This is a genomic window from Caldimonas sp. KR1-144 (genome assembly GCF_049446155.1).
Classification (GTDB): domain Bacteria; phylum Pseudomonadota; class Gammaproteobacteria; order Burkholderiales; family Burkholderiaceae_C; genus Rivibacter.
On the sequence record NZ_JBMSEE010000006.1, the window covers coordinates 167,763 to 224,425 of the forward strand.

Below are 56,663 nucleotides of genomic sequence, written 5' to 3' on the forward strand. Positions count from 1 at the left end.
TCGCCGGCGAGCAGGTAGCCCTCGAGGCCGCTCCAGACCGTGGGCTCGTCGAACAGCAATCGCTTGGCCATGTTCGAGGTGACCACGAAGCCCAGGCCGTCCGAGCCGCCGGACAGCGAGACGATGTGGCTCACGCGGCCCGCCCGAATTGCCCTGGTTGATCGCGGCGTCGGTCTGGAACAGCTCGGCCGTGACCAGGCCGCCGTAGGTCGCGTTGGGCTGGCGGCGCGCGCTCACGTGGCCCACGGTCAGCGTGTGCGTGATGCCCAGCGGCGCGCCGACGATGAAGACCGGATCGCCGACCTCGGCGCGGTCGGAGTCGCCCAGCTTCGCCGGCGTCACGCCCTTGGGCACCTGTTGCAGCTGCAGCAGCGCCACATCGGCCGGCTGGTCCGAGGCGATCACGCGCGCGGGCACGACCACGCCGCCGGGGAACTCGACCTCGACGTCGTCGGCGATCTGCACCACGTGGGCGGCGGTGACCACCTTGCCGTCGGTGCTGACCAGCACGCCCGAGCCGATGCCGCCGGCGCTGGTGCTGCGCTCGCCGCCGGGGCCGCGCACCGCCACGTGCTCGCGCGTGCGCACCACGACGACCGCCGGGCCGACGCGCTTGAACACCTGCGACAGCGTCGGCGCGGCCGGCGATGCAGATGGCGCCGCGGCCTGCGCGGCGGTGAGGCCGAGCGCGAGCAGCGCGGCGGCGAAGAAGCGTTGCAGTCTCATCTCACTTCCCCTGCTGCCGGCCGTTTGGAAAGCCTTCGAAGAGCTCGGCCACCGCGGCCTCGATCGCCGCGCCGGGCTCCTGCATCGCCTTGGCATCCACGCGCCCCTCGGCGACGCCGCGCCAGACCAGCGCATTGCGCCGTGCGTCGACGAGATCGACGACCAACGTGCCGTCGCGGTAGTTCTGCGTCTCGAGCTGGCTCGCGCCCGACCACGCGCGCCAGCCGTGCGGGCCCGCCGCGCCCGAGGGCGACGAACGCAGCTCCTGCTTCTGGTCGACCTGCAGCGCCACGTTGACGCGCAGGTCGGGCTGCTGCGGCGGCGCCACCTGCACGTAGCCCTGCTTCTCGAGCTGGGCGCGTGTCGACTCGCGCAGGCGCTGCGTTGTCAGCGTGGCATAGCGCGCGCCGCGGCCGGGCGCGGGCTCGTAGAACGCGAAGCTCTTGTAGCTGCGCAGGTCGGCCGCCGGGTCGAGGTCGATGCGCGTGTGCGGGCCGCTGCTCGCGCAGCCGGCGGCGATCAGCGCGGCCACGAGGGCCGCGGTGCGAACGGGGATCAGGGTGGTCATCGTCGGTCTCCTTGCACGGGTGGGGGCGGTCATGCGGCCATGAGGTCGGCCGCTCGGGGCTGTTGGAAAGGCGGCAGCGGCGGCAGCAGCCCGCACTGCGCGCGCGCCTCGTCGAGGCTCAGGTTCATCAGCGGCCAGAAGTCCCAGCCGTGCGTCATGTCGATCGGGCATTTCGCGCCGCGGTGGATCGCCCACAGCACGCGGCGCGGATCGAACTGGCCGGTCACGCCGGGCGTCGCCGGCGTGATGCGGATGCCATGGTGGAACTGCAGCAGCACGAACTGCAGGAAGAAGAAGCCGTCCTCGCGCCGGTTGCCGGCCTGGAAGCTGCCTTGCTGGATCTCGCCGAGCGGCGTGGCCGCGTGTCCGGCGAGCACGTGGCCGAGGTCGTGGTAGACCAGGGTGGCTGGGATGCCGCCCGGCTCGCCGGGAAAGCCGAAGCCCTGCTCGGTCATCAGCGTCCAGTAGGCGCGGCCCAGCGTGCCTTCGGGCAGCAGGCCCAGGCGGCGAAAGCGCTGATGCTGGTCGCGGTTGACCGGCGCCTTCAGCGCCAGCGCGGCCACGTAGCGCAGCACGCCGCGCAGGCCTTCGCTGAACCAGGCCTCCTTGAGCATCGCGCGCATTCCGCGGCGCATCGCGAGAAAGCGCACGCGGCCGGTGCGGCCCTGCAGCAGCGCAGCCAGCACGTCGACCACGCCGTCGCGCGTGCCGATCGCGCGCGAGAGCTCGCGCACGAAGGCCACCGAGCCGGGCTTCAAGGGGCAGCTCAGCAGCGCGGCCACCGCGGCAAGCTGCACCAGCCGCTTGCGCGCGTGGGCGTTGCCGATGCGCACCTCGCGCGCGTCGATCGGTGCCGGGTCGCCGGGCGGCAGCGGGTGAGCGGTGATCAGCGCATAGGTGTCGAGGAAGGCGCGCTCGCGCGCGTCGAGCGGTGCTTCCGGCTCGAGCGCGGTGCGCAGCACGCGCAGCACGGTGTCGAGCTCTTGTGGAGGAAAGACGTCGATGTCCATGGCGGTTCGGATGGGGTGGAGACTCAGCGGGCGAGGTAGGCGTTGAGCGCCTGCAGGTCGCCCTCCTGCAGCTCGCCGGCGGCCAGCGCGAGCCGCACGCGGCCGAGCAGGTGGTCGTTGCGCGCTTGCGCGAGGTCGCGCTCGGCGGCAAAGACGCGCTGCTGCGCGTCGAGCACGTCGAGCTCGGTGCGGCTGCCGACGTCGCGTCCGAGCGTCGTGGCTTCGAGCGCGGTGCGCGCCGAGCGCAGCGACTGCTCCAGCGAGGCGATGCGCGAAACGCCGGTCTTGACCGCGAGGTAGGCGTCGTTGGCGGCGAGCCGCGCGTCGCGGCGCGCGGCGCCGAGCTCCTGCTCGGCCTGGCGCTGCTTGCTCATCGATTCGCGCTCGCGCGACTGGATCGCGCCGCCGGCATACAGCGGGATGTTGATCTGCACGCCCACCGTGGCCTGGCGGTTGCTGTCGGGCGTGAGCGACGACGACGTGCCGCTCTGGTGGCGCGCGCTGTAGCCGGCGACGAGGTCGAGCGTCGGCCGCCCGCTGAGCTTGTGCTTCCCGATCTCGGCGCTCGCGATCGCGAGCTCGCGCTCCTTGGCCAGCACGCGCGCGTTGTTCTCCTCGCCGCGGCGCTGCCAGGCCGCGAGGCTGTCGGGCTGCGGCGGCGCGGGGCGAAAGTCCTCGCGCAAGGGCGCCAGGCCGGTCGCGGGCGCGCCGGTCAGCTCCTCGTACTGCGCCTGGCGCGTCGCCAGCGTGCTTTGCGCCGAGACCTCGCGCGTGAGCACGCTGTCCAGGCGCGCCTGGGCTTCCTGGAGGTCGGTGATGCGTCCGCGGCCGACGTCGAAGCGCGCCTGCGCGCGGTCGCGCTGCATCGTCACCGCGGCCAGCTCGCCTTGAACGCTGCGCAGCGTCTCCTGCGCCAGCAGCACGCCGAAGTAGGCCTCGCTGACGCGCTGCATCAGCTCCTGCTGCGCGTGGCGGTGGCTGATCTCGGACAGCTCGCTTTGCTGGTGCAGCTGCTCGCGGTTGGCGCTGCGCTGCGCGTCGTACAGCGGCTGCACCAGCGTCACGCCGGCCTGCGCAACGTTGTTGCCGCTGTCGCTGCGCACCAGGCCGGCGAGCGCCGGCGGCAGCTCGGGTTGGGAGGAGCGGTCCTCGACGCGCGTGACGCCGGCGCTCAGCGAGATGCGCGGCTTGAGCAGCGCATCGCCTTGCACCGCCTGCTCGCGGCCGGCGGCGGCCGCCTCGTGCGCGGCGCGGATCGTCGGATCGTGGTCCAGGGCTTTCAGGTACGAGCCCATCAGGTCGAGCGCGTGGCCGTGCGTGCTCATCAGGACGAGCGAGGCCACGGCGGCCGCCCGTGCGACCGGCTTGAATCGGAACATGGAGTGCTCCCGTGCGTGGATGCGCGCGCCTCAGGCGGCGCGTGGCGGCTTGGCGCCGTAGCAGCTGGCGTACAGCGCCGGCAGGAAGAGAAGGGTCAGCAGCGTGGCGACGAGGAGCCCGCCCATGATCGACCAGGCCATCGGGCCCCAGAAGACCGAGCGCGTGAGCGGCACCATCGCGAGGATCGCGGCCAGCGCGGTCAGCACGATCGGGCGCACGCGCCGCACGGTGGACTCGACGATCGCGTCCCACAGCGCCGCGCCGGCCTGCACCTCGTGGTCGATCTGCACCACCAGGATCACCGAGTTGCGGATGATCATGCCGGCCAGCGCGATCACGCCCAGCATCGCGACGAAGCCGAACGGGATGCGAAACGCCGCCAGCATCAGCGCCACGCCGATCAGCCCCAGCGGCGCGGTCAGGAGCACCAGCGCCATCTTCTTGATGTCTTGCAGCTGCAGCATCAAGAGCAGCAGCACGGCCACCAGCATCAGCGGCATCACCGCGAAGATCGAGGCCTGCGACTTGCCGCTCGACTCGAGCGCGCCGCCGACCTCGATGCCGTAGCCGATCGGCAGCTTCGCGCCGATCGCGTCGATCTGCGGCTTGAGCGCCAGCGTGACGTCGGGGCCCTCGGCGCCGGACACGTCGGCGCGCACCGTCAGCGTCGGCACGCGGTTGCGGCGCCAGATCACGCTCTCTTCGGTGTCGATCGACAACCTCGCGACCTGCGACAGCGGCACGAACTGCCCGTCGCGCAGGTACAGCCGGGTGTCCTTGAGCGTGTTGAGGTCGCCGCGCTCGTGCGCGACCAGGCGCGCGACGACGTCGATGTTCTTGTCGGCCTCGCGGTAGTCGGTGACGCTGGTGCCGGAGAGCGCGGCCTGCAGCGCCTGCTGCACCTCGCGCGAGCTGATGCCGAGCTGGCGCGCCTTGTCCTGGTCGACCTCGACGCGCAGGCGCTTGAGTCGCTCGCCCCAGTCCTGGTTGACGGCGCGCACGTGCGGGTTGGCGCGCATCGCCGCGGCAACCTGGTCGGCGATGGTCTGCAGCTTGGCACCGTCCGGGCCGTAGACGCGGAACTGCACCGGATAGCCCACCGGCGGCCCGTTTTCGAGCCGGTTGACGCGCCCGCGCACGAGCGGAAAGCCGGTGTCCAGCGCGTTCTGGATCCTGGCCAGCACGCGCTCGCGCGCCTCGCCGCCCTTGGTCATCACCATCAGCTCGCCGAGGTTGAGGTTGGGCGTCTGCACGTCGAGCGGCAGGTAGAAGCGCGGGCTGCCGTTGCCGACGTAGCTGGTCACGGCGAGCACGTCCTCGTCGTTCTTCAGCAGCGCCTCGAGCGCATGCACCTCGCGCAGGCTGGCCTCGAAGCTCGCCGCCTGCGGCAGCCACAGGTCGACCATCAGCTCGGGCCGGTCGCTGGCCGGGAAGAACTGCTTGGGCACCGCGCCGAACAGCGCCATCGAGCCCGCGAACGCCGCCAGGGTTGCCCCGATCACCCAGCGCCTTCGCGCCAGGCACCAGCCCACCAGCGTGCGAAAGCGCGCGTAGAAGCCCTTGGCATAGACCGCGTCCTCGTCGACGTGGCCGCCCGCGTGCTCCTTGAGCAGCTTGAAGCCGATGTAGGGCGTGAACAGCACCGCGACGATCCACGACAGGATCAGCGAGATGCCCACCACCTGGAACAGCGAGAACACATACTCGCCGGCGCCCGATTTCGCAAAGCCCACCGGCAGGAAACCGGCCGCGGTGATCAGCGTGCCCGTCAGCATCGGGAACGCGGTCGCGGTGTAGGCGTAGGTCGCGGCGCGGAACTTGTCCCAGCCCTGCTCGAGCTTGAGCGCCATCATCTCGACCGCGATGATCGCGTCGTCGACCAGGAGGCCCAGCGAGATGATCAGCGCGCCCAGCGAGATGCGCTGCAGCTCGATGCCGAGGAAGTACATCACCAGGAAGGTCATCGCCAGCACCAGCGGGATGCACAGCGCGACCACCAGGCCGCTGCGCACGCCCAGCGAGAAGAAGCTCACCACGAGGACGATCACCACCGCCTCGAGCAGGCTCTTCTTGAACTCGTGCACCGACTCCTTCACGACGCGCGGCTGGTCGCTCACCGCGTGGATCTCCACGCCCACCGGCAGGCCGGCCTGCAGGCGCGACACCGTGGCCGAGAGCTGCTCGCCCAGGCGGATCACGTCGCCGCCCTTGCGCATGCTGACCGCCAGGCCGATCGCGTTGTCGCCGTTGAAGCGCATGCGCTGCGTGGCCGGGTCGGCGATGCCGCGCTTCACCTCGGCGATGTCGCCGAGGCGGAACGTGCGGTCGCCGGCGCGGATGCCGATGTCGCGGATGCTCTCCACCGAGTCGAACGCGCCGCTCACCGCCAGGCGCACCTGTTCGCTCGCGGTCTGCACCGTGCCGGCCGCGCCGACCGCGTTGGTCTGCGCCAGGGTGACGGCGATCAGCTGCGGATCGATGCCCAGCGAGGCGAGCTTGGCGTTCGAGGTCTCGACGTAGATCGTCTCGTCCTGCGCGCCGACGAAGTCGACCTTGTTGACGTCGGCCACGCGCAGGAACTCGCTGCGCGCGGCATCGGCGATCTCGCGCAGCTCGGCGTCGGAGAAGCCGTCGCCGGTGATCGCGTAGAGATTGCCGAAGGTGTCGCCGAACTCGTCGTTGAAGAAGGGGCCCTTCACGCCCTGCGGCAGCGTGTGCTGGATGTCGCCGAGCTTCTTGCGCACCTGGTACCAGACCTGGGGCACGGCCTCGGGCGAAGTCGCCTCGCGCAGGTTGACCTTGACCTGCGCGACGCCGGGCTTGGAGAAGCTGCTGGTGTAGTCGACCTCGGCGATCTCCTGCAGCTTCTTCTCGAGCTTGTCGGTCACCTGCTCGGCCATCTGCTGCGCGGAGGCGCCGGGCCAGGCGGCCTGCACCACCATGGTCTTGACGGTGAACTCGGGGTCTTCCTTCTGGCCGAGCTGGCCGTAGGCGAGCACGCCGCCCAGGCTCAGGAGCACCAGCAGGAAGGCGATCATCTGCGTGTGCTGCAGCGCCCACGCGGAGAGGTTGAGGCGGTTCATCGCTGGGCTTCCTTGGCGGCGAGCGGCGCGTTGGCGATCGCGACGCGCTGGCCTTCGTGCAGCCGGTGCACGCCGGCCGTGACCACGGTCTCGCCGCCGGAAAGACCCTTGGCGACCAGCACCTCGTCGTTGTGCGCGGCGCCGAGCTCGACGGCCTGCGTGCGCACCTGCGAGGTCTTGGCGTCGACCAGCCAGACCAGCGTGCGGCCGTCGCGGCTGTAGACCGCCGACAGCGGCACGCGAATCGCGCTCGCGCCGGCCACGTTGGGCGTGAAGACGGAGGCCGTCATGCCCAGCATCAGCGCGTCGCCGGCGTCCTTGACGGCGATGCGCGCGGCATAGGTGCGCGTGAGCCGGTCGGCCTCGGGTGCGAGTTCGCGCAGCGTGCCCGCGAAGCGCTTGCCGGGCGCGGCCCACAGCGAGACCTCGAGCGTCTTCGCGCGGCGCAGCTCGTCGACGCGCGACTCGGGCACGCTGACCGCGACCTCGCGCTCGCCGTCGGCCGCCACCGTGACCACGTGCTGCCCGGCCGACACCACCTGGCCGGCCTCGGCGTTGATCGCCGTGACGACGCCGTCGCGGTCGGCCACCAGCTCGGTGTAGCCGCGCTGGTTGAGGTTGATCTGCTGGCGCGCGCGGGCCGACTTGAGCTGCGACTCGGCCTCGGCCAGCGCCTGGCGCTGCTGGTCCAGCTCGGCCTGCGAGGCGAAGTTGCGCGCCAGCAGCTGCTCGGTGCGGCCGAGGTCCACGCGCAGCTGCGCGACGCGGCTGGTGGCGGCATCGACGTCGGCGGTGGCCGAGACGACGTGCAGCGACTCCTGCGCCGGGTCCAGCCGCATCAGCACCTGGCCGCGCTTGACGCGGCTGCCCAGCTCGACGTGGCGCGCGACCAGCTTGCCCGAGGCCTGGAAGCCGAGCTTGCTTTCGTGGCGCGCGGCGATCGTGCCGGCATACGTGGCGCCGACCGAGCCCGCGCTCGCGCCGACGACGATGCTGCGCACCGGGCGCAGCGGCTCGGGCGCGGGCTCGTCGCGCGAGCCGCAGGCGGGCAGCAGCGGCAGCAGGGCCAGCGCGAGGAGGGAAGGGCGAAGCGGCGTGATCATGGGTTCCTCGACGTGGTCGTGGTCGTGTTGGAGCCGGCCGCCGTGCAGCCCAGCCGGGCCGACTCGGCGTGCAGGTCGCCGAGCTGCTTGTCGGCCTTGGCGAGGCTGGCCTTGGAGAACGCGTAGCGGCCGGCGCCGATCAGCGGGATCGGGATGTCCCAGGCCTTGTCTTCGTTCTCCTGCGCCTCGCGGCGGCCTTGCTCGGCCAGCGCGATGTCCTGGTCGAGCCGGGTGCAGTCGCGCGCGGCGGCGTTCGTGGAGGGCTTGCTGGCGCAAGCGGCGCACAGCGCCGCGGCGAGGGCGGCCAGAAGGATCGGATGGCGTGTCGGCATGGCGAACCTGTCTCGAACGAGGGTGGAAGGCTCACGCCGCCGGCTTGGCCGGTGCGTGGTCGGTGGTGCGGCGGCGCGGAAAGGGCTTGCGGCCGGCGAGCAGCTCGCACAGCTCGGCAAGCGACTGGAAGGGCGCGACGCGGCTGGTGCCGACGTCTTCCACCAGGCCGGCGACGGCGTCGGCGTCGCGCCGGTAGACGCGGATGACGTAGCTGTGGATCTCTCGCACGGTGACTCCCGGAAAACCTTGGGAGGCACTGTAGGAATGGGGGTCCTACTTATTCGCTACTTATTCGCGAACTGGCCGCAGGCGCGTCGTCCCGACGCGTTGCCTGGTGGACGCCCGACAGGGCTCGTTGGAAACCTGCCGTCGGCTGGATCTTCAAGGAGATGCGGCACGCACCGATTCACGGGCGCCTGCCTGTGCGGCGGCGTGCAGGTGGTGGCATCGGGCCGCCGATTCCGGGTCGGCCTTTGTCACTGTCTCGACTGCCGCAAGCATCATGGGGCGCTCTTTCACGCCAGCGCGGTGTTCCCTCAGGATGCGGTGACGATCGACGGCGAAGCGCGCGACGACGCCGGGGGGCACTTCTGTCCGCGCCGTGGGTCGCCCGTCTTCGCGCGCACCACCGCTGACGAAATCGAAGTGAGCCTGGGATCCCTCTGGACGCCCCTGATCAACTGATGCCCACCTACGAAAGCTGGATCGTCCGTCGCGAGTCCTGGTTGCCGACGTTTCCGCTTACGAGACGGCGCGAGCGCGATCGCGACGCCGCGGGGCGCTTTGAGGCGTAGGTCGCGCGAAGGGCGGGAAGGCGCCGGCGGTGGGAGGGCGCGGCCGGGACTGGAGGCGGTCCTTCAAGGCTGTGGGCTCTTGTCGGCCAAGGGCAAGAGCCGGCCAGGAGCGGCCTGTGGGCCGGACACCCGCGAAGCGGTCGTTGCTATGCCCCGTTGTTCAAACAACTCCTGGATCTGCTGCAAGTCGCTCGATCAGATGCTCCCGGACATCGCGGATCCGCTCGTCCGTGTAGTAACCACCGAACTCGGTATAGCGCAGAAACGGTCGACCGCAACCGATGCACCGCCAGACGTCACAGCGGTTGTACGGGAACCACTCGATGGCGATCGGTGCGTCGGCGGACCATCCATGCGTTCCAGCCGGGTGGTACTCCGCAAGCGTGGGGTTCTCGTTGGCGGGGTCACGCAAGGTGCCGACCAAACGCAGCTTTGACCGATCAAAGCCACCGGGAACCGACTCCCATCCCGGGCACACGAGCGACGAGCAGTCCGGACAATCGGCCTGGGCGTGGAACGAGCGCGCCAGGGCGATGAGGTCGTCGGCCGTCATCGCCGGGACTTCAGGTGCCGTCACAGCGCGACTCCGACATGCGTGGCCGGTGCGCGCTGTTCAGCCGCGATCTGGCCCGTGACGTGAAGAAAACGATCGATGTCCGATGGGGCATGGCAGTGCAGCGGCGAGACGCGGATGGCGCCCGTCATGCCGAACGATTCGAGCATGCGGCGCGAGTAGATGCTCGAGGCAACGCGTTCGTAGACGATGATGCCCCTCTTCTCGTATTCGCGCACGGCCTGCGTGTGCTCCAGCCCTTCGATGCCGATGGCCAGGATCAGGTCGCGCCGTGCGAGGTCTGGGTGGTCGAGATGGACCGTCACGCCGCCGAGCTGGCGCAACCCTTGGACGCCGTCGGCGCCGTCGAGCAAACGATGCAGAAGTGCCCGTTCGTGCAGTTCGATGGCTTCGATGCCCTGCTCGAACTGCGCGCGGCGGTCCGCGCTTTCCGTGGAACGCCTGCCCAGCCAGCAGACATAGTCGACGATCTCGGTCACCGCGGCGAACTGCCAGGGTGCTGCGCTGCCCAAGTCCCAGAAGTCCGCCTTCTTGCCCGACAGCTTGTCGTGGCGCAGCACGGCAGCACGATCCGACAGCCAGGTGAAGCCGGATCCACGGGCGCCGAAGAACTTGTACGGAGCGAAGTTCATGGCATCGACAGGCGTCTTCTGCAGGTCGATGAGCCCGTGCGGCGCGTGCTGCACCGCGTCCACGACGATGAACAGGTCCGGCTTGATCGCCCTTGCCTTGCGGACGATGGCATCGACGTCCACCTTCGCGCCCGAGATGTTGGATGCGTAGATCACACTGAGCAGACAGGTGCCGGCATCGATGCGCTTCACCACTTCGTCGGCGTCGATGCCGCCGGTCTGCGGGTTGCTCGGCACGACGCGAAGCTCACGGCCGGTGCGTTCCGCATACTGGCTGATGGCGTCGTAGGCCGACGGGTGCTCCAGAACCGTCGTCACCATGTTGGTGCCGGGCACGTTCTCGGCGATGGCGCGAACCACGGCGAACATGCCGCCGGAGGCCGTCAGCGAAGCATAGACGGCGCCACCGCGGGCATTGAGAACCGTGCGCACATCGTCGGTGCCGCGCTGCTGGATGTCCTGCAGTTGCACAGCGACCGCATGGATGCGCTCCGGGCAGTCGGGGATGGCATCCACGGCCGCTGCCCTTGCGGTGACCGACTTCAGCCGCAGGGACCCGCCCGCGTTCTCGAAGAACAGGCGTTCGCGGCCGCTCGGGTCGTGGTCGACGAAATGGAAACGGTCCTTGATCTCCCGCTGCAAGGCATCGGGGAACAGCCGGCCGTGGGGATGGTGCATAGGGTCCTTAGAAGTTTCGACGGCGAATGACGCCCTCGCGTATGGAGGCGGTCGCCATCGGTGGATCGGTTCGACGTTGTCCGTCAGTGCGAGCGCAGGTCGGACAGGAACTTGCGCGCCCGGTCGCTGCGCGGATGGGCGAAGAAGTCTTCGGGCTTGCCGGTCTCCACCAGCACGCCGTGATCCATGAACCAGACCTCGTCGGCCACCTCGCGGGCGAAGTTCATCTCGTGGGTGACGCAGATCATCGTCATGCCGTCGCGTGCCAGGCTCTTCATCACCTGGAGCACCTCGCCGACCATCTCTGGGTCGAGCGCGCTCGTCGGCTCGTCGAACAGCATGGCCGGCGGGTCCATCGCCAGCGCCCGTGCGATCGCCACACGTTGCTGCTGCCCGCCGGAAAGTTGCCCGGGATAGGCGTCCGCCTTGGCCGCCAGGCCCACTCGGGACAGAAGCTGGAGAGCCCGCTCGCGTGCCTCCTTGCGCGACTTCTTCAGGACGTTCACCGGTGCCAGGGCGATGTTCTCGGCCACCGACAGGTGCGGAAACAGGTTGAAGCTCTGGAAGACGAAGCCGACATGGCTGCGGAATCGGTTGAGGTCGAGTGCAGGGGCGTGCACGTCCTGTCCGTCGAACTCGATGCGGCCGTTCTGAATGTCCTCGAGCCGGTTCACCGTGCGGATCAGCGTGGACTTGCCCGAGCCCGAAGGCCCACAGACCACGACGACCTGACCTTTGCGCACCTGGGCCGTCACGTCGTTGAGGGCGTGGTACGGCCCGTACCACTTGTTGACGCCCTGGAAGGCGATCATGGCCCCATGGGCCGGCGAGAGGGTTGCGCTCATGGCGGAAGAACTCCGATCACAGGTGCGTTCGACGACGGTCAGACGACGGGTTGGGGCTGCGGTGCGGGTTCTGCCTTGGCCGACACGACGCCGGCCCGACGCGCGGCGATGCGGCGCTCCAGCATCCGGGCCACCTGCGTCAGCGAGAAACAGAGCACGAAGTAGATGGCCGCGAGGATCACGTAGACCTGGAACGGCTTCGTCAGCAGAGTGTTGTTGATCTGGTTCGCGGCGAAGGTCAGCTCGTTGACGCTGATGACGTACCCCAGCGAAGTCTCCTTGATCGTCGAGACGAACTGGCTCAGCATCGCCGGCACCATGTTGTAGAGGGCCTGAGGAAGGATCACCTTGGTGGTCGTCTGCATGTAGCTCAGGCCGACCGCCCGGGCGGCTTCGGTCTGGCCCTTGGGCAGGCCTTCGATGCCGGCGCGCACGATCTCCGCGAGGTAGGCGGCCTGGTAGATGACCAGCGTGACCAGCATTGTCGTGAAGCCGCTCACCGTGTGGCCGGTCATCACCGGCAGGAAGAAGTACACCCAGAAGATGAACATGATGAGCGGCACGCCGCGCACCACGTACACCAGCACCGTCGCCGGCCTTCGCAGCCAGGCGAGTGGACTGACCCGCGCCAGCGCGATCAGCACGCCGAGCGGAAAGGCCAGTGCCAGGCCGAGCACCGACAGGATGAACGTGATCGCCAGGCCGCCCAGCGGGCCGCTCGGGTACTGCCCGACCAGCAGCAGCACCCAGTTGTCGGCGAGGATGGAAACGAAGTCACCCATGTCGGCTCACCGTGTCTTCAGGCGGAAGCGAGCTTCCAGCATGGAGCCGCCGGTCATGATCAGCAGCGAGATGCCCAGGTACACCGCCGTCGCGAGCAGGTAGATCTCCACGGTCCGGAACGACTGGCTCTCGATCTCGCGCGCCGCGTAGGTCATCTCCGCGACGCCGATCGCCATCGCCAGGCTCGTGTTCTTGAAGAGCAGGACCGTGTGGTTCACCAGCGTCGGAAGTGCGATGCGGATCGCCTGCGGCAGAACCACGAGACGGGTGGCCTGCAGGTAGCTCAGGCCCAGGGCACGTGAGGCCTCGAGCTGCGACTTCGGGATCGACCGGATGCCGCCGCGCAGGTCCTCCGACATGTACGCACCCATGCACAGGCCCACCGCGATGAACGCAAACAGGAACTCGCTGTGGTGCGCGTTGACCCAGTGCTGCACCCCGGGGGGCAGCAGCGCCGGAACGCCGAAGTACCACAGGAAGATCTGCACCAGCATCGGGACGTTCTGGTGCACCTCCACATAGGCGGCGACGAACCCTTCGGCCCAGCGGTTGCCGCTCATGCGAAGCGTGGCCAGGAGCGTGCCGACCGCCATCGCGAGCAGCCAGGCCAGCGCCGTGAGCTCCAGCATGGTCACGACCCCGTTCAGGATCTGGGCCGTGACGTCCGGCTTCGCCAGGATGCTGAAGTCCAGCTTGAGGCTCATCGAGGCTCCTCGTGATGGGCCGTGCCGCGCTCAGCCCTTGATCGGCTCGATCTTGAAGCCGCGCTTCAGGCCGTAGGGCGTGCCGGCGCCGAGCCACTTATCGAAGATCCTGGCGGCCTCGCCCGATTTCTCCATCGACTCGAGCGTCGCATTGACGTGCTTGATCAGCGCCGTCTCTTCCTTGCGCATGCCGACGCCCCAGTATTCCTGCATCAGGGGCGGCTCGAGGATGTCGATGGGCGTCGTCGACTCGACCTGCTGCTTGAACTTCACGAGCATGATCTCGGAGATCGCGAAGCCTTCGACCTTGCCCTGCTGCATGGCCAGGAAGGCCGCCGGCGGATCCTGGAACGTCATGGTCGTGGCCGTCGGCAGCGTTTTCTTGACCGCCATCTCGGACGTGGATCCCTTCGGTGCGCTGACACGCTTGCCTGCCAGATCGTTCACCGCCTTCAGGCCCAGATCGCGCCGGACACCGACCTTCTGCAGGCTGGAGTAGTAGCCGTCGCTGTAGGCGATCTGTTCCGCGCGCTCCGGCGTGTAGCCGAGGTTCGCGGCGATGACGTCGACGCGCCCCTGCTGGAGCTCGGGGATGCGGGCGGCGACGGCGATCAGCTTCAACTCGAGCTTGACGCCGAGGCTCTTCGCGATGGCGTTGCAGAAGTCGACGTCGTAGCCCTGGACCTCGCGCGTCTGCGGGTTCGGGAAGCTGAACGGTTCCGCGGTTCCGAGCGTGCCGCAGACGAGCGTGCCGCGTGCCTTGATGTCGGCGAGCTGGTCGGCCTGCGCGGCGCCCGATGCGGCGACCAGTGCGACAGCGGCCAGGCAGGAGGCGAGGGTCTTGTTCATGAAGAACTCCGGGGATGAACGGTTGGCAGAGGGTCGGGTCCGCATGGGACTGGACGAAGTTTGGGTGGACCGACAGGAGAAAAAAAGCGATATTTCCGAATCGAAGCGCATGCCGACGCGGCATGTGAACCGGGTTTTCGCGGAGGCGGTGCACCGTGTTGACGTTCAAGCAGATCGAGGCCCTGTACTGGGTGGTGCAACTGGGTGGTTTCTCGCCCGCCGCGCAGAAGTTGCACACGACGCAGTCGGCCGTCTCCAAGCGGGTGCAGGAACTGGAAGCCTTGTTCGACATCCCGCTCTTCGATCGGTCGCTGCGTGCCGCACGGCTGACCGAGAAGGGCGAAGAGATGTTCATGGTCGCCAAGCGCCTGCTGGAGCAACGCGACGCGGCCGTCGAGCGGTTCCAGCGGCCGGAGGTCGTCGAGCGCCGGGTGCGCATCGGCGTCACCGAGCTCACCGCGATGACCTGGCTGCCGCGCTTCGTCAACGTGATCCAGCAGTGCTATCCGCGGGTCGTGATCGAGCCCGACGTCGACATGAGCACCGCGCTGCGCGACAAGCTGCTCGCCGACGAGGTGGAACTGATCATCGTGCCCGATGCCTTCGACGACAGCCGCTTCACCAGCAAGCGGGTCGGCACGGTGGAGAACGCGTGGATGTGCAAGCCGGGCATGGTGAGCGCGAAACGGCCGCTGCGCATCCACGAGCTCGCCACGCACCGGCTGCTCACTCAGGGCGACCGCTCCGGGACAGGCCTGCTGTACGAGCGGTGGTTCAAGTCGATCGGCGTGCGCCCGGCCAACACGCTGACCAGCAACAGCCTCGTGGCGCTGCTGGGCCTGGCCGTTTCGGGATTCGGCATTGGCTACATGCCCCGCAAGTGCCTGTCGCCGATGGTGGACGCCGGCCTTCTCGAGGTGGTGGAGGTGACGCCGGATCTGCCGGAGGCGCCGTACGCGGCGCTCTACAAGAGCGAGCGGCGCAGCACATTGCTCGCGTCGCTGGTCATGCTGGCCCAGGACAGCTGCGACTTCGGCTCTACGTTCCAGACGGACGCCGTGGCGTGACGCCAGCTGGCTGCAGTTCGAGCGTGCGCAGCGTGGCGAGCATGGTGGCGGCCGGCGCGCTCTGCTCACCCTCACGCGACACGGCAACGATCCGAGCGACGGACTTGATCTCCGGCAGCGACAGATACCTCACGTCCTGCGGCCCGCGGGTCGCCACCGACGCGCCGACCACGGCGTAGCCCAGTCCGGCCGCCACGAGCCCCAGCGCCGTGTGGATCTCGATGGCCTCGTGGCCGATGCGTGGGCGCGCGCCGTGCTCGCGCAGCAGGGATTGCACATACGAGGCATAGCCGCTGGTCCGATCCCTGGGAAAGCTGATCAGCGGCAGCGCCTCCAGCTGCGCCAGCGCCGCGGTCTTGCGCCTGCCCAGCGGATGATGCATGGGCACGGCGGCCACGAACGGGTCGTCGAACAGCGGCGTGTAGTGCAGCCCCGCCTGGGGCTCGAAGGCGCCGACCAGGCGCGACAAGCCGATCTGGATGCGCTCGTTGCGCAGATGTTCCGGCTGCACCTCCGACAGCAGTTCGACCAGCTCGAGCTTCACGTCCGGGTGATCGCGCCGGAAGGCCTGCACCGCCGCCGGCACGACGGAGTAGATCAGCGAGCGCACGAAGCCGATGCCGAGCCACCCGTGCTTGCCGGCAGCCATGTCCTGCGTGTCCTGCTCGAGCCGTTCGGCTGTCGCCAGGAACTCGCGGGCACGCGGCAGGAAGAAGCGTCCCAGCGCGGTCAGCGCCATCGGCTTGACGCGGCGGTCGAACAGTTCGCCGCCGAACTCCTGTTCCAGCTGCGCGATCTGCATGCTGATGGCGGTGGCGGCAATGTGCAGTCGTTCGGCCGCACGCGCCAGGGTGCCCGTGTCGACAACCTCGCAGAAGCACCGGACCTGGTTGATCTTCATCGTTTCTGAATATACGTCCAGAAAGAAGCGCTTTTATCCATGGATTCACTGCACGACACTGCGCGGATGACCTCGACACGACCCACCGACGCCCAACTCGCCGCCCTGCGGGATCTCGGCTCCGCCACCGTCTACGAGGCGCAAGGCGCGTTCGGCGCCCTCGACCACGGCATCAAGCCGCTCGACCCGCGCTCACGCGTGGCCGCACCGGCGCTGACCGTGGACATGCGTCCCGGCGACAACCTGATGCTGCACTACGCCTTGCTGAAGGCACGGCCCGGCGATGTGCTGGTCGTCGACGTGAAGGCCTTCGTCGAAGCAGGCCCCTGGGGTGACGTACTCACCGCGATGGCGCAGAGGATCGGCATCGCTGGCCTGGTGATCAACGGCGCCGTGCGCGACGCGCAGGCCATCGTGGACGCCGGCTTTCCGGTGTGGTGTCGTGGCCTGTCGATCAAGGGCACTGCGAAGAACCAGCCCGGTCGCATCAACGTGCCGATCAGCATCGGTGAGGTCGGGATCCATGCCGGCGACATCGTCGTGGGGGACCGTGACGGCGTCGCGGTCGTTCCGGCCGATCGCGTCGATGCCGTGCTCGCCGCTGCGCTCGAGCGGGAAGACAAGGAAGCCCGCATGCGTGAGGCCATTGCCCAGGGCGCAACGACGGCCGACCTGCTGGGCCTGATGCCGACGCTGCGCCGCCTCGGCCTCGATTGACTTATTGAACCTGACAACCCAACGGAGACTTCCATGGCTGACCTGAACCGCCGCTGCGCGGCGATCCTTCTCGCCGCTGCCGCCTTCGCGCCCGTCGCGCACGCGCAGGGCTACCCCGAAAAGTCGATCCGCCTCGTGGTGCCCTGGCCGGCCGGCGGGGGCGCCGATGCGGTCGGACGCGCCGTGGCGCAGGCCCTGACGACCGAACTCGGCCATACCGTCTACGTAGAGAACGTCGCCGGTGCCGGCGGCAACATCGGCACCCAGCAGTTCATCCGCTCGGCACCCGACGGCTACACGTTGCTGCTGGCCACGAGTTCCACCAACGTGGCGAATCCCTACCTGTACAAGAAGACGGGCTTCGATCCGGTCAAGGACTTCACGCCGGTGGCGTCGGTGGCGCTGATTCCCAGCGTTCTGGTGGTTCCGGCGGCGTCGAAGTTCAAGTCGCCGCTGGAGATCATCGCGGCGGCCAAGGCGGCCCCGGGCAAGCTCTCGTATGGCTCGGGTGGCGTCGGGGCGTCCGCGCACCTGGCCGGCGAACTGTTCAAGTCGGTCGCCAAGGTGGACATCACGCACGTGCCGTACAAGGGTAGCGGCCCGGCCCTGACGGACGTGATGGGCGGTCAGCTGGACCTCATGTTCGACACCGGCGCGTTCTCCCACATCAAGGGCGGCAAGATCCGCGCGCTGGCCGTCGCCGCCGACAAGCGCCAACCCTTGATCCCGGACGTGCCGACCTTCGAGGAGCTGGGCATCAAGGGCATGGTCATGAACGCGTGGTACGGCGTCGCCGCTCCGGCGGGCACGCCGGCACCGGTCGTCACGAAGGTGAACCAGGCAGTCAACAAGGCACTCAAGTCGGGTGACCTCGCCAAGCGCCTCGCCGACATCGGCGCCGAAGTGCGCAGCGGCAGTGCGGAGGACTTCTCGAAGTTCTGGCGCAGCGAACTCGTGCGCTACGAGGGCCTGGTGAAGCTCACCGGTGCCACCCTCGACTGACCACCCGAGCGGCGTCTTCTCGATCGTCCGGTGACCCATGCCGCACGTCCGGATCGACTACTCGTCGAACCTGGATCGCATCGTGCAGGCCGAGCGCTTGGTCGGGCTCGTGCACGAGGCGGTTCTCGCCACGGGCCATTTCCCGCGCTGGGGCGTGCGGACCTTTTCTCGGTCCGTCGAACAGTTTCGCGTCGCCGACGAAGTCGAGGATGCGGCGTTCGTCCAGGTCGTCGTGCGCATCTCACCGGGACGCGATCTGGCCACCAAACAGGCCATCGGGCGAGCCGTGTTCGACACGCTCTGCGCGCCGCTCCAGCCCCTGTTCGCGCAGCGCCGGCTGGGCTGTCAGGTCGAGGTCCGGGAGTTCGATCCGGCGCTGAGCCACAGCCGCTTCGAACTCGGCACGCGCTCGGCCGCACCGTGACTCGCGCCATCGGCCTAATCCAACAACCAAGAAGGAGACAAGAGATGAAGCGTTCACGTCGCGCTGCCTTGCTGGCGTTGTGCTGGGGCATCGCGGCCTCGGCCGCGTCGGCCCAGGAGTTCAAGCAGCCGATCCGCTTCGTGGTGCCCTTCGGCGCCGGCGGTGCGACCGACGTACTGGCCCGCCTGGTGGCCACGCGCATCGGCAAGGACCTCGGCCAGACCGTCATCATCGAGAACAAGCCCGGTGCGGGCGGGCAGATCGGTGCCCAGGCCGTCAAGGGCGCACCCGCCGACGGCAGCGTCTTCCTCGTCACGACCGAACACCCGCTCGTCGTGCTGCCGCACATCACGCCGAACGTCGGCTACTCGCCCGAGAAGGACTTCGGGATCATGGGCAAGATCGCCAACCTGCAGTGGGCGCTGTCCACGCCGGCGAGCACTGGCGTGAAGACCATGCCGCAGTTCATCGATTACGTCCGGCGCGATGCGACACGCGGCAACTTCGGCATCCCGCTGACGGGCGGCATCCCGACCATGATCGGCTCGGTGATCGCGAAGAAGGGCGGCGTCGAGATGACGCCGATTCCCTACGCCGGCGGGGCCCCGATGGTGACCCACTTGCTGGGCGGCCAGCTGTCGACCGGCGTCACGGGCACCCCCGAGGCCGCGGCCATGCAGAAGACCGGCAAGGTCGTCGTGCTTGCGCTGGCTGGCAGCCGGCGGTCGGCCTACCTGCCGGACGTTCCGACGTTCAACGAGCTCGGCTATCCCGATCTCGACGTCGACAGCTGGATCGCCGTGTTCGCCCCCAAGGGCCTGCCCTCGGCGATGGCCGAGAAGTTCAACGCGGCGCTGCGCGCGGCGCTGGCCGAACCGGAGGTGCGAACCAAGCTGGCCGACCTGTCGCTGGAGGCCACGCCGACGACGCTGAGCGAGGCCTCGAAGGAGTACGCATCGGCCCTCGCATTCTGGGCACGGGCCTACAAGCCGTAGCGATGGGAACCACAGTGCCGGCCGCCGACCCGGGCGACGCGGATCATTCGGCGGGTTCGGGCCCGCCGTCGATCGCGGTGCCGCGCGGCGCGTGCGACTGCCACATGCACGTCTTCGACGATGCGTTCCCGCCAGCGCGGACTGCCGTGTTGACCCACGCACCGGCGCGTCTGGCGGCCTATCGTCGGCTGCAGGCCCGCCTGGGCTTGCAGCGGCACGTGATCGTCCAGCCCTCCGTGTACGGTCTGGACAACCGCCTGCTGCTGCAGTCGCTCGCAGCGGCCGGAACCAGCGCGCGCGGTGTCGCGGTCATCGACGACCGAGTGACCGACGATCAGTTGCAGGCCCTCTCGGCCCAGCGCGTCGTAGGTGTGCGGTTCAACCTGGTCCAGCGCGGCGTGACGCAGATCGGGATGCTGTCGGCGGTGGCCTCGAGGATCCAGTCGTTCGACTGGCACGTGCAGCTGCACCTTCCTCCCGACGAACTGCTGGCGCACGAAGACCTGATCGCGGCGCTGCCCGTGCCGGTCGTGCTCGACCACTGGGGCCGGGTGGCGAGCCAGCCGTCGAAAGAGGTGATGGTGGCCGCCAGCATCCAGCGACTGCTGGCGCGAGGCAACACCTGGGTCAAGCTGTCCGGTGCCTACCTGGCCTCGCACAGCCGACCGCCATATGCCGACCTCGCGGTCCACGCCCAGGCCTGGGCTACCGCGCGGCCGGATCGGCTGCTGTGGGGGACCGATTGGCCGCACGCGACCGAAGCAGAGAAGCCCGACGACGCCGAACTGATGGATCTGCTGGCGCAGTGGCTGCCGGATCCCGGTGTCCGGAACGCGGTGCTGGTGACGAACCCCGAACGACTCTATGGATTCGAACACCGCGCACCCGGTGGCTGACGCCCCGAAGACCCACTCGGCCGCGCGTGCGCGCGCGCCGCAGCCGCCGCGCGCGCTGCGCAAGGTCTTGTGCCTCGACGACTTCGAACGGGCCGCCGCCGCCCATTTGCCGCGTCCCCTGTTCGGCTACATCGCGGGCGCCGCCGAGACCAACCTCTCGCTGCGCGGCAATCGCGAGGCCTTCGACCGGTACCGCTTCGTGCCGCGGGTTCTGGTCGACATTTCGCGGCGCAGCACGCAGCGCAGCGTGCTCGGGCAGGCCTACAGCGCGCCGTTCGGCATCGCGCCGCTGGGCCTGTCGGCACTCACGGCCTACCGCGGCGACATCGTTCTCGCCTTGGCGGCTGCACAGGCCGGCGTGCCGATGATCATGAGCGGCTCGTCGTTGATCCGGCTCGAAGAGGTTGCGGCCGTCAACCCACAGGCCTGGTTCCAGGCCTATCTGCCGGGCGATGAACCCGCCATCACGGCATTGATCGAGCGCGTCGCGCGGGCCGGATTCAGCACGCTGGTGCTGACGGTCGACACACCGGTGGCCGCCAACCGGGAGAACAATGTACGGGCAGGATTTTCGACGCCCTTGAGGCCGACGCTTCGCCTTGCGTGGGACGGCGCCACGCATCTACGCTGGTCGCTCGGAACGTTCGCGCGAACCATCCTGCGCCACGGAATGCCGCACTTCGAGAACAACTACGCGACACGCGGCGCGCCTATCCTCTCGCCGAATATCGAGCGCGACTTCTCCGACCGCGGCCACTTGAACTGGCGGCACTTCGCGCTGATCCGCAAGCAGTGGCGCGGCCGTCTCGTCGTCAAGGGCATCCTCAGCGCCGACGACGCGAGGGCCGCTCGAGAGCAGGGCGCCGATGCGGTCATCGTGTCCAACCATGGCGGGCGCCAATTGGACGGCGCCGTGTCACCGCTTCAAGTGCTCGCCGACGTGGTCGCCGCATGCCCCGGGTTTCCCGTCATGCTGGATGGCGGCGTACGGCGCGGAAGCGACGTGTTGAAGGCGCTCGCCCTGGGCGCCCGGTTCGTGTTCGTGGGGAGGCCGTTTGCCTATGCCGCCGCCGTCGCAGGACACGCTGGCGTGAGCCACGCCATTCATCTGCTGGCAAGCGAGATCTCCCGCGACATGGCGATGCTCGGTGTGAACGGGCTTGACGAACTGGACCCGGCGAAGCACCTGATGCGCGACCGATCGCTGTTGATATAGGCCGAGTGGCCGGATTGGGTCGATATCCGCTGCTTGCCTGAGCCACCCGGGTGACCGCTCCCGCAAAGCAGCCGCTCGTTGCCCATCGGCCACTGCGGCGGCACCGCCAGCGGGCCTTGTCGCTGCGCGCAGCCCCGCGCTGAACTGAGCAGCACCCCGCGCGACATCCGAGCCGTTTGCCCCGTCGGCTCGGCCTTCGTCAGTCACCCCAGCCGCAAGCTGCGATACAGCCTCTCGGTCCCATCCGACGGCGCCAGGCTCAGCGTGATCGACAGCGTCTGCTTGAGCCGGCGGTAGGCGCTCACCGCCTCGGGCAGGCGGTCGAGCCGGTGGTAGCAGCGCATCAGTCCTTGGTAGAAGGGCTCGACCACGTTGTCGGCGTCGAGGCCGCGCAGGTACCAGGCGATGGCCTCCTCGTCGCGCTGCTGCGATTCGAGCCGCGCCGCGTGGCCGGCCACGGCCTGGATGAACTTGCTGCGCAGGCGCTCGCGCGTCGTCGTGGGCCAGGCCTCGCCTTCTTCCTCGGCCAGGAAGGCGCCGCGGTACAGCGCCAGTGCTTCGTCCAGTGCCTGCGGACCGGCGGCGAGCGCGCGCTCGAAGGCCCAGGCATCGACCCACACGCGGCTGCGGTCGAGCGTGACCTGGCCGCCTTGCTGCGACACCGCGTCCGACTCGCCGAGCAGGCCGCGCAGCCGGTGCACCGCGGCGGCCAGCGAGCGCGCGGCGGCGTCGCCGTCCTCGTCGGGCCAGAAGCTGTCGATCAGCGTGCCGTCGGATGCGCTGCCGCCGCGTGCGATCAGCGCCTTCAGCAGGGCCAGGGTCTTGCGCGGCGTCTTGCGGCCGAACTCGATCGGCCGCTCGTCGACCAGGACCTCGAAGCCACCCAGCGTGCGCACCTTGAGCGGCCACGGCCAGATTGCCGGCGCGTTGGGCGGCGGCGCGACGCGCCAGCGCTTGGCGAGCGCGCGCACGAACTCGACCTCGATGCCCGCTTGCAGCGCACGCAGCAGCAGCTCCGGCTTGCGCGCGATCACGCGGTGCACATAGGCCGCGCGCGCCGGCGCGCTGGCGGCCAGCGTGAAGGCCTCGCGCAGCTTGGCCTCGGCGCGCGCGGCGTCGCCTTGCGCGTTGAGCGCGTGCGACTCGTCGAGCAGCAGCTGCGCCTCCATGTTCTCGAGGTAGCTGCCGCGCGCGATCTCGCGCGAGCGCTCGACGAGCGCCAGCGCGCGCTCGGGCTGGCCGGCATCGGTGAACACGCTGGCGATCACCGCCGGGAACACCGCGACGAAGTAGGCCGCGCCGATGCGCTCGGCAAGTTGCACCGCGCGCTCGGCATGGGCCAGTGCGCTGCGGAAGTCGCCGCGCCGCTGCGCGAGCATGACCTGCGCCTGCGCGAGGTTGAGCTCGGCGTCCGCGTGGCCGCGCGCAGGATGGACCTCCATGCGCGCCAAGGCCTGCTGCGCGGCGTCGAGGCGGCCCCACAGCACGTCGAGATAGGCGTGGAACTGCAGCGCGGCAAACTCGGCGTGCGCGAGGCCCTCGTCGTGCGCCAGCGCCTGCGCGCGCCGAAAGCCCTGCGAAGCCTCGTCGTAGCGGCCGGCGCGCACCTCGTGCATTGCGCGAAAGATGAACCAGAACGCGCGGTTGAGCGCGCTGGCCGGCAGGCGATCGACCAGCGGGTCGACCTTGGCGATGAGCTGCGTCGCGAGCTCGTACTCGGCCGCGTTGTGCAGCCAGGTGATCAGGTGCGTGGCGGTCGACAGTCGCTGGTTCCAGTCGATGCGCCGGTCGTCGAGCAGGCCCAGCAGACGCAGGCCCAGGTCGCGCAGGGCCGGATGCGCGAGGCGGCAAAAGCCCAAGGCCGCGTGCAGCGCCGAGATGCTGAGCAGCTCGACCGCCGGCGTCGGAAAGGCGAGCGGCTGGCGGATCAGCGATTCGAGGCGGTCGACCCAGGGCGTGATCTCCGACCAGCCCAGCCGCGCATACCAGAGCGTCTGCACCACCGCGGCGCCGCAGGCCAGCCGGCCGGCGTCGTCGCCCAGCGCGTCGAAGCGCGCATGGCCGGCCTGCAGGCAGCGCAGCGCTCGCTCGGCGGCGGTGGCCATGCAGGCGCGGCCTTCCCAGTAGGCCAGCCAGGGTTCGCGCTCGCGCGCCTCGGCCGGCAGGCGATCGAGCCAGTCGAGCAGGGTCTGGCGGCGGCCCTGCAGCAAGAGCCCTTCGGCATGCGCGAGCAGCAAGCGGCCGATGGCCGGCGCGTCGCCGAACTGCGCATACAGGCCCAGCGCCGGTTCCCACTGGCCCGCCTCGTCGAGCGCCTGCGCGGTGCCAAGGGCGATCTGGCGGCAGCCGTCGGTGCCGAAGGCGTCTTGCGCGCGATGCTGCAAGAAGGTGCGAAACAGCGCGTGGAACTGGTAGACCAGTTGCGAGGGCACTTGGGCGCCGGCGGGCGCGGCGATGCGGCGGCGGTCGGTGAAGAGCTGGCGCTTGTGGAACTGCTCGAGCAGGCGCGGCGCGTCCGGCAGGCCGCTCAGGCGCTCGGCGAGCTCGGCCGTCAGGTTGGGCGCGAAGGCCATGCGCATCAGCGCCTCGCGCTGCGCCTGCGGCGTGCCGTCGAAGACGCGCTGCGCGAAGTAGCCGAACACATGCTGCAGCGACTCGGCGTCGTCGGCATCGGCGGCATGCGCCGCGCGCGTGCGCGTGAGCAGCAGCGTGAGGCCGGCGGCCCAGCCGTTGGAGCGCTCGTGCAGCGCGGCGACCTGGGCCTCGTCGTCGACGCCGCGCTTGCGAGCCAGCGCGCGCGTCTCGGCCAGCGTGAGCCGCAGCGCGTCGGCGTCGAGCAGGGCGATCGCGCCGTCGGCGATCAGCGGCGCGTAGTCGGCGCCGGGCTCGCTGCGGCTGAGCACGAGCAGGCGCATCTCGCCGGGCAGCTGCGCCGCGGCCTCGGCAACCATGCGGTGGAAGGCGGACTCGGGCGGCGCTTCCTGAAAGTTGTCGAGGACCACGACGCAGTCGGGCTCCAGCCTCGCGAACAGCGCGCGGAAGAAGCGGCGCGAGAAGCCGGGCAGGTCTTGCAGGTACTCGGGCGTCAGCAGCGGCAGCGGCTCGCGTGCACGCTTGGTGTCGGCGCGCTCCTCGGCGGCCAGCGACAGGTGGTAGACGAAGGAGGCCGCGTCGGCGTCGCCGGCGTCGACCTGGTACCACAGCAGCGGCCGCTTGCGCGCTTGCAGCCAGCTCGCCGCGAGCGTGGTCTTGCCGGCGCCGGGCTGGGCGCCGAGCCAGACCACGGGGTGCTGCGCGGCCTTGTCGAGCAGCTGGAGCAGGCGCGTGCGCGCCAGCACGTCGTGCAGGCGCGGCGGCGAGAGCTTCGCGAGGGCGTGCTGCTTGCGGACCATGCGTGGCCTTTGGCGGCGATCATAGGTCGGCAATGGCCGTGACGGACCCTCACACCGGCCCTCTCCGCACGCGGGAGAGGGAGCTGTCCGACTGCCGCACGCGGGAGAGGGAGCAGGTCGCACTGTGCTCCCTCGCCCCCGCGAGGGGGAGAGGGTTGGGGTGAGGGGGTAACGCGGCGGAACTCGATCTCTTCGACCGCCCAGCCCCCGCCCCGCTACGCCCGCGCCACCACCATCTCCCTCAACTGCCTTCGCAACACCTTCCCCACCGGACTCTTCGGCAGCTCGTCGAAGAAGTGCACGTGGCGCGGCATCTTGTAGCCGGTGAGATGCTGGCGGCAGTGCAGCAGCACCTCGCGCGCGCCGAGCTTCGGGTCGCGGCGCACCACGCACAGGTGAACCGCCTCGCCGCTGGCGGCGTCCGGGCGGCCGATGGCCGCGACCTCGGCCACGCCGTCGTGCAGCGAGACCACGTCCTCGATCTCGTTGGGGTACACGTTGAAGCCCGAGACCAGGATCATGTCCTTGAGCCGGTCGACGATGCGCAGGTAGCCGCGCTCGTCCATCGTCGCGATGTCGCCGGTGCGCAGGAAGCCGTCTTGCGTCATCACCGCGGCGGTCTCGTCGGGGCGTTGCCAGTAGCCCTTCATGACCTGCGGGCCGCGCACGCACAGCTCGCCGGCCTGGCCGATGCCGACCTCGCGGCCGGCGGCATCGCGCAGCGAGACCTCGGTTGACGGCAGCGGCAGGCCGATGCTGCCGCTGAAGCCCTTCTGGTCGATCGGGTTGACCGCCACCGTCGGCGAGCATTCGGTCAGGCCGTAGCCCTCGCACAGCGCCACGCCGGTCAGTGCCTGCCAGCGCCGCGCGACGCCTTGCTGCACCGCCGCGCCGCCGCCCAGGGCGACGCGCAGCGAGGAGAAGTCGATGCGCTCGAACGCCGGCTCGGCCAGCAGGTTGTTGAACAGCGTGTTGACGGCCGGCAGCGAGACGAAGCGGTGGCGTGACAGCACCTTGACGAAGGCCTTGGTGTTGCGCGGATCGGCGACCAGCACGTTGGTGCCGCCCACCGTCATCACGTTGAGCGCCATGCCCAGCGCGAACACGTGGTACAGCGGGATCGCAGTGACCGTGACCTGTTCCTGGGACAGATCGAGGAAGGGCTCGGACCACGCCTGGCCCTGGCGCGCGTTGGCCAGCACGTTCAGGTGCGTGAGCATCGCGCCCTTGGCGACGCCGGTCGTGCCGCCGGTGTACTGCAGGAAGGCGAGGTCACCCGGCGCCACCTTCACCGGCCGAGGCGCGCCGAGCCGGCGGGCGAACAGCGCGTCGCGAAGCCGCACGCTGCCTGGCAGCGCATAGGGCGGCACCGCGCCCTTGACCTGCATCACGGTGCCGGCGACGAGACGCAGCGGCAGCCGCAGCAGGTCGGCCGCGCCGGTCACGACGACGTGCCTGAGCCGCGCGGCCTGCGCCACCTCCTGCAGCACGTGGGCAAAGTTCTCCAGGATCACGATCGCCTCGGCGCCGGAGTCCTTGATCTGGTGCTCGAGCTCGCGCGGCGTGTACATCGGATTGACGTTGACGACCACGCAGCCGGCGCGCAGCGCGCCGAACAGGCACACCGGGTACTGCAGCACGTTGGGCATCATCAGCGCGACCCGCGCGCCGGGCGCCACGCCCTGCTGCTGCAGCCAGGCCGCGAAGCGCGCCGACAGCGCGTCGAGCTCGCGGTAGCTGATCGCATGGCCGGTCGCGCCGCTGACGAAGGCGCGCCGCTCGGGATAGCGCGCCACCTGCTGCGCGAGGAAGTCGCCGATCGAGCCGATGTCGTCGAGCGCGATCTCGTGGGGAACCTGCTTGGGGTAGCTCTTGAGCCAGATCTTGTCCATCGTGTAGTGCTGTCGTCGAAGGGGCCGGGCCGCTTGGCCGACTCGGGCCAGGGGTCAATGAAAATGTATTGGCACTAACAGTGTCACAATATCCAGACTCGCGCAAGCGAGCGAGCCCGGGGCAGCCCGGCGCAGCGAGAGAGACAACGGAGACAAGCACATGAAGAGAATCTGGAAGCTGGCGCTGGCGATCGGCGCCTTGCTCGCCGCGGCTGCCGCGCTGGCCTGGTGGCAGCGCGTGCCGATCGGCCTGAGCCTGATGGCGCGCGAGATCGACGGGCGCGCGACCGCCGTGTCCGACCCCATTGCCGCGCTGCCCGACGGGCTGCACGTGGGCCTGTGCGGCACCGGCTCGCCCATGCCCGACGAGCGCCGCGGCGGACCGTGCACGGTCGTGATCGCCGGCAAGCGCATGTTCATCATCGACGCGGGCGCCGGTGCAGCGCGCAACATGGTGCTGATGCGGCTGAACGTCGGCCAGGCCGACGCGCTGCTGCTGACGCACTATCACTCGGACCACATCGATGGCGTGGGCGAGGTGCTGCTGCAGCGCTGGGTTCAGCGCAACTCGCAGGAGCCGCTGCCGGTGTACGGCCCGCAGGGGCTGGAGCAGGTGCTCGACGGCTTCACGCGCGCCTACACGCTCGACCGCGGCTACCGCATTGCGCACCACGGCGAGGGCGTGCTGCCGCCAACGGGTTTCGGCGCGCAGCCGCGTCCGTTCGAGATCGCGCCCAACGCGCGCAAGGTGCTGATCTCGGAGCCCGACCTCGAGGTCGTCGCGTTCGCCGTCGAGCACGACCCGGTCGACGCCGCCGTGGGCTACCGCATCCGCTACAAGGACCGCAGCGTGGTCATCAGCGGCGACACGCGCCGCTCCGACGCGGTGCAGCGCGAGGCCAAGGGGGTGGACGTCCTGCTGCACGAGGCGCTGTCGCCGTCGATGAGCGGCATGTTCCAGCACAGCTTCGAGAAGGTGGGCCGGCCTCACGTCGCCAAGGTGTTCCACGACATCCTCGGCTACCACACCTCGCCGCAGGAGACGGCCGAGATCGCGCAGGCGGCCGGCGTGCGCATGCTGGTGCTGCACCACATCATCCCGGTGCTGCCGCCGGGCTTCGAGGACGCCTTCCTCGAGAACACGCGCGACATCTACCGCGGCCCGGTTCACGTCGCCGTGGACGGCGACTGGCTCACGCTGCCGGCCGGCAGCACGAAGATCGACGTGGGGCACCGGCCATGACGAACGCCATCGCCCTGTGGGGCGGCGCCGTCGTCGCGGCAGCGCTCGCGCTGCGCTTCGGCCTGCCCGCGCTGCTGACGGCGCTCGGCCTGCATCCCGCGTACCACGGCCCGCGCTACGCGCTGCCCGGCAAGCGCGCGCTGGTGATCTCGACCAGCCACGCCACGCTCGATCGTCCCGGCCGCAAAGACGGCAAGCCGACCGGCGTGTTCGCCTCCGAGATGACCGCCCCGTACTACGCCTTCGTCGATGCCGGCATGACGGTCGACCTGGCCAGCATCCGCGGCGGCGAGATCCCGATCGAGCCGGTCTCGCTGCGCTGGCCGCTGGCCTGCGAGGCCGACCGTCGCTTCCTGCGCGATGCGGCGGCCCAGGACAAGGCGAAGCGTTCGCCGTCGATCGCCGAGATCGACTTCGCGCGCTACGACATCGTCTTTCTTGCCGGCGGCTGGGGCGCGGCCTACGACTTCGCGCAGACCGAGGCGCTGGGCCGCGGCCTCTCGGCCGCGTGGGCGGCGGGCGCGGTGGTCGGCGGCGTGTGCCACGGACCGCTGGGCCTGCTGCACGCGAGCGATGCCGACGGCGCGCCGCTGGTGTTCGGCCGGCGCCTCACCGCGGTGACCGACCGCCAGGTGGCGCAGCTGGGCATCGACTTCACGCCGATGCACCCGGAGCGCGACCTGCGCGCGGCCGGCGCCGTTTTCGAATGCCGCCACGCGCTGCGCGACATGTTCGCGCAGCACGTGGTCGACGACGGCCGGCTCGTGACCGGCCAGAACCAGAACGCCGGCACCGCGACCGCGCAGCGCATGCTGCGCGTGGCGGGCGGGCAGGAGATCGCTTCCCGATGAACAGCTTGCTTCGTTTCCTCGTCATCGCCGCCGGCCTTGCATTGCTGGCCGTCGGCCTGGCCTTCGCGCTGGTGCCCGAAAAGGTGTCGGCCGACTTCGCGGTCGCGAGCACGGCGGTGGCCGGCATGGGCACGCTGCGCGCCAACCTGGGCGGGCTGTTCGTCGCGATGGGGGCGTTCGCCCTCGCCGGCGCGCGGCGCGGCCGGGCGCACTGGCTGGCGGTGCCGCTGGCGATCGTGGCGCTCATCCTCGTGCTGCGCGTCGGGCACGTGCTGATCGACGGCACGAGCGAAGCTGCGATGCGCTCCAGCGTGGTCGAGCTGGTGCTGGTGGCGCTGTTCGCCGCGAGCCGGCGCCGGCTCGCCGCGGCCTGATCGCGGGACCGCGCGATGTCGCCCAAGGTCTGGATCAGCCGGCGCATGAGCCGGTTGCTGACGAGCCCGCGTCTGCGCGAGGCGCGGCGCCGCCGCGCGGCCTGGTGGCGGCGCCTGCGCGGCGCCGAGCGCGAGGTCCATTACTTCCACCAGGCCGACGACCCCTACAGCCACCTCGCGGCGCAGCTGCTGCCGGCGCTGGCGGCGCGCCACGGCGTGCGGGTGAGCGCACATCTGGTGCCGCCGCCGATCGAGGCCGCGGCGCCCGACCGCGCTCGGCTGGCCGACTGGTCGCGGCGCGACGCCGCGCGGCTGGCCGACGCGCTGGGCCTCGATGCCCAGGGTTTCGACCGCGCGCCCTCGCCGCAGGCCGTGACGCACGCCCAGCACGCGCTGCTGCGCTCGATCGACGCGGGCCGCTTCGTCGAGCAGGCCGCAGCGATCGGCCAGGCCCTGTGGCGAGGCGCCGAAGGGACCGCGCACGCGGACACCGGGGCCGCGCTCGCCTCGCACCTTGCCGCGTCGGCGCGGCTGCGCGAGCGCCTCGGCCACTACCTCGGCGCGACCTTCCACTTCGAGGGCGAGTGGTACTGGGGGCCAGACCGCCTGCACCACCTCGAACGCCGCCTGGGCGCGGCCGACGGACTCATCGCCGCGCCGCCGCCGCTGCGCTGGCACCTGCCGCAGCCAGGCGGCGCCGCGCCGGTGCTGCACTTCTACTGCTCGCTGCGCAGCCCCTACACCTACCTCGCCTGCGAGCGCGTGCGCCGCCTCGCCGAGCACTACGGCGCCGAGTTGCGCCTGCGCTTCGTGCTGCCGATGGTGATGCGCGGCCTGCCGGTGCCGCGCGCCAAGCGCCTGTACATCGTGCGCGACACCAAGCGCGAGGCCGAGCGGCTGGGCATCGATTTCGGCTGCATCGTCGACCCGGTCGGCGCGCCGACCGAGCGCGGCCTGGCGGTGCTGCATCGCGCGATCGCGCTGGGCCGCGGCCCGCAGTTCCTGGAGTCCTTCCTGCGCGGCGTGTTCGCCGACGGCATCGATGCCGGCAGCGCGCGCGGGCTCGAGGCCATCGCGGCGCGCGCCGGCATCGCGGCCGACGAGGTCGAGCGTGCGCTGGCCGACGACTCCTGGCGCGCGATCGCGCAGGCCAATCGCGACGAGATGCTCGCGCTGGGCCTGTGGGGCGTGCCGTCGTTCCGGGTCGACGAGCGGCCTGCGCTGTGGGGCCAGGACCGGTTGTGGATGCTGGAGCGCGACCTCAGCCGCGCGTGAGCGCGCGCACGGCCGCGCGCATCGCCGCGGCGGCCTCGGCCGGTTCGAGCGACTGGTCGCGGCGCAGGTGCACCCAGGCGTCCATGCTGAGCGCCAGCGACAGCGCGGCGAAGCGCGCAGGGTCGTTCGCGAGCGCGGCCGGCACGATGCCGAGCAGCATCTGGCGCTGCATCGCCGCGAAGCGGCGCGACTGCTCGTCGATGTAGGGCGATTCGCGGCGAAAGGTCTGCGTCGCCAGGTAGAACACGGCGAGCTTCTCGTAGTGCGGCGCGAGCAGGTCCACGCTTTCGAGCACGCGCGCCTGCCACGTCGGGGCCGCGAGCGGATGCCGCACGACCTCCTCGACCATGCCCTCGATCACGCGCAGCGCCTCGCGCTGCAGCGCCGGCATGTCCTCGAAGTGGCGGAACACCGTGCGCAGGCCGACCTCGGCGCGTGCGGCGACCTGCTCCGCGGTGGGCCTCAGGACGCCTTCGCCGAGCAGGCCGAGCATGGCGTCGACGAGCTTGCGGCGCGTGGTCACGCTGCGGTGGCGGCGCAGGTCGGTCGTCTCGACGGCATCGCCGCCGTCGTTGCCGCGAGGCTCGGCAGGCATCGTCTCGTGGGTGGTTCGGGCCATGTGCCGATTGTTGCCGCTCAGGCCGCGCTGCGCCACGGTGCCGTGAAGGGCATTTCCATAGTTTCGATTAAATTGACACACATAGTGTCAATACATAGCATGAAGCGATCCGCCATCGACCGTTGAGGAGTCCCTTCGCATGCCCCGCTACACGCCGCCACTGCGCGACATCCGTTTCGTCCTGCATGAGCTGCTCGACGTCGGCGCCGCCCTGAAGTCGATGCCTCGCCACGCCGAACTCGATGCGCAGACCATCGACGCGGTACTGGAGGAGGGCGCGCGCTTCGCGCAGGAAGTCGTGGCCCCGCTCAACGCGGTCGGCGATCGCGAGGGCTGCCGGTACGACCCGGCCACGCGCGCCGTCTCGACGCCCAGCGGCTTTCGCGACGCCTACGCGAAGTACGTCGAGGGCGGCTGGCCGGCGCTGGCCTGCGATCCGGCGTTCGGCGGGCAGGGCCTGCCGATCGTGCTGAACCAGTGCTTCTTCGAGATGCTGAACTCGGCGAGCCAGGCCTGGACGATGTACCCGGGCCTCGCCCACGGCGCCTACGAGGCGCTGCACGCGCACGGCACGCCCGAGCAGCAGGCGATCTACCTGCCGCGCCTGGTCAGCGGCGAGTGGACCAGCACGATGTGCCTGACCGAGCCCCAGTGCGGCACCGACCTGGGTCTCGTGCGCACGCGCGCCGAGCCGCTCGGCGACGGCCGCTTCGCGGTCACCGGCCAGAAGATCTTCATCTCGGCCGGCGAGCACGACCTGGCGGACAACATCGTGCACCTCGTGCTCGCGCGCCTGCCCGAAGCGCCGGCGGGGACCAAGGGGCTGTCGCTGTTCCTGGTGCCCAAGTTCCTGCCCGAACCCGACGGGTCGCCGGGCGCGCGCAACGGCGTTTTCTGCGCCGGCATCGAGCACAAGATGGGCATCCACGGCATCTCGACGACGCAGCTCGTATTCGAAGGCGCGATCGGCACGCTGGTCGGCGAGCCGCACAAGGGCCTGCAGGCGATGTTCGTGATGATGAACGCCGCGCGGCTGAGCGTTGGCGGCCAGTCGCTCGGTCTGACCGAGGCGGCCTACCAGGGCGCGGTCGACTACGCGCGCGAGCGGCTGCAGACGCGCGCGCTGTCGGGACCCAAGCGCGCCGATCTGCCGGCCGATCCGATCATCGTGCACCCCGACGTGCGCAAGATGCTGCTGACCGCGCGCGCCTACGCCGAGGGCGGGCGCGCGCTGGCGACCTTTGCGGCGCTCGAGCTCGATCGCAGCTTGTCGCACGCCGATGCGTCGGACCGCACCGAGGCGGCCGAGCTGATTGCGCTGCTGACGCCGATCGTCAAGGCCTTCCTCACCGACAACGCCTGGATCGCGACCTCGCACTGCATGCAGGTGTTCGGCGGCCACGGCTACATCCGCGAGTGGGGCATGGAGCAGTACGTGCGCGATGCCCGCATCAACATGATCTACGAGGGCACGAACACCGTGCAGTCGCTGGACCTGCTGGGCCGCAAGGTGCTGGCCGACAACGGCGCCAAGCTCAAGAAGTTCGGCAAGCTGGTGGCCGCCTTCGTCGAGGAAGAAGGCGTCAACGAGGCGATGCAGGAGTTTGTGAACCCGCTCGCCGACCTGGGCGACAAGGTCACCAAGCTGACCACCGAGCTGGGCATGAAGGCCAACGGCTGCGCCGACGAGGTGGGCGCCGCGGCGGTCGACTACCTGCGCGTGTGCGGCCATCTCGTGTTCGCCTACTTCTGGGCCCGCATGGCCAAGATCGCGCTCGAGAAGCAGGGCTCGGGCGATGCGTTCTACACGGCCAAGCTCGCGACCGCGCGCTTCTACTTCGCCAAGCTGCTGCCCGAGACCGCGGGCCTGATCCGCAGCTGCCGCGCCGGCCTGCAGCCGCTGATGGCGATGGACGAAGCCTGGTTCTGAAGACGGCGTCGGGTTTCAGTTGAAACGCAGCGCGCTGCGGCCGCAATGAAGCCCACACCCGCCGCCGATCGAATCGAGACCCATGGGCTGGAAGGAATGCGACAGGCGGCTGACGCGAGCCGTCGCCGGTGACGGCGCGCTGCGTCACGGCGCGGCGCGTGAGCGGCCGCCTTCATCGAGGTTCTTGAAGAAAGGCGACGGCGCTGCAACCAATCTCGTGCGGCATCGCACGAGCGCAGCGGCCGCCAGAGAGTGCTCGACGAGGGGCATGCATGTTGCACCCGCGGCCCCCATCGTCCTCACGTCCCGATCCCATGAACGAACCGGTCCTTTGCCGTACGCGCCGCCTGTGTGCGCTGTCGATCGCGATGCTGTGCGTCGCGGTGCTGTCCGCCTGCGGCGGCGGCTCGGGCGGCAGCGCGTCGTCGTCGACGCCGCCGCCCCCGGCACCCAGCCCGGAGCCGCCGCCGCCGCCGCCGGCACCGCCGCCGAGCACCTCGGGTGCGCCGGTGGCGGTGAACTGCGTCCACACCGGCAGCGGCACCGACTACCGCGTCGGTCCGGGCCAGAGCTACGCCTCGATCGGCGCGGTGCCATGGGAGAGCCTGCAGCCCGGCGACACCGTGCGCATCTTCCATCGCAGCGAGCCCTACCGCGAGAAGATGCTGATCGCGCGCAGCGGCACCGAGGCGCAGCCGATCCGCGTGTGCGGCGTACCGGGGCCGCAGGGCCAGCTGCCGGTGCTGTCGGCCGCCGGCGCGACGACCCGCCCGCAGCTCGCGGCGCTGTTCGGCGACTACCACCCCGACTGGGGCATGGAGCAGACCGGCATCGTCGTGATCTGGGCGCCCAGCTATGAAGGCATGGTGCAGCACGTGCACGTCGAGGGCCTGCAGTTCCAGGACGTCATGCATGCGCCCTACCGGCCGCAGGACATGAACAGCTTCGTCGACGCGCGCGGCACGACCCGCACCTACAACAACGGCGGCGCGGGCATCCGCATCCAGCGCGCGCGCAACCTCGTGTTCCGCGGCAATGCCTTCATGTTCAACCCGGTGGGCATGTACATCATCAGCCAGGCCTACGCGGAGAACTTCATGGTCCGCAACGTGCTGGTCGAAGGCAACTACTTCGCCCACAACGGCCTGCTGGACGATTACAACAAGCACCAGGCCTACCTGCAGGGCACCAACTTCACCATCCAGTACAACTACTTCGGCCAGCTCACGCCGGGCGCGCAGGCCAACAACCTGAAGATGCGCACGGCCGGCGACGTGGTGCGCTACAACTACTTCGAGAACGGCGCGCGCAGCCTCGACATGATCGACGTCGAGGACTTCACCGAGCTGCTGATGCCCTGGCAGTACGCGCGCTTCAAGGCCGAGAACGGCACCGGCACCACGCACGATGCCTCGCAGGCCGCCGACTGGGCCGCCTACCAGCGCAGCTACGTGTACGGCAACCTCTTCCACCTGCACGGCGGCGAGGCGTGGCCGAATCCGATCCACTACGGCTACGACAACAGCCCGCTCGACCGCCGGCCCGGCACGCTCTGGTTCTACTTCAACACCCTCGTCTACCAGACCGACCGCGCAGAGCAGGCCACGATGCGCCTGTTCGACTGCTGCTCCGACTTCACCGAGAGCTTCTACGGCAGCGACGCCTACCTCTCGAACGGCAGCTGGTACTACCGCCACGGCGGCAGCGAGTGGGGCCTGATCCACCCGCACGCGGCGTCGAGCTGGCCGGTCATGCAGGCGCACAACAACGCGATCTACTTGACCTCGGCCACGCCTGGCGCGGCGCCGTCGGCGTGGGAGTTCACGCGCTGGAAGGCCGACCAGCTGGTGCTGGGCCGCAACTGGATCTCCTCGCACTGGAACACCGCGGTGCCGGCCACCGGCAACACCGCGACGCCGGGCTTCGGCATCGCATCGATCCCGGACTCGGTGGTCTATCCGGGCGGCAACGCGAGCCATCACGTCACGGGCACGCAGAACCTGCTGACCGGCTCCGGCGCGCCGATCGACGTGACGACCTTCCGCCCGACCGCCGACAGTCCGCTCAAGCTGCAGGCGCAGGCGCTGCCCGCCGGCATTCCGATGTCGATGTGGCCGACGCACCAGGTGCGCCTCGTGCCGGGGCAGCCCGGCAAGCTGGAGGTCACGCCGCGCGCCGCGCTGACGACGCTGGGAGCGAGCGAATGAGCGCGCGTCTCTTGCAGGTCGCGCTGCTGATGAGCGCGCTGGTGGCAGGCTGCGGTGGCGGGAGCGGCGGCGGAAGCGGTGGCAGCGATGCCGGCTCGCCGCCGCCGGCTCCCGCGCCATCACCGGAGCCTCCACCGCCACCGCCTCCACCACCACCGCCGCCTTCGCCACCGCCGCCTCCGGCGCCCGGCGCCTGGTCCACCGCGGTCGTCGGCGGCGGGGGCGCCGCGCTCTACGGCTGCGACACCGGCGCGCCGTTCGAGGGCTTCTCGACCTACCGCTACGTGCGCGCCGGCGCCACCGGCGGCAACGGCTCTCGCGCGCAGCCCTTCGGCAGCGTGCAGGCGGCCTATGCCTCGGTGGGCTCGGGCCAGAAGGCCACGATCTGCGTCGAGGAGGGCAGCTACACGGAGAACGTCGGCGCCGAGCCCGACGACATGGCGCGCGGCTATCGCCTCGTCGGCGCCTTCGCCGCCGGCAGCGGCTTCACGCAGCGCAACCTTGCCGGGACGCTCTCGCGCATCGCGGCCGCGAACGCGTCGCAGGCGGTGCTGCGGTTCGGCAACCACGGCGAGATCGTCGTCGACGGCTTCGATCTCTCGGGCGGCCTGCGCGGGCTCTACGTCAACGGCTACGCAGCCAACCGCAAGCTGGTCGTGCGCAACAACGTCGTCCACCACAACGGCGTGGTCGTCAACAGCGGCGCCGACCTGCCGTCCGGCGCGAGCGAGAACAGCATCGGCGGCGTGGTGGTCAGCGGCAGCGACGTGCTGGTCGAGTACAACGAGATCCACTCGAACGACGGCGCGCACAACGGCGCCGGCCTGAACATCGGCGGCGCGGCCAGCAGCGAGTCGAACCGGCTCGACAACGGCGCGCTGTCGATCGGCAGCGCGCTCGCGCGCGTTCGCTACAACCGCATCCACCACAACACGCTGCGCTACGACACGCCGCACGGCGCGGGCGTCACGCTCAACATGAACGCGCGCGTCGAGCGCAACCTCGTGTGGGCGAACCAGGCGCTGAAGTGGAACGCGGGCGGCGGCGACGGCGTCGGCGGCGGGCTGATCGCGCAGTCGCCGAACGCCACGGTGACGCTGGCCGACAACTGGTTCGAGGGCAACCGCGCGCTCAAGGCCGGCGCCGGCTTCTTCTTCGACGAGGCCAGCATCGCCACGGCCTACAACAACGTGGTGGTCAACAACGACGGCGACAGCGCGATCTGCGTCGACGGCCGCGCCGGCGGCAACGCGGCCACCGACCGCAGCTGGCTGACCCTGGTGCACAACACCGTCGCGCTCAATGCCGGCGCGGGCGTGATGGTGCAAGACAGCACGCTGCACGCCTTCGACAACCTGTTCTGGCACAACGGCGCGGCCGCGGATCTCACGGCGTCGAACGGCGGAGCCCAGGCCGAGGCGCTCGTCGCCGACCGCAACGCGATGAAGGGCAGCTACGGCGGCTTGCCCGGCTTTGCGGTGACGGGCGCCGTGAGCCTCGAAGCGGCACTGCCGTTCACCGCCTCGGCGCTGATGCCGTTCGGCCAGCTCAGCGTCGCCAGCGTGGACCTGCGGCCCACGGCCGCGGTCGGCAGCGACACGCTTTGGAACTTCACGCCCGCCTTTTCCCATACCGGTGCCTTGACCCAGGCGCCGGCCTTCGATGCCGATGCGCAGGCGCGACCCGCCGGCGGACCGGTGCAGTACGGCGCCTACCAGCGACCTTGACGAGCCCCGAGCCTGAACGACGTGAACGACACGAGAGACAAGCTGGCCGAGCGGAAGCTCGAAACGAGGCCGGCCGGCGCGAAGAGCGCGACGAGACGCGATCCCCTGGCGCTGGCGCTGCGCCAGGCGATCGAAACCGACCGATTGACGGTGGCCTACCAGCCCGAGGTCAGCGAAGCCGGCGACCTGCTCGGCTTCGAGGCGCTGGCGCGCTGGCACTGGGCGGGCGTCGGCAACGTGCCGCCGTCGGTCTTCGTGCCGATCGCTCAGCGCAACGGCCTGATGCGCGCGCTCACCGTGCGCGTCATCGAGCAGGCGCTGGGCCAGCTGGCGGCGTGGCAGCGCGCCGGGCTGGCGGCGCCGCGCGTGTCGATCAACGTGGCGCCGTGCGATCTGGAGAGCGACGACTTCGTCGTCATGCTGATGTCGGCGCTGCGCCGCCATCGCGTCGAGGCGCGCCACATCGTGCTGGAGATCACCGAGAAGATGCCGTTCGCGCGCCACGCGCGGGCGCGCCAGGTGCTCGAGAGCCTGCGCCGCGCCGGCGTGTGCATCGCGCTCGACGACTTCGGCACCGGCTACTCGGCGCTGGCGATGCTCACCGAGCTGCCGCTCGACACGCTCAAGATCGACCGCGGCTTCCTCGCCGGCGTGCCCGGCGATGCGCGGCGCGAGCAGTTGATGCACGCGGTGATCGAACTGGGCCGCGCGATCGGGCTGCGCGTCGTGGTCGAGGGCGTGGAGCTTGCGGCGCAGTTCGCCTGGCTGGCCGGACGCGGCATCGACGGCTTCCAGGGCCACCTGTTCCACGTGCCGGCCACAGGCGAGCACTGGAGCGCGGTGCTGCGCGAGGAGCGCATGCGCCCGCGCGGCTGGGAAGCCACCGCGCCGCTGCCGCTGGGCTGAGGCCGCGCTTTCGCGCCTTTCGTTTTCTCGTGAAGTTGCATGTCTTGCCGCCGTCGGCGGCGCTGGCCGAGCACGTGCTGTTCTACGTCGCGCGCCGCCGCGAGCGTGCCGACGGCGTGGCGACCGGCGACGCGCCGCCGTGGGTGGCGCGCTTTCCGGCGCACATGTACTCGGCGCTGACCATCGTGCATCGCGGCGAGCTGAGCCATTCGCTCACGCGGCGCAGGTTGCCGGCGACCTCGCTGTCGGGGGCGATGTCGGTCGCGACGCTGTGCGAGTACGCGCAGGCACCCGAGACCACGGTGGTCGTGTTCAAGCCCGGGCGCCTGGCCGATTTCTGCCGCCTGCCCGCCTCGGAGCTGAGCGACCGCTGGGTCGACACCAATGCGGTGTTCTCGCTGGCCGAGCAGATGGAGATCGACGACCGCATGGCCGCGCAGCCCACGCTGGCGCGCCAGATCATGGTGCTCGAGCAGCTGCTCGAACGGCGCTTCGCGGCCGGCGCCGACGGCGAGGCCGCGCGCCTGGCGCGCGCGGTGCGCGAGGGCGCGTGGCGCATCGCACGCATGCGCGTGAGCGAACTGGCCGACGCCTTCGGCTGGACGCCGCGGCGGCTCGAGCGGCGTTTCCAGTCGACCTTCGGCGTCACGCCCAAGATGCTGGTGCGCCTGGCGCGCTTGCAGCTCGCGCTCGCGCTGCTGCAGCGCGCGAGCCTGGCGGGCCACGGTCATGGCAACGGCAACGGCAATGGCAACGGCGGCGGCGCGATCGCCGCCGTCGCGGCGCAGGCGGGCTTTGCCGACCCGTCGCACCTGGCGCGCGAGGTGAGGGCGCTGGCCGGCCTGGCGCCTTCGCAGCTGGCGCAGGCGCTCGCGCGACCGGACGGCGCGGCCAACTGGGCCTTCTCGGTACCGCAGGACAGCCTGCTGCCGCTGGCGCTGGACGGAGCTCCCACGCTCACTGCGTTCGCTGCCCCCGCAGGGGCTGGCCGTCCTAGGTTTTAGGAGGTTGTTTCCTCTGCCTTCGTGGCGCACTTCTTTGCTTTGCGAGGGCTGGTGCGTGGGACAGGCTGCGCGCGGCGGGCCGTCGTGGGCTTAGCGGAGGCGGTCGGCGCGTGGCGCCGACTGCCGAACCTGAGCGCACCCGCCGGCCTGCCCGCTGCCTTGCGGCTGACGCAAACCCAACCGCGAAACAACCTGTTGAACGTTCACATCTTGGGGCGGCCCTGCGGCCGGCCGCCTTCAGCCGCCCTTGCCGCCGCGCGGCGCCCGGCTTTGCTCGTTGTTCAGGTGCACGAACTTGCGCAGCAGGCGCATGAACTCGTCGCGCTCGGAGGGCGTGAGGCTCGCCATCATCGCGTCGCACATGCGGTGCACGCCGGGCACCAGCTCGGCCAGCAGCTGCTCGCCGGCCGGCGTCAGCAGCAGCCGGCGCTGGCGCCGGGGCAGCAGCTCGCGAACGATCAGACCCTTGGCCTCGAGGCGCGCGGCCGTTTCGGCGGTGGTCGAGTTGTCCAGCGCGATCTCCTGCGCGAGCGTGACCTGGTCGAGCCCCGGCTTCTCCTGCAGCGTGCGCAGGATCGCGTACTGGATCGGCGTCGCGCCCGTGCCGACGATGTCGACGAACATCGAGACGGCGATCTGGTGCGCGCGGCGGATCAGGTGCCCCGGCTGATCGTGGAGATCGATCGACAGCGGATCGGCGGACGGCTTGGGCATGAGCGGGGGCGAGGGCGAACGCGTCGAGGAAACGCCGGGTGATTCTCGGCCAGGCGCGGCGTGGCGCCGGCGCGCGCGAGCGGGCGTGGCGGGGCTGCGGCTCAGGGGATGTCCGGAGGTCGGGTGGCTTGAACTTCGTCCCATCTTACGTACACTGAACGTCATTCAGTATACGTAATCAAAAGACACCGGAGACCCTGATGTTTGCAAAGAACACCTGGTACGTGGCCGCCCGGTCCGAGGAGCTCGACGGCGGCAAGCCGCTCGGGCGCAAGGTCTGCAACGAGGCCATCGTCTTCTATCGCCAGGCCGACGGCACACCCGCGGCGGTGGAGGACTTCTGCCCGCACCGCGGCGCGCCGCTGTCGCTGGGCTTCGTGCATGAAGGCCGGCTCGTGTGCGGCTACCACGGCCTCGAGATGGGCTGCGACGGCCAGGTCGTCGCGATGCCGGGCCAGCGCGTGCGGGGCTTTCCGTGCATCAGGAGCTACGCGGTCGCCGAGCGGCACGGCTTCGTCTGGGTCTGGCCGGGCGACAAGGCTCGCGCCGATGCCTCGCTGATCCCGAGCTTCCACTGGGCCGGCAATGCCGAGTGGGCCTACGGCGGCGGCTACTACCACGTGAAGGCCGACTACCGGCTGATGATCGACAACCTGATGGACCTCACGCACGAGACCTACGTGCACGCCAACTCCATCGGCCAGAAGGAGATCGACGAGACGCCTTGCACGACCAAGGTCGACGGCGATCACGTCGTCACCAGCCGCTTCATGCACGGCATCGAGGCGCCGCCGTTCTGGAAGCTCGCGCTGCGCGGCCACGGCCTGCCCGACGACGGCCCGGTGGACCGCTGGCAGATCTGCCACTTCACGCCGCCCACGCACGTGATGATCGAAGTCGGCGTCGCGCTGCAGGGCCACGGCGGCTACGACGCGAGCGCCGACAAGAAGGTCTCGGCGGTCGTGGTCGACTTCATCACGCCCGAGACCGAGACCTCGCACCACTACTTCTGGGGCATGGCGCGCCACTTCCAGCCGCACGACGCCGCGCTGACGCAGGCGATCCGCGAGGGCCAGGGCCGCATCTTCGGCGAGGACATGGAGATGCTCGAGCGCCAGCAGGCCAACCTGAGCGCCTGGCCCGAGCGCAAGCTGCTGGCGCTCAACATCGATGCGGGCGGCGTGCAGTCGCGGCGCGTCATCGAGCGGCTGCTGGCGGCCGAGGCGAGCACGCACACGACCGCGCCATGAGCACCACGGCAACGCTGCGCGTGCGCGTCGCGCGCAAGGCCCTCGAGGCCGAGGACATCTGCAGCCTCGAGCTGGTGGCCGCGGACGGCGGCGCGCTGCCGCCGTTCACGGCAGGCGCGCACATCGACGTCCACCTGCCGGGCGGGCTCGTGCGCCAGTACTCGCTGTGCAACGACCCGCGCGAGTCGCAGCGCTACCGGATCGCGGTCCTGCGCGAGGCCGCCTCGCGGGGCGGCTCGCAGGCGGTGCACGACGCGCTGCGAGAAGGCGACGTGCTCACGATCGGCGCGCCGCGCAATCACTTCGAGCTCAGCGGCGAGGGCGAACGCGCGCTGCTGCTGGCCGGCGGCATCGGCATCACGCCCATCCTGTGCATGGCCGAGCGGCTCGCGGCGACCGGCACGCCGTTCGAGCTGCACTACGCGACGCGCTCGCGTGCGCGCACGGCGTTTCTCGATCGCATCGGCAGTGCCGCCTTCGCGTCGCAGGTGCGCTTTCACTTCGACGACGGTCCCGCCGCGCAGCGGCTCGACCTGGCCGCCGTGCTGGCTCAGCCGCGCGCGGGCACGCATCTCTACGTCTGCGGTCCCAAGGGTTTCATCGACGCCGTGCTCGCCACCGCGCGCGCCGCCGGCTGGCGCGAGCCGCAGCTGCACTGGGAGTTCTTCGCCGGCGCGGAGGTCGCGGCGCGCGACGGCGACGCCGCGTTCGAGGTCGAGCTCGCGAGCTCGGGCCGCGTGATCGCGGTGCCTGCCGGGCTGAGCGTCGTGCAGGCGCTGGCGCAAGCCGGCGTCGAGGTGATGGTGTCGTGCGAGCAGGGCGTGTGCGGCACCTGCCTCACGCGCGTGCTGCAAGGCGAAGTGGAGCACCGCGACAGCTACCTCACGCCCGACGAGCAGGCGGCCCACGACCAGTTCACGCCGTGCTGTTCGCGCGCGAGGTCGGCGCGGCTGGTGCTCGACCTTTGAGCGAGCGCTACGACGGCTCGTCGGCCGGCAGCAGCCGGTCGATCTCGCCGAGCGCGGCGCGCAGCTCGGCGATCAGGCGAATGCGGTGCAGCTCGACGGCGGCGCGGTCGCCGCTGTCCATTGCCGCGTGCAGGGCCTGCGCCGCGGCCTGCAGCGATTTCGCGCCGATGTTGCCGGCCAGGCCCTTGAGGTCGTGCAGCCGCTGCAGCAGCTCGTCGAACGACGCGCCCACGGACTCCCCGCCCAGCCTGGCTTCGAGGTCGGCCTGCGTCTGCCGGAAGCCGCGCAGGATGCGGTGATAGAGCTCGGCGTTGCCGATGCAGCGGGCCAGGCCGTCGGCGGTGTCGATCGCGACGCGCACGGCCTTCGGCGACCAGATGTCGGCCGGCTTCACGGGCTCGCCGTGCCGCGGCGGCGCGGCACGTGTGCCGGTCCATTCGGCCAGCGTGCGCAGCATCGCATCGACGTCCAGCGGCTTGGCGATGTGCGCGTTCATGCCGCTGTCGAGCGCGCGTTCGCGGTCGGAGGCGAGCGCGCTGGCGGTCATCGCGATCACCGGCAGGTCGCGCCAGGCCGGGTTCTCGCGCAGCTTGCGTGTCGCGGTGTAGCCGTCCATCACCGGCATCTGGCAGTCCATCAGCACGGCATCGAAGGGGGCTTCCTCGGCCAGGCGCTGCAGCGCCTCCTCGCCGTTGCCGGCGACCTCCACGCTCATGCCGGCGCGGCGCAGCAGCTCGAGCGCCAGCTGCTGGTTCACCGGGTGGTCCTCGACGAGCAGGATGCGCGCGCCGGCGAGCCGCTCGCGCAGCTCGCCGCCGAGCGTCGCGATGGGCGGCGCCGCCGGCCGCGGCGCCGCGGTGCCGGTGCCGGCCTGCATCAGGCAGTCGCACAGGCTCGAGGGCGTGACCGGCTTTTGCAGCACGCCGGCCAGATCGAGCCCGGCGCCGGCGCGCAGCGCATCGTCGCGCGAGAAGGCCGTGACGAGCAGGATGCAGGCGCGCGACTGCGGATGGCGTTCGACGATGCGGCGCGCGCAGGCCACGCCGTCCATGCCGGGCATCTTCCAGTCGAGCACGATCCAGCTGTAGGCCTGCGGCGCGGCGTCGACGCGCTGCAGCGCCTGGGCACCGCTGGCCGCGCGGTCGACCGTGATGCCCAGGCCTTCGAGCATGCGGCCCAGCACCTCCAGCGCGGCCGCGTTGTCGTCGACGAGCAGCGCGCGCCGTCCGCGCAGCTGCGCGGCCTGCAGGCCGCGCGGCGCCGCGGCGCGCGACGCGCTGCGCCCGAAGCGGGCCGTGAAATGGAAGGTCGAGCCGCGGCCGGGCTCGCTGTGCGCCCACAGGCGCCCGCCCATCTTCTCGACCAGCTGGCTGGCGATCGACAGGCCCAGGCCGGTGCCGCCGAAGCGGCGCGTCGTCGAGGTGTCGGCCTGCATGAAGGGCTGGAAGGCGCGCGCCAGCTGATCGGCCGTCATGCCCACGCCGGTGTCGCGCACCCAGCCGTGCAGCTCGACGCTGTGCGCATCCTGCGACGCGAGCTCCATGCCGACCGTTACCTCGCCGGCGTCGGTGAACTTGATCGCATTGCTGCCCAGGTTGACCAGCACCTGGCGCAGGCGCACCGGATCGCCGATGAGCCGCGCGGGCAGGTCGGGCGCGGCGCTGAACAGCAGCTCCAGCCCTTTCTCGTCGGCCTTCAGGCCGAGCACGTCGGCCATTTCGGAGACCACGGTCTCGAGTTCGAAGTCGATGCGCTCGAGCTCCAGGTGGCCCGCCTCGATCTTGGAGATGTCGAGAATGTCGTTGAGGATCTGCAGCAGGTTGCGCGCGGCGCTGTGCGCCTTTTCCACGTAGTCGCGCTGGCGCGGCGGCAGGCCGTCCTCGAGCGCGAGGTGCGTCATGCCGATGATCGCGTTCATCGGCGTGCGCAGCTCGTGCGACATGTTGGCGAGGAAGTTGGACTTGGTCAGGCTCGCCGCCTCGGCCGCATGGCGCGCCTGCTCGCGCGCCGCCTCGGTCTGCTTGCGCGCGGTCACGTCCTCGATCACCGCGCAGAACTCGGGCTCGTCCTTCCAGTCGAGCGCGATGATGTGGACGAGCGCCTCGAACGGCGTGCCGTCGAGGCGGCAAAAGCTCCATTCGACGCTTTGCACGCGCTCGCGCGAGTCGATGTGCCGGCGCATCAGCGCGTCGATGCGCTCGTGGCTCGCCTGGCCGTCGGGCTGGACTCGCGGCGACAGCGGCAGATGCCAGGCCACCAGGCCGGCCAGCGACGAGCGCTCGTCGGCGCCGAACAGCTTCACCGCTGCGGAGTTGCAGTGCGTGATGCCGCGCCGCCGGTCGAACAGCAGGTAGCCGTTGGGCGCGTGCTCGAACACCGCCTCGAAGCGTGCCTGCGCTTCCAGGCGGGCCGACTGCAGCTGCTCGTTGGCGGCGGTGAGCGAGCTTTCGACGCGGCGGCTGCGGCGCTGCATGCGCGCGTCGAGCACCGAGGTGAACAGCGTCAGCGCCAGCATGATCGACGCGGCCAGCGTGACCAGCTGGCCGAGGCCCGGGCCGCCCAGCGCATCGGCGCTGCGGCACACGGCGCCGGCCGGAAAGTTCGCGGCGGCCATGCCGGTGTAGTGCATGCCGCTGATCGCCAGCCCCATGACGAGCGCCGCGGCGAGCTGGTAGACGAAGCTGCGGCCGTCGCCGACCGCGCGCAGCCAGAAGAAGATGCTCAGCGCCGCCGCCGAGGCCGCCACGGCGATCAGCGCCGAGGCGGCGATCAGCAGCGGGTTCCAGTCGATCGGGGGCGCCATGTCGAGCGCCGCCATGCCGATGTAATGCATCGCGCAGATCGCCCCGCCCATCGCGAGCGAGCCGCCGGCCAGGCGTTGCAGGCTCAGCGCGCCGCCGCTGGCCACGCGCAGCGCGATGGCCGACGCGGCGATCGCCGCCAGCCACGACAGCAGCGTCGCCAGCTTGGTGTAGCCGAGCTCGATCGGCAGCGAGAACGCCAGCATGCCGACGAAGTGCATGGCCCAGATGCCGGTGCCCATCGCGACCGAGCCGCCCAGCCACCAGCCGAGCGCCTCGCCACGATCGGTCGCGCGCACTCGCTTGGCGAGATCCAGCGTCACGTAGGACGCGAAGCTCGCGATCAGGATGGAGGCCGCAACCCCCCAGGGGTTGTAGCTCGAGCTCAGGTAGTCCAAGTACCTCCCCGTGGCCAACCTGCAGCATGGGATCGCCGTTCGTTGCGGATCGTCGTCCGCGAGAACCGTCCGGCAGCCTGGCGCCGACCCTACGCTGGAGTCCGGCGGCTGTCCAGACGAGGCATTCCTCCAACCAGTGGAATCGTGACGACCCGGCGCCCACGGCAGCCGGTGTCGGGCTGACCGACATCCAAGCGAACCGAACCCGGCAGGGTCGGTGAACGGCCTAGGGCGTGGGCCCGATCGCGGCGCGAAGGGCCGCGCGCTAGCCTTGTGCCATGGACGCGCATGGACCCGCCGTGGCGATCGAGCCGCTCGGGCGCGAGCATCTCGATGCGATGGTGGCCTTCGTGCGGGCCAACCGGCGCGCGTTCGAGCAGTTCAACGAGCCGCTGCCCGCTGCCTGCTACGGCCACCAGCGCCTGCGCGCGATGCTCGCGGCGTGCGTCGACGAGGTGCGCGCGGGCACGACGTGCTGCCTGGTGGCCCGCAAGCTGTGCGGCCGCGCCATCGTCGGGCGCGCGGTGATGAAGGCGTGGCAGACCGAGCCGGCGAGCGCGACGATCGCCTTCCAGACCGACCGCCTGCATCTGGGCGCCGGGGTCGCGTCGGCGCTGGTGGGCGCGCTGATCGACGTGGCCGAGCGCTCGGGCGTTGGCCACCTCGACGCCATCGCGACCGAGGACAACCACGCCTCGCTGCACATCCTCGAGAAGCACGGCTTCCGGCGGCTGGACGAGCCCGTGCGGATGCGGCTGCGGCGCGGCGTGGTGGACTGCGTCGCGCTGAGGCTGAGCACCGACGCTCAGCCGGCCCGCTTCTTCACCGCGACCGCGTAGCTGCCGATCCCGCCCGGCTGCTTGTGCCTGACCGTCAGCCAGTGCTCGCCGGGCAGCAGCTTGCGCACGATGCGCGCGTTGCGGCCGCGGCCGCGGTCGTCGTCGAACGCGAGTACGGCGCCGGGGTCGTTCGGCCCGTGCAGCGTGAGCAAGGTGTCGGTCGGGCCTTCGGTGGTCATGATGTAGGTCGCCGCCTGCGGCACGACGAAGCGGTAGGTGTCGACCTCGCCCGCGCCGGCCAGGTCGGCCTGCAGCGGCGCGGCGCCCACCGTCAGCTCGGTGACCGCCGGCCGGTCCCTCGGGTATTGCCGGCGCGCGTAGTCGATGTCGATCGGCGACAGCTCGGTGTTCCAGCCGATCGCGAAGCTGCCCACGGTCAGGGCATCGGGCACCGCGTACTGCATGATCGAAGTCGGGTCGAACGCGCTGTGGTTGGTGCTGTCCTCGGCGTAGACCTCGAAGATGTTGAAGTCGACGTCCGCCTGGCTCCAGCCCTGCTGGGCGTAGTAGGCATAGACCTTGGGCTTGTCCCAGGGGATCTGCCCCTGCGCCGCCGGGTTCTGGTGCTCGTGGATCATGCCCAGCGCATGGCCGAACTCGTGGCGCACGACGCGCTGGTACTCGCGCAGCGAGGTGTCGGCCTCGAGCCAGCCGTAGTTCATCGTCGGCTCGGCGGCCGGCACGACGAGCGCGTCGGTGCCCATCGTCGACCACGAGAAGCCCTTCTCGGCGAAGCTGATGCGGATCTCGGCCGCACCGTCGCTGACGAACTCGAGCTTCAGGTTGGCGTGGTCCTGCCACTCCTTGGCGATGGCCTCCACCTTGGCCTTCACGGCCGCCTCGCCGTCGAGGAAGCGACAGCGCAGGCGCCGGCCGTTCTCCCACAGCTTGAGGATCTCGAATGCGGCACGCGCGCGCCGCGGGCCCATCGTCGGGCCGCGCAGCACGGTGACGCGGGTGTTGTCCACGCGCTCGTGCACCGCCACGGCGTCCGGTGCGTCGAGCGGCCCCGAGCGCAGCCCCGTCAGCCCGGGCACGAACGGCGAGCAGATCTTGCAGGTGGTGGTCATGTCGTCCTCCTAGCGTTAACAGGCCCTACACGATGCGCACGGCCCGCACCGCCACCGCGGGGCTCTTGCGCGTGAGGTCCTGCAGGTCGGCCGCGGCGGGCAGCGCGAGATCGGCGCCGGCGCGGATCACCGCCACCAGCAGCACCGCGGCGTCCTTGGGCAACGCGCCGACGTTGGCCTCGAAGGTCGCCACCTGCGGTGTCAGCGCGTCGAGCGTGCGGCCGGCGAGCGTCTGGCGCCGCGTCGCGTCGGTGTCCGCCGCGTAGTGCCAGCCCGGCGGCAGCGCCGCCGACGCCCCGTCCGCCGAATTGAGCATCGCCTGCACCGTCGCGGTCCACGGCACGGCGCCTTGCGGCCAGTCGGCGGGCTTGTCGAACTTCGCCTTCTTCTTGGGCTTGGGGTCGGCCCACCACAGCAAGGTCACGCGCACGTCGCCGCCGTCGCGCGGCAGGCGGCCGCGGTGGTGCACGACGACGTCGACGCGCCACGGCCTGGCCGCCAGCTCGCAGCGCGCCTTGCCGTTGTCGCCTTCGGGCAGCGGCGGCGTCAGCTCGAGGAGGTCCGGCTCGCGCACCGGGCCGGCGCCCCAGGGCTCGGCGGTGCGGTGCGCGTCCTTCCAGATCGACTCGAAGAACGCCTTGCTGATCGACACGCGCGAGAACGCCGGCAGCGCCGGCGCGCCGGCCGGCGGTGCGGGCGCGGGCTGGTTGGTCGTCGGCGCGCCGAGGTCGCGCAGCACCTCGCTGAAGTAGGCGTCCCACAGCCCGTTGGCGACCACGCGCGGATCCTTCTTGCTCGAACGCAGCGCCGCCTGGAAGCGGCGCAGCGGCTCGGCGCCCACGTTCACCGGCCCGCGCCACCACGATTGGCTCGCGCTCGGTCCGGCAAGCGTCGTCGACGGCGCGAGCCGCGGCCGCAGGTCGGGGCTGTCGTGCCACGAACGCTGCGTGCCGTCGCCGCGGTCGAGCCGCGCCACGTCGCGATGCCGCAGGTCGCCGGCGTGCACGCGCAGGTAGGTCAGCGGGGCAACCGCCTCGCGGTCGAGGCGCAGTTCCCACACGCCGCGCGCGCCGATGGCCGCGCGCAGCAGCCGCACGCCGCCGTCGTTGAACAGCGCGAGGTCCTCGACCGCCGCCTCCGGCAGGCCGTTGACGTGCGGCACCCAGTCCCACTCGAACGGCGGCGTGCCGGCCACGGCCTTGCGCGTGCCCTTCAGCAGGCCGACCGTGGTGCCGACCCACACCTCGTCGGGGCGCGCCGGGTCGACGGCGATCGACGTCACCGGCGCCGGCCACGGCTGGCCCTTGTTGCCCTTGGCGCGCAGCCCGGTCGCAAGCCACGTCGCGTTGCCGTCGAACCACCACAGCGTGTCGCACTCGGGCGGCACGGCGTTGCCGGTGGTGCCGAGGTAGAGCGCACCGCGCGCCGGCTGCGCGCCCGCGGCGGGCAGCGCGTTCGGCTCGATCTCGGTCCAGCTCTCGGCGCGGCGCAGCGTCTCGATCGGATCGGCCGCCGGCACCGCGGGGCGCTTCTTGCGCTTGCCGCTCGGCGCCGGGCGGTCGGGCGCAACGGTGCCGGTCTTCGCGATCACGGTGTCGCGTGCCCAGGTGCCCGGCTCGCCGGCGTCGTGCGAGCCGGCGGTGCGGCGAAAGCGGTAGACCGCGTTCTCGGTGAGTGCCCAGGCGGTATCGGCGTCCTGCCAGCGGCACAGCAGCACCTTCGCGCCGAGGTTGTCCTGCGCGGTGTCGAGCACCGGCGGCGACACCGCGGGAATGTTCGCGGGCAGCGGATCGCTGCCGGTCGGCAGCGTGAACCAGGTGGCGCCGAAGTCGCCGCTGTACCAGAGGCGGTCGGTGCCGATCAGCAGCTGCGAGGTGTTGACCGCCGGCGCCGGTGCCGGGTTGCGCCGGTGCGCGATCGCCGCGGCGCCGGAATAGAACGCCGCCGCGTCGCGCTCGGCCGCCGCCGCGGCGCCGACGCGGTACAGCGGCCCCGAGGTGCCGTAGGTCGCTTCGTTCGACCAGGTGCCGTTGGTGTACTGCGCGACCCAGCGCTGCGGCGCCCGCGGGTTGCGCGCGACGCCGCCGCCGTCGCCGGCATGCACCACGCGCCAGGTGGCATTCGACAGCCGCAGCGCGACGCCGTTGTCCTGCAGCCCGACGACGATCTCGCCCTCGAAGCGCGGGTCGCAGGCCATGAAGTTGGTCTCGCTGATCGACAAGCCGTCGTTGCGCGGATAAAAGCCCGCGGGCCGCAGCGGCTTGTCCGAGCGGTAGACGCCGCCGTCGCAGCCCGTCCACAGCGTCGCGCCGCCGTTGCTGTAGGCCAGCGCGTGCACGTCGGGATGCACGCCCACGCCGATCATCTTGGCCGCCCGCGCGCTCGTGCCGTACTGCAGCCGGGCGGGACTGCCCGGCTTGGGCACGACCTTGTCGACCACGATCGAGGCGTCGTAGCTGCGCGTCGCGCCGTCGGCGGTGGTGACGAGGTCGAGGTCGGCGGCGTTCTGCGGATCGCCGAAGAAACTGCCGGCGAGCGCCACGCGGTCCTCGTCGCCGGGGTCGACCGCGAGGGCGATGTCGTACCAGCCCTGCGTGCCGAGGATGTCGGGCACGCCCTCGACGGCCAGCGCCTTGGGCTCGCCGTCGGCCGGCTTCGGGTTGAGCACGCGGAAGAGCCGCGGCTGCGGGCTGTCGTCGAGCATCAGCCACACCCGCGTGGCCTTCTTCTCCACCGCGCCGAGCACGCCGCGCTTGCCGTGGAAACCGAAGGCCGAGTTCGCCGCATCGACGGCGACCGGGCGGAAGTCGGCCTGTCCGTCGTCGCGCACCCACAGCCCGCGCTTGGCGGCGGGCGCTTGCACCCACACCCACAGCCGCGCGGGCGCGCCGTTGACGGCGGGCGGCGTCCACAGCACGTCGGTGCAGCGCAGGTCGGCGCTGCTCTTGAACGGCTCGCTCTGCACGCGCGGCCAGTCGACGTCCTGGCCGCCGCCCGCCGGGCGCTGGTACAGCCCGGTGCGCGCGGCCGCGACCACGGTGGCGCCGTCGGGGCTGCTGGCCATCGCGTAGACGGCGTCGTTCACCAGGTTCTTCGCCTCGCGCTTCCACGGGTCGGCCGCGCCGCCGAGCGGCGCGGTGGCGACGAAGATGCCCACGCCCATCTCGCTGCTCTCGGGCAGCCCGGTGGCGCCCGACCACGGCTCGCCGGTGCCCATGAACACGAGCTCCGAGCCGGCCGGATCCTTCCACTGCACGTGCAGCGCCGCGCTGGTGTTGCGATGCGCCGGCCGCGTGATGCCGGCGGTGTCGGTGGCCGCGAGTCCACCGACCGACTGCCACGTCGCGCCGCCGTCGACGGTGGCCCAGATGCCGCCGTTGCCCGAGGCCGCATAGGCGCGCTGGCCATCGGGATGCACGGCCAGCGCGTTGATGCGCCCGCTGACGCGCGGCGCGCCCTCGGCCTGCCCCGACAGCATCACCGCCGGCCCGAGCGGCTGCCACAGCAGCTTGTCGTCGGTCGCCGGCGCACGCAGCGGCCCGCCGCGCCGCGGCGCCGGCGCCGGCACCGCCGCGGCGCGCAGCGCCTGCAGCGCCTCCTCGGCGCTGGTGCCGGCGTAGCGCCGCGCGTTGTGGCGCGCGCGGGCGTTGGGGTCGTCCTTCGCCTCGGCGCGCGCGCCAGGCACGTTCGGCCACGCGTAGCGACTCACGGCGTTTCCTCCTGCGGCGGCTCGGGCGCGACGCGGATCCAGCCTTCGCGGAACTCGGCCGGCGTGTCGGGCAGCAGGGCGGTCTGCGTGGCCGCGAGGATCGCGTCGCTGCGCCAGCTCGCCGGCGTGTCGCGCCACAGGAAGTTCTGGTGCTTGCCGAACACCGACACCTTGGGCAGCCGCACCTGGCCCTTGGCGTCGAGGTCGGTCTCGACCAGCACCGGCCCGCAGCGCAGCGACGGCGCGAGCTTCGCCAGGCCCGGGCCGACCCAGTCGCGTGCCAGCGCCAGCGCCTTGCGCGGCAGGATGCCGCTGGTCAGCGACACGCGCCCGGCCGGGTGCATGAACAGGGTCAGCGTCACGCTCTGGCCCAGGTGCAGCGCGAGCGTGTCGGCGTCGTCGGTGCCGGCGATGTAGGGATGCGCGATCGCGCTGGAGGGCGGTTCGCCGGTGTTCGCGCCGAGCAGCTCGAGCTTGCCGCGGCTGCGGCCGGCGTCGGCGGCGGTGGCGGCGATCGCCTTGTCGACGAGCCTAAACCGCGCGAAGTCGTCGTCGACGAAGAAGCCGAGCAGACCGTCGTCGCTGCGCGTGAGCTCGCCGATGCGCACCTCGAAGGCATGGCGCCGCGCCTCGCGCTCGGCGGCCGCCCAGGCGGCGGCCTGCGCGGGCTCGGACAGGTCGACATCGTCGGGCGGCTTCAGCTCCAGCCGCAGCTGCGCACGCACCACCGCGATCGGCCGCCCGACCAGGCCGGCGACATGCTCGCTGCCGAGCGACGCGAAGCTGTCCACCGTCCACAGCGTCGTGTCGATGGCGCGCAGCAGCGCGCTCAACGCGCTCTCATGGCCGGCGGCCAGCGCCGCGCCGCCGCGCGCCGCGGCATCGGCTGCCACCAGCGCGGCGGCAAAGTCCGCCAGCGGGCGCTGCGCCGGCGTCAGGTCGTGATGCGGACCGGCGTCGGCCGGGCCGGTGCGCCCGGCCGCGATTTCCCACACCACGCCGCCGCTGGCCGCCTCGTGCAGCAGTTCGCCGAGCGGCGCGCCGTCGGCGCCGAAGACCTCGAGGCTTTCATCGAGATGGTCGGGCAGCACGAAGCCGCACACTGGGTTCACCGTCAGTTCAGGCTGCACCTGGTCGACGCGCGCCTCGATGCCTTCGCTGCCGACCGCGGTCGACGCGTCGACGAACCGGAAGCGCCAGCGCGCCGGGCGCAACAGCCGCGGCGGCAGGGCCAGCGCGCCGGGACGCGTGGCGAGCGCGGCGCGGCTCGGCACGCGTGCCGCCTCGAGCACCGCCGGCGGCAGCTCGAGCGTGCGGCCGAACGCATCGAGCAGCCGCGCGCGCTCGAGCGTCAGCGTCCCGGCGAGCAGGCCGTGGGTCGGGTTCACCGGCGCCGGGTCGCGCGTGCCGCCTTGCCCGTCCGCCGCGCGCTGCAGGCCGTCGCGCACCGCGAAGCCGAGCAGCTGCAGGCGCAGGCCGTCGAGCGAGGCGCTGCACAGGTCGAGCTGCCGCACGGCGGTGTCGAGCAGGCGGTACGCCGCCTCGGTGGCCTCGTCGACGAGGCCGGCGTTGGCGGCGTCGAGCGCGTCTTCGGCGGCGAGCCAGTCGGCAATCGCGTCATGCAGCGTGGCCGCCGCACCGGCGCCGAGCAGCGAGCGGCCGGTGAGCAGCAGCGTGTCGCCGTCGAACGCGGCGCCGGTGGCCTCGAGGTCGACGGCATCGAGCTTCCATGCCGCGAGCGTCGGCGGATCGAGCCCGTCGATGCGCAATTGCCATTCGAGCCACTGCGGTACCCACGGCTGCGACCAGGTCGTCACGCCGACGAGGTCGGGGTCGGCGCCCTTGTAGAGCGAGAAGCGGCGCAGCTCGTCGGCGACGAGGCGCTGCCGCTCGAACGCGCCGGGCTCGACCGTGGCGCGCGCGGCTCGCGCGCGGGCCGTGCGCGGCGCCGTCACGCCCGAGAACGCGGCCGTGCTGCCGTCGTAGGTGCCGTCGGCGCCGTAGCGCAGCAGCGTCTCGGCACGCAGGCGGTTGAACAGCGGCCGCACGTCGGCGCCGGGCGGCGCGGCCGCCGCGGCCACCCATTCGTCGTGATACGGGTCGTGCAGCACGGCTTCGCGCAGCAGCGCGAGCACTTCGCGCGGCACGCCGCCGTTGCCCAGGCTGCGCACGAAGCGATCGGGCGCGATCGCGCCGGGCAGCTCCTGGATGACATGCGTCGGCCAGCGGCAGCCGAGCTTGCCGTCGGGCGAGCCGCGGCCGTCGCCGCCGTGGCGCAGGCTGCGCCGCGCGCCGCGCAGGCCGATCAGCGGATCGGTCGCGAAGGTCCAGCGCGGCGCGGGCCGCTCGACGATGCGCGCTTCGGTCGCGGCGAGCACGTCGCCGACGCGCGAGTGCTGCAGGTCGTTCACCGCGGCCACGCTCGCGTGGATCAGCTCGGGCCGCGCCGCGAACGACAGCGCGATCGCCGTCTTCAGCGGCGCACCGGCGAGCGGATGCGCATGGCGCGCAGGCGGCGCGGCACGCCGCAAGGCCTTGGCCTCGACGGCGCGCTGGGCGAAGGCCAGGCCCTGCCGCGCGCCGCGGCCGATGCCGAGCCCGCCGGCACCGCCGGTCTGCACGCGCTGCAGCAGGCGGTCGTTGCCGGCCGAGCCGGCGGGCAGCGACGCGAACGCCGCCGCGTGCTCGTGTTCCTCGAGCTCGACCGCGCCGTCGGGCGCCGACAGCCGGTGCATCTTCTGCGCCGTGAAGGCCGCGAGCAGCCGCTCGGTGGCGCGCAGCTGGTCGGCACTCGCGCCCGCCGCGGCGAACGCGGCAATGAGGTCGTCGTCATGCTGGCCGAGCGCGACCGAGACCTCGCCCGGCGGCGGCCGCTGGTCGGGCGCGGCGGCGCCGCGCACGGGAACGCCATACACCGCACCGTGCAGCAGCGTCGAGCGCAGGTGCCAGGGTTCGGCGCGGAACTGCTCGAGCGCGCCGGTCGCGAACACCGACGCGATCGCCGGGCGCTGCCTGGCGAGCAGGCTGTCGTCGATCGGCGCGAACGGCTTGGCGAGCGCGGCGGCGGCGCGCAGCCGCTCGACGCCGGGCAGGCGCGTGTCGTCGCGCGGCGGCGTGCTCGATGCGCGGCCGGCGCTCCAGCGGTCGGCGCTCGGCAGGCCGAGCGCCTTGCGCAGCGCCTCCTCCTGCCGGCGGCGCTCGAGCTCCCAGCGCGCGTCGCCGAAGTCGTGCAGCAGCCGCCAGCGCAGCCGTTCGAGCAGCTCGTCGAGGCTGTCGTCGCTGCGCGCCGCGTCGAGCGGGTCGAGCGCAGGGTCGCTCCACCAGCCGGCGACGACGTAGGCCGCGGCGTCGCCGTCGACGCCGTTCGGCGCGAGCTGCGCCACGTCGTCGAGCGGGTCGTGGAAGGCAAAGCGGTTGAGCACCGCGTCGTAGACCGCGCACCAGTTCGCGCCGCCGCCGACGGTGCCGGTCAGCTCGTTGCGCGCGATCGGCAGGCCCGCCGGCGTGCCCGGCGCGGCGCCGCCTTCGCTCCATGCGGCCAGCGGCACGGCGACGGCGCGATCGGCCTCGAGCACCCAGCCGGTGGTCACGACCTCGCGCGCGCCGGCGGGCAGCAGCAGCCGAACGACGACCCAGCGGTCGGGCAGGGCCGGCAGGCCCAGGCGGTTCGCGCCGCCGGCGGGGGCGTCGGCGAGCGTGCCGCGCAAGAGCGCGTCGGGCATCGCCCAGTGCAGGTGCACGCCGCTCGCGCGCGGCGTGCCGGGGTCGAACGGCGCGGGCAGGCCGTCGTCCTGCGACGCGGCGCCGGCGCCGGCCACGAGCATCGGCAGGCGCACCATCGGCTCGGTGTCGCCGGGCGCGACGAACAGCGCCTGCACGTCGATGGGCACGAGCAGGCGGTGCTCGCGCAGCAGCTGCGTGTCCCAGGTCGCGATCTCGGCCACCGTCATCGCGGCGCGGTCGGCGGCGAGGAAGCGCTTGCCGCGCAGCACTTCGCGCGTCAGCGCGGCGTCGCGTGCGGCGGCCGGCGGCCGGCGTGGACGCGTGGCCATGGCTAGGGCTCCAGCCGCGCCTTCAGCGCGGTCTTCCACTGCTCGAGCGCGAGCGTGACCTTGAACGCATCGAGCGAATAGAAGCGGTCCTGCTCGCGCGGTGCGTCGGGGTCGCCGAACACCTGGCGATACGGAAAGCGCAGCATCTGCAGCGCGAACGCGTTGGGCGCGAGCGCGCCGTCGGCGTTCGGCACCTTCGGCACCAGCCGGTCGCGCAGCGCGGTGACGTTGAGCACGCCCGGCGCGCCGGGGCGAAACGGCACCGGCACCGAGTTGGTGTCGTTCATCACCTCCTCGGGCAGCACCTTCTTGCCGCTGAGCGCGTCGCGCGCGTGCACGCGGGCCGCTCGATGGCCGGTGGCGTCGGCGTTGTCGAGCCGCGCGCCGAACTGCAGGCCCTGGCGCGGCTCCTCGATGTGCACCACCGCCGGCACGCCGTCGATCAGCACCAGCAGCACGGCGGGCGCCAGGCGCTCCATGCGCAGCACCTTGAGCCGACTCGGATGGCTCTCGGCGACCGTCGACAGCGCGCTGTCGGGCAGCACGTCCTCGCGGTAGGCGCGCACGTGCAGGTTCGGCCAGCCCGACACGGCGCGCGAGCGCAGCAGGAAGCCGGTGATCGCGCCGCCGGCGCCGTCGAGCCGGTCTTCCTTCTCGGGGCGACGGATGACGCGCTCGGCGGCGTCGACCTCGTCGCGCACGTGCGGATACACCGACTCGAGCTGCGTGCGGTCCGCGCTCGACACGGTGCCGACGCTCAGCGCGCCTTGCACCAGCGCGTCGGTCCAGGCGCGGTCGAGGTGGAAGAAGCGGATCGACTCCACCGGCAGCAGCTGCTCGTCGGGCACGAGGTAGCTGAACGGCACGCCGTGCAGCAGCCGCAGCCGCGCGAGGAAGCGGCGCAGCTCGCCGGGCACGACGTGCTCGCCGTCGTCGGGGTCGCGATCGGTCGCGAGGTCGGCGTATTGCAGCGACGCGGTCATCGCCGCCTTGAGCGCGACCTCGGCGCGCAGGTGCTTGATCACGATGCGTCCTCCTCGATGTCGTCGTCGTCGGCCGGCGCGCGCTCGATCAGCTCGTCGAGCGCGTCGCGCGGCGCCGCCGCGGCGGGCGCCCGGCCGCGCCGCACGATGCGCGTCGGCAGCGCGACGGCGAGCGTGCGCTGCAGCTCGTTGTCGAGCGCCGCGCTCAACAGCACGCGCTCGCGCTCGCCGACCTTCGTGCCGCCCATCGTGCCGGCCACCGGCACCGCGGTGGCGCGCAGCGCGGCGAGCGTGCCGATCTCGGCGCCGCGCCGGCGCAGCTCGTCGGCGTCGAGGCCCAGGCCGGTCGCGACGACGCGGTCGAGGTCGGCGCGCCGGTCGATCTCGCGGCCCGCGTCGGCGAGCGGGCGCCGCGGCCCGAGCATGCGCTCGGGGTTCTTCGCCAGGGCGTCCACCAGCTGCACGGCGACGAAGCGGCCGAGGTCGAGCCCCTGCGCATTCGATGCCGGCTTCGGCAGCGCAAAGGGCACCAACGCGTCGAGCAGCTCGCGCACGCGACCGGCGCCGAACTGCTCGCCGCGAAAGCGCAGCAGCGCCGACACCACCGACAGCTGCGACAGCGCGAGCAGGCGGCCGATCTCGAACGCCGCGGCGAGCGTGAGGTCTTCGCGGCCATCGGGGATGCTGCGGCGCAGCTGGTCGGCCGAGTGCGCCAGCGGCAGCGGGCCATCCTCGCTGCCGCCGCTGCGCCTGGTCGCGAACGGCACGCACGGGCCGCGGTACCAGGCGCGCACGGCGTCGCCGCGGCGCGCGCGGTGCGCGAGGCCGACGTGGCCGGTGGCGACCACCTCGGTCGGCGTGCCGGCGCGCGGCGGTGCCGGCGGCGCGCCGTCCTTGGCCGTGCGCTCGGGCGGCAGCGTGCCGAGCAGGCCGACGTCGAGCCCCTGCATCAGCGACTCGAAGGTCGTCTCGGTGGTGGTCGTGAACGACCAGTGCGCGAGCACGGGAAAGCGCAGCACCTTCTCCAGCGCGTACAGCCCGATCGGCAGCCGAAAGCCCAGGCCCATCGTGTCGCGCACCAGGCGCTTGGCGTCGGGATCGAGCGCCGCGGCGGCGATCTGGCCGGTGGCACTGCGCCACTGGTCGCCGACCGCCTGCTGCGCGCCGAGCGACTGCGCG

General features: G+C 71.4%; 45 protein-coding genes and 1 pseudogene (2 of these 46 cut by a window edge). 20 read left to right on the forward strand and 26 right to left on the reverse strand.

What is annotated here, in order from left to right:
* The 9 genes and pseudogenes from ACO2TI_RS15555 to ACO2TI_RS15595 all read right to left on the reverse strand — a co-directional run.
* Window positions 1-134: the start of a hypothetical protein gene (locus ACO2TI_RS15555; RefSeq protein WP_423285694.1), read on the reverse strand. The gene continues 307 nt to the left of window position 1, outside the view; 134 of the gene's 441 nt are visible here — the first part of the coding sequence; it begins with the start codon at window positions 132-134; the stop codon falls past the left edge of the window.
* 13 nt (window positions 135-147) lie between these two features.
* Window positions 148-822: pseudogene (locus ACO2TI_RS15560) on the reverse strand (S1C family serine protease); the annotation flags it as partial.
* The gene (locus tag ACO2TI_RS15565) at window positions 728-1,294 is read right to left on the reverse strand and encodes a DUF4136 domain-containing protein (RefSeq protein ID WP_423285696.1); all 567 of its coding nucleotides are present in this window, start codon (window positions 1,292-1,294) and stop codon (window positions 728-730) included. The pseudogene ACO2TI_RS15560 and the gene ACO2TI_RS15565, both read right to left, overlap by 95 nt.
* Window positions 1,295-1,323: 29 nt before the next feature.
* On the reverse strand, window positions 1,324-2,304 hold the full coding sequence (locus ACO2TI_RS15570; protein ID WP_423285697.1) for a hypothetical protein: 981 nt from the start codon (window positions 2,302-2,304) through the stop codon (window positions 1,324-1,326).
* A gap of 23 nt (window positions 2,305-2,327) precedes the next feature.
* Complete coding sequence (locus ACO2TI_RS15575; RefSeq protein WP_423285699.1) at window positions 2,328-3,683, reverse strand: TolC family outer membrane protein; 1,356 nt, start codon at window positions 3,681-3,683, stop codon at window positions 2,328-2,330.
* Between the two features lie 30 nt (window positions 3,684-3,713).
* Window positions 3,714-6,767 (reverse strand): efflux RND transporter permease subunit, encoded by a 3,054-nt coding sequence (locus ACO2TI_RS15580; RefSeq protein WP_423285700.1) that lies wholly within the window; start codon window positions 6,765-6,767, stop codon window positions 3,714-3,716.
* Window positions 6,764-7,870 carry an efflux RND transporter periplasmic adaptor subunit gene (locus tag ACO2TI_RS15585; RefSeq protein ID WP_423285702.1) on the reverse strand — a complete coding sequence of 369 codons (1,107 nt, stop codon included), beginning with the start codon at window positions 7,868-7,870 and terminating at the stop codon, window positions 6,764-6,766. Before ACO2TI_RS15585 ends, ACO2TI_RS15580 begins: the two co-directional genes overlap by 4 nt.
* On the reverse strand, window positions 7,867-8,202 hold the full coding sequence (locus ACO2TI_RS15590) for a hypothetical protein (RefSeq protein WP_423285704.1): 336 nt from the start codon (window positions 8,200-8,202) through the stop codon (window positions 7,867-7,869). Before ACO2TI_RS15590 ends, ACO2TI_RS15585 begins: the two co-directional genes overlap by 4 nt.
* A 31-nt stretch (window positions 8,203-8,233) precedes the next feature.
* Window positions 8,234-8,431 carry a hypothetical protein gene (locus tag ACO2TI_RS15595; protein WP_423285706.1) on the reverse strand — a complete coding sequence of 66 codons (198 nt, stop codon included), beginning with the start codon at window positions 8,429-8,431 and terminating at the stop codon, window positions 8,234-8,236.
* A 36-nt stretch (window positions 8,432-8,467) separates the two neighbouring features.
* On the opposite strand from ACO2TI_RS15595, the gene ACO2TI_RS15600 reads away from it, so the two are divergent.
* On the forward strand, window positions 8,468-8,887 hold the full coding sequence (locus tag ACO2TI_RS15600; RefSeq protein ID WP_423285707.1) for a GFA family protein: 420 nt from the start codon (window positions 8,468-8,470) through the stop codon (window positions 8,885-8,887).
* Window positions 8,888-9,157: 270 nt separating this feature from the next.
* On the opposite strand, the gene ACO2TI_RS15605 is transcribed toward ACO2TI_RS15600, so the two are convergent.
* From ACO2TI_RS15605 to ACO2TI_RS15630, 6 genes are all read right to left on the reverse strand, one after another.
* Window positions 9,158-9,550, reverse strand: coding sequence for a hypothetical protein (locus ACO2TI_RS15605; RefSeq protein WP_423285709.1), 393 nt, complete (start codon window positions 9,548-9,550; stop codon window positions 9,158-9,160).
* A gap of 20 nt (window positions 9,551-9,570) precedes the next feature.
* Window positions 9,571-10,881 (reverse strand): aminotransferase class V-fold PLP-dependent enzyme, encoded by a 1,311-nt coding sequence (locus ACO2TI_RS15610; protein WP_423285710.1) that lies wholly within the window; start codon window positions 10,879-10,881, stop codon window positions 9,571-9,573.
* An 83-nt stretch (window positions 10,882-10,964) separates the two neighbouring features.
* Window positions 10,965-11,693 (reverse strand): amino acid ABC transporter ATP-binding protein, encoded by a 729-nt coding sequence (locus ACO2TI_RS15615; RefSeq protein ID WP_423285891.1) that lies wholly within the window; start codon window positions 11,691-11,693, stop codon window positions 10,965-10,967.
* A 71-nt stretch (window positions 11,694-11,764) separates the two neighbouring features.
* The gene (locus ACO2TI_RS15620; RefSeq protein ID WP_423285712.1) at window positions 11,765-12,508 is read right to left on the reverse strand and encodes an amino acid ABC transporter permease; all 744 of its coding nucleotides are present in this window, start codon (window positions 12,506-12,508) and stop codon (window positions 11,765-11,767) included.
* A 6-nt stretch (window positions 12,509-12,514) separates the two neighbouring features.
* Window positions 12,515-13,213 carry an amino acid ABC transporter permease gene (locus ACO2TI_RS15625; RefSeq protein WP_423285714.1) on the reverse strand — a complete coding sequence of 233 codons (699 nt, stop codon included), beginning with the start codon at window positions 13,211-13,213 and terminating at the stop codon, window positions 12,515-12,517.
* 30 nt (window positions 13,214-13,243) lie between these two features.
* On the reverse strand, window positions 13,244-14,062 hold the full coding sequence (locus ACO2TI_RS15630; RefSeq protein WP_423285892.1) for an ABC transporter substrate-binding protein: 819 nt from the start codon (window positions 14,060-14,062) through the stop codon (window positions 13,244-13,246).
* 158 nt (window positions 14,063-14,220) lie between these two features.
* Here ACO2TI_RS15630 and ACO2TI_RS15635 point away from each other — a divergent pair, with 158 nt between their 5' ends.
* On the forward strand, window positions 14,221-15,129 hold the full coding sequence (locus ACO2TI_RS15635) for a LysR family transcriptional regulator (RefSeq protein ID WP_423285893.1): 909 nt from the start codon (window positions 14,221-14,223) through the stop codon (window positions 15,127-15,129).
* On the opposite strand, the gene ACO2TI_RS15640 is transcribed toward ACO2TI_RS15635, so the two are convergent.
* Window positions 15,101-16,030: a LysR family transcriptional regulator gene (locus ACO2TI_RS15640; protein ID WP_423285716.1), complete on the reverse strand. Its 930-nt coding sequence runs from the start codon at window positions 16,028-16,030 to the stop codon at window positions 15,101-15,103. The genes ACO2TI_RS15635 and ACO2TI_RS15640 overlap by 29 nt on opposite strands.
* A gap of 39 nt (window positions 16,031-16,069) precedes the next feature.
* Between ACO2TI_RS15640 and ACO2TI_RS15645 the strand changes: the two genes are divergently transcribed.
* From ACO2TI_RS15645 to ACO2TI_RS15670, 6 genes are read left to right on the forward strand one after another with little or no spacing between them, the layout of a single operon-like run.
* On the forward strand, window positions 16,070-16,747 hold the full coding sequence (locus ACO2TI_RS15645; RefSeq protein WP_423285718.1) for a 4-carboxy-4-hydroxy-2-oxoadipate aldolase/oxaloacetate decarboxylase: 678 nt from the start codon (window positions 16,070-16,072) through the stop codon (window positions 16,745-16,747).
* A 33-nt stretch (window positions 16,748-16,780) separates the two neighbouring features.
* On the forward strand, window positions 16,781-17,749 hold the full coding sequence (locus ACO2TI_RS15650) for a Bug family tripartite tricarboxylate transporter substrate binding protein (protein WP_423285720.1): 969 nt from the start codon (window positions 16,781-16,783) through the stop codon (window positions 17,747-17,749).
* Between the two features lie 37 nt (window positions 17,750-17,786).
* Window positions 17,787-18,173, forward strand: coding sequence for a 5-carboxymethyl-2-hydroxymuconate Delta-isomerase (locus ACO2TI_RS15655; protein ID WP_423285722.1), 387 nt, complete (start codon window positions 17,787-17,789; stop codon window positions 18,171-18,173).
* 44 nt (window positions 18,174-18,217) lie between these two features.
* A complete protein-coding gene (locus tag ACO2TI_RS15660; RefSeq protein WP_423285724.1) occupies window positions 18,218-19,168 on the forward strand; it encodes a Bug family tripartite tricarboxylate transporter substrate binding protein in 951 nt (316 codons plus the stop codon).
* Between the two features lie 2 nt (window positions 19,169-19,170).
* Window positions 19,171-20,064: an amidohydrolase family protein gene (locus tag ACO2TI_RS15665; protein WP_423285726.1), complete on the forward strand. Its 894-nt coding sequence runs from the start codon at window positions 19,171-19,173 to the stop codon at window positions 20,062-20,064.
* Window positions 20,033-21,280: an alpha-hydroxy acid oxidase gene (locus ACO2TI_RS15670; RefSeq protein WP_423285728.1), complete on the forward strand. Its 1,248-nt coding sequence runs from the start codon at window positions 20,033-20,035 to the stop codon at window positions 21,278-21,280. Before ACO2TI_RS15665 ends, ACO2TI_RS15670 begins: the two co-directional genes overlap by 32 nt.
* 203 nt (window positions 21,281-21,483) lie before the next feature.
* Here the strand turns inward: ACO2TI_RS15670 and ACO2TI_RS15675 are convergent, their stop codons facing one another.
* Window positions 21,484-24,672 (reverse strand): BTAD domain-containing putative transcriptional regulator, encoded by a 3,189-nt coding sequence (locus tag ACO2TI_RS15675; protein ID WP_423285730.1) that lies wholly within the window; start codon window positions 24,670-24,672, stop codon window positions 21,484-21,486.
* Window positions 24,673-24,887: 215 nt separating this feature from the next.
* Entirely contained in the window at window positions 24,888-26,564 is a 1,677-nt protein-coding gene (locus tag ACO2TI_RS15680; protein WP_423285732.1) for an AMP-binding protein, read from the reverse strand.
* Window positions 26,565-26,724: 160 nt separating this feature from the next.
* Between ACO2TI_RS15680 and ACO2TI_RS15685 the strand changes: the two genes are divergently transcribed.
* From ACO2TI_RS15685 to ACO2TI_RS15700, 4 genes are read left to right on the forward strand one after another with little or no spacing between them, the layout of a single operon-like run.
* Window positions 26,725-27,807 (forward strand): MBL fold metallo-hydrolase, encoded by a 1,083-nt coding sequence (locus ACO2TI_RS15685; protein WP_423285734.1) that lies wholly within the window; start codon window positions 26,725-26,727, stop codon window positions 27,805-27,807.
* Window positions 27,804-28,658, forward strand: a complete 855-nt coding sequence (locus ACO2TI_RS15690) for a type 1 glutamine amidotransferase domain-containing protein (RefSeq protein ID WP_423285736.1) — start codon at window positions 27,804-27,806, stop codon at window positions 28,656-28,658. The genes ACO2TI_RS15685 and ACO2TI_RS15690 overlap by 4 nt, the downstream gene beginning before the upstream one ends.
* Window positions 28,655-29,032: a hypothetical protein gene (locus ACO2TI_RS15695; RefSeq protein WP_423285738.1), complete on the forward strand. Its 378-nt coding sequence runs from the start codon at window positions 28,655-28,657 to the stop codon at window positions 29,030-29,032. The genes ACO2TI_RS15690 and ACO2TI_RS15695 overlap by 4 nt, the downstream gene beginning before the upstream one ends.
* A 15-nt stretch (window positions 29,033-29,047) precedes the next feature.
* The gene (locus ACO2TI_RS15700) at window positions 29,048-30,307 is read left to right on the forward strand and encodes a DsbA family protein (protein WP_423285739.1); all 1,260 of its coding nucleotides are present in this window, start codon (window positions 29,048-29,050) and stop codon (window positions 30,305-30,307) included.
* Here the strand turns inward: ACO2TI_RS15700 and ACO2TI_RS15705 are convergent.
* The gene (locus ACO2TI_RS15705; protein WP_423285741.1) at window positions 30,294-30,926 is read right to left on the reverse strand and encodes a TetR/AcrR family transcriptional regulator; all 633 of its coding nucleotides are present in this window, start codon (window positions 30,924-30,926) and stop codon (window positions 30,294-30,296) included. The two genes, ACO2TI_RS15700 and ACO2TI_RS15705, sit on opposite strands and share 14 nt — an antisense overlap.
* Before the next feature lie 139 nt (window positions 30,927-31,065).
* Between ACO2TI_RS15705 and ACO2TI_RS15710 the strand changes: the two genes are divergently transcribed.
* The 5 genes from ACO2TI_RS15710 to ACO2TI_RS15730 all read left to right on the forward strand — a co-directional run bounded on the left by ACO2TI_RS15710 (window position 31,066) and on the right by ACO2TI_RS15730 (window position 38,700).
* On the forward strand, window positions 31,066-32,856 hold the full coding sequence (locus ACO2TI_RS15710) for an acyl-CoA dehydrogenase C-terminal domain-containing protein (protein WP_423285743.1): 1,791 nt from the start codon (window positions 31,066-31,068) through the stop codon (window positions 32,854-32,856).
* Window positions 32,857-33,170: 314 nt separating this feature from the next.
* Window positions 33,171-35,063, forward strand: coding sequence for a hypothetical protein (locus tag ACO2TI_RS15715; RefSeq protein ID WP_423285745.1), 1,893 nt, complete (start codon window positions 33,171-33,173; stop codon window positions 35,061-35,063).
* On the forward strand, window positions 35,060-36,790 hold the full coding sequence (locus ACO2TI_RS15720) for a right-handed parallel beta-helix repeat-containing protein (RefSeq protein ID WP_423285747.1): 1,731 nt from the start codon (window positions 35,060-35,062) through the stop codon (window positions 36,788-36,790). Before ACO2TI_RS15715 ends, ACO2TI_RS15720 begins: the two co-directional genes overlap by 4 nt.
* A gap of 21 nt (window positions 36,791-36,811) precedes the next feature.
* A complete protein-coding gene (locus ACO2TI_RS15725; protein WP_423285748.1) occupies window positions 36,812-37,696 on the forward strand; it encodes an EAL domain-containing protein in 885 nt (294 codons plus the stop codon).
* 29 nt (window positions 37,697-37,725) lie between these two features.
* A complete protein-coding gene (locus ACO2TI_RS15730; protein WP_423285750.1) occupies window positions 37,726-38,700 on the forward strand; it encodes a hypothetical protein in 975 nt (324 codons plus the stop codon).
* A 237-nt stretch (window positions 38,701-38,937) separates the two neighbouring features.
* Here ACO2TI_RS15730 and ACO2TI_RS15735 read toward each other — a convergent pair whose 3' ends face one another.
* Entirely contained in the window at window positions 38,938-39,414 is a 477-nt protein-coding gene (locus ACO2TI_RS15735; RefSeq protein WP_423285752.1) for a MarR family winged helix-turn-helix transcriptional regulator, read from the reverse strand.
* A gap of 200 nt (window positions 39,415-39,614) precedes the next feature.
* Between ACO2TI_RS15735 and ACO2TI_RS15740 the strand changes: the two genes are divergently transcribed.
* Both ACO2TI_RS15740 and ACO2TI_RS15745 read left to right on the forward strand, forming a co-directional pair.
* Entirely contained in the window at window positions 39,615-40,664 is a 1,050-nt protein-coding gene (locus ACO2TI_RS15740; RefSeq protein ID WP_423285753.1) for a Rieske 2Fe-2S domain-containing protein, read from the forward strand.
* Entirely contained in the window at window positions 40,661-41,632 is a 972-nt protein-coding gene (locus ACO2TI_RS15745) for a PDR/VanB family oxidoreductase (protein WP_423285755.1), read from the forward strand. The genes ACO2TI_RS15740 and ACO2TI_RS15745 overlap by 4 nt, the downstream gene beginning before the upstream one ends.
* A gap of 7 nt (window positions 41,633-41,639) precedes the next feature.
* On the opposite strand, the gene ACO2TI_RS15750 is transcribed toward ACO2TI_RS15745, so the two are convergent.
* The gene (locus tag ACO2TI_RS15750; RefSeq protein WP_423285757.1) at window positions 41,640-44,831 is read right to left on the reverse strand and encodes a response regulator; all 3,192 of its coding nucleotides are present in this window, start codon (window positions 44,829-44,831) and stop codon (window positions 41,640-41,642) included.
* Window positions 44,832-45,109: 278 nt separating this feature from the next.
* Here ACO2TI_RS15750 and ACO2TI_RS15755 point away from each other — a divergent pair, with 278 nt between their 5' ends.
* The gene (locus tag ACO2TI_RS15755) at window positions 45,110-45,670 is read left to right on the forward strand and encodes a GNAT family N-acetyltransferase (protein WP_423285759.1); all 561 of its coding nucleotides are present in this window, start codon (window positions 45,110-45,112) and stop codon (window positions 45,668-45,670) included.
* Here the strand turns inward: ACO2TI_RS15755 and ACO2TI_RS15760 are convergent.
* The 5 genes in view from ACO2TI_RS15760 to ACO2TI_RS15780 are tightly spaced (at most 25 nt apart) and all read right to left on the reverse strand, a layout consistent with a single transcriptional unit that may run on beyond the window.
* Window positions 45,637-46,740 (reverse strand): peptidase, encoded by a 1,104-nt coding sequence (locus tag ACO2TI_RS15760; RefSeq protein ID WP_423285761.1) that lies wholly within the window; start codon window positions 46,738-46,740, stop codon window positions 45,637-45,639. The genes ACO2TI_RS15755 and ACO2TI_RS15760 overlap by 34 nt on opposite strands.
* A gap of 25 nt (window positions 46,741-46,765) precedes the next feature.
* On the reverse strand, window positions 46,766-50,449 hold the full coding sequence (locus tag ACO2TI_RS15765) for a hypothetical protein (protein WP_423285762.1): 3,684 nt from the start codon (window positions 50,447-50,449) through the stop codon (window positions 46,766-46,768).
* Complete coding sequence (locus tag ACO2TI_RS15770) at window positions 50,446-54,501, reverse strand: hypothetical protein (protein WP_423285764.1); 4,056 nt, start codon at window positions 54,499-54,501, stop codon at window positions 50,446-50,448. The genes ACO2TI_RS15765 and ACO2TI_RS15770 overlap by 4 nt, the downstream gene beginning before the upstream one ends.
* A gap of 2 nt (window positions 54,502-54,503) precedes the next feature.
* Window positions 54,504-55,526: a hypothetical protein gene (locus tag ACO2TI_RS15775; RefSeq protein ID WP_423285765.1), complete on the reverse strand. Its 1,023-nt coding sequence runs from the start codon at window positions 55,524-55,526 to the stop codon at window positions 54,504-54,506.
* A protein-coding gene (locus ACO2TI_RS15780; RefSeq protein ID WP_423285766.1) for a hypothetical protein crosses the window boundary here: on the reverse strand, window positions 55,523-56,663 show its 3' portion. 887 nt of this gene lie beyond the right edge of the window; 1,141 of the gene's 2,028 nt are visible here — the last part of the coding sequence; its start codon lies beyond the right edge, outside the window; it ends in the stop codon at window positions 55,523-55,525. Before ACO2TI_RS15780 ends, ACO2TI_RS15775 begins: the two co-directional genes overlap by 4 nt.

What these genes read in the sequence shown, in the direction of transcription:
- ACO2TI_RS15565 (WP_423285696.1), bottom strand. Translation starts at nt 1,294, where the DNA reads ATGACCACCCTGATCCCCGTTCGCACCGCGGCCCTCGTGGCCGCGCTG.
- ACO2TI_RS15570 (WP_423285697.1), bottom strand. Translation starts at nt 2,304, where the DNA reads ATGGACATCGACGTCTTTCCTCCACAAGAGCTCGACACCGTGCTGCGC.
- ACO2TI_RS15575 (WP_423285699.1), bottom strand. Translation starts at nt 3,683, where the DNA reads ATGTTCCGATTCAAGCCGGTCGCACGGGCGGCCGCCGTGGCCTCGCTC.
- ACO2TI_RS15580 (WP_423285700.1), bottom strand. Translation starts at nt 6,767, where the DNA reads ATGAACCGCCTCAACCTCTCCGCGTGGGCGCTGCAGCACACGCAGATG.
- ACO2TI_RS15585 (WP_423285702.1), bottom strand. Translation starts at nt 7,870, where the DNA reads ATGATCACGCCGCTTCGCCCTTCCCTCCTCGCGCTGGCCCTGCTGCCG.
- ACO2TI_RS15590 (WP_423285704.1), bottom strand. Translation starts at nt 8,202, where the DNA reads ATGCCGACACGCCATCCGATCCTTCTGGCCGCCCTCGCCGCGGCGCTG.
- ACO2TI_RS15600 (WP_423285707.1), top strand. Translation starts at nt 8,468, where the DNA reads ATGGGGGTCCTACTTATTCGCTACTTATTCGCGAACTGGCCGCAGGCG.
- ACO2TI_RS15605 (WP_423285709.1), bottom strand. Translation starts at nt 9,550, where the DNA reads ATGACGGCCGACGACCTCATCGCCCTGGCGCGCTCGTTCCACGCCCAG.
- ACO2TI_RS15610 (WP_423285710.1), bottom strand. Translation starts at nt 10,881, where the DNA reads ATGCACCATCCCCACGGCCGGCTGTTCCCCGATGCCTTGCAGCGGGAG.
- ACO2TI_RS15615 (WP_423285891.1), bottom strand. Translation starts at nt 11,693, where the DNA reads ATGATCGCCTTCCAGGGCGTCAACAAGTGGTACGGGCCGTACCACGCC.
- ACO2TI_RS15620 (WP_423285712.1), bottom strand. Translation starts at nt 12,508, where the DNA reads ATGGGTGACTTCGTTTCCATCCTCGCCGACAACTGGGTGCTGCTGCTG.
- ACO2TI_RS15625 (WP_423285714.1), bottom strand. Translation starts at nt 13,213, where the DNA reads ATGAGCCTCAAGCTGGACTTCAGCATCCTGGCGAAGCCGGACGTCACG.
- ACO2TI_RS15630 (WP_423285892.1), bottom strand. Translation starts at nt 14,062, where the DNA reads ATGAACAAGACCCTCGCCTCCTGCCTGGCCGCTGTCGCACTGGTCGCC.
- ACO2TI_RS15640 (WP_423285716.1), bottom strand. Translation starts at nt 16,030, where the DNA reads ATGAAGATCAACCAGGTCCGGTGCTTCTGCGAGGTTGTCGACACGGGC.
- ACO2TI_RS15645 (WP_423285718.1), top strand. Translation starts at nt 16,070, where the DNA reads ATGGATTCACTGCACGACACTGCGCGGATGACCTCGACACGACCCACC.
- ACO2TI_RS15650 (WP_423285720.1), top strand. Translation starts at nt 16,781, where the DNA reads ATGGCTGACCTGAACCGCCGCTGCGCGGCGATCCTTCTCGCCGCTGCC.
- ACO2TI_RS15655 (WP_423285722.1), top strand. Translation starts at nt 17,787, where the DNA reads ATGCCGCACGTCCGGATCGACTACTCGTCGAACCTGGATCGCATCGTG.
- ACO2TI_RS15660 (WP_423285724.1), top strand. Translation starts at nt 18,218, where the DNA reads ATGAAGCGTTCACGTCGCGCTGCCTTGCTGGCGTTGTGCTGGGGCATC.
- ACO2TI_RS15665 (WP_423285726.1), top strand. Translation starts at nt 19,171, where the DNA reads ATGGGAACCACAGTGCCGGCCGCCGACCCGGGCGACGCGGATCATTCG.
- ACO2TI_RS15670 (WP_423285728.1), top strand. Translation starts at nt 20,033, where the DNA reads ATGGATTCGAACACCGCGCACCCGGTGGCTGACGCCCCGAAGACCCAC.
- ACO2TI_RS15675 (WP_423285730.1), bottom strand. Translation starts at nt 24,672, where the DNA reads ATGGTCCGCAAGCAGCACGCCCTCGCGAAGCTCTCGCCGCCGCGCCTG.
- ACO2TI_RS15680 (WP_423285732.1), bottom strand. Translation starts at nt 26,564, where the DNA reads ATGGACAAGATCTGGCTCAAGAGCTACCCCAAGCAGGTTCCCCACGAG.
- ACO2TI_RS15685 (WP_423285734.1), top strand. Translation starts at nt 26,725, where the DNA reads ATGAAGAGAATCTGGAAGCTGGCGCTGGCGATCGGCGCCTTGCTCGCC.
- ACO2TI_RS15690 (WP_423285736.1), top strand. Translation starts at nt 27,804, where the DNA reads ATGACGAACGCCATCGCCCTGTGGGGCGGCGCCGTCGTCGCGGCAGCG.
- ACO2TI_RS15695 (WP_423285738.1), top strand. Translation starts at nt 28,655, where the DNA reads ATGAACAGCTTGCTTCGTTTCCTCGTCATCGCCGCCGGCCTTGCATTG.
- ACO2TI_RS15700 (WP_423285739.1), top strand. Translation starts at nt 29,048, where the DNA reads ATGTCGCCCAAGGTCTGGATCAGCCGGCGCATGAGCCGGTTGCTGACG.
- ACO2TI_RS15705 (WP_423285741.1), bottom strand. Translation starts at nt 30,926, where the DNA reads ATGGCCCGAACCACCCACGAGACGATGCCTGCCGAGCCTCGCGGCAAC.
- ACO2TI_RS15710 (WP_423285743.1), top strand. Translation starts at nt 31,066, where the DNA reads ATGCCCCGCTACACGCCGCCACTGCGCGACATCCGTTTCGTCCTGCAT.
- ACO2TI_RS15715 (WP_423285745.1), top strand. Translation starts at nt 33,171, where the DNA reads ATGAACGAACCGGTCCTTTGCCGTACGCGCCGCCTGTGTGCGCTGTCG.
- ACO2TI_RS15720 (WP_423285747.1), top strand. Translation starts at nt 35,060, where the DNA reads ATGAGCGCGCGTCTCTTGCAGGTCGCGCTGCTGATGAGCGCGCTGGTG.
- ACO2TI_RS15735 (WP_423285752.1), bottom strand. Translation starts at nt 39,414, where the DNA reads ATGCCCAAGCCGTCCGCCGATCCGCTGTCGATCGATCTCCACGATCAG.
- ACO2TI_RS15740 (WP_423285753.1), top strand. Translation starts at nt 39,615, where the DNA reads ATGTTTGCAAAGAACACCTGGTACGTGGCCGCCCGGTCCGAGGAGCTC.
- ACO2TI_RS15745 (WP_423285755.1), top strand. Translation starts at nt 40,661, where the DNA reads ATGAGCACCACGGCAACGCTGCGCGTGCGCGTCGCGCGCAAGGCCCTC.
- ACO2TI_RS15755 (WP_423285759.1), top strand. Translation starts at nt 45,110, where the DNA reads ATGGACGCGCATGGACCCGCCGTGGCGATCGAGCCGCTCGGGCGCGAG.
- ACO2TI_RS15760 (WP_423285761.1), bottom strand. Translation starts at nt 46,740, where the DNA reads ATGACCACCACCTGCAAGATCTGCTCGCCGTTCGTGCCCGGGCTGACG.
- ACO2TI_RS15770 (WP_423285764.1), bottom strand. Translation starts at nt 54,501, where the DNA reads ATGGCCACGCGTCCACGCCGGCCGCCGGCCGCCGCACGCGACGCCGCG.